At 57.0% G+C, this 56,633-nt stretch carries 57 protein-coding genes (2 of these 57 cut by a window edge); 33 read left to right on the top strand and 24 right to left on the bottom strand.

The annotated features are described in order from the left end of the window. The 4 genes from P4L78_RS22195 to P4L78_RS22180 all read left to right on the top strand — a co-directional run. A protein-coding gene (locus P4L78_RS22195) for an FAD/FMN-binding oxidoreductase (RefSeq protein ID WP_309330817.1) crosses the window boundary here: on the top strand, positions 1–3,763 show its 3' portion. It extends 119 nt beyond the left edge of the window; only the last 3,763 of its 3,882 coding nucleotides appear in the window; its start codon lies beyond the left edge, outside the window; the stop codon is at positions 3,761–3,763. Between the two features lie 184 nt (positions 3,764–3,947). Next, the gene (locus tag P4L78_RS22190; RefSeq protein ID WP_283151446.1) at positions 3,948–4,364 is read left to right on the top strand and encodes an HIT family protein; all 417 of its coding nucleotides are present in this window, start codon (positions 3,948–3,950) and stop codon (positions 4,362–4,364) included. Further along, the gene (locus P4L78_RS22185; protein WP_309330815.1) at positions 4,361–5,983 is read left to right on the top strand and encodes a hypothetical protein; all 1,623 of its coding nucleotides are present in this window, start codon (positions 4,361–4,363) and stop codon (positions 5,981–5,983) included. Before P4L78_RS22190 ends, P4L78_RS22185 begins: the two co-directional genes overlap by 4 nt. 220 nt (positions 5,984–6,203) lie before the next feature. Further along, on the top strand, positions 6,204–6,500 hold the full coding sequence (locus P4L78_RS22180; protein WP_283148084.1) for a hypothetical protein: 297 nt from the start codon (positions 6,204–6,206) through the stop codon (positions 6,498–6,500). Here the strand turns inward: P4L78_RS22180 and P4L78_RS22175 are convergent. The 3 genes from P4L78_RS22175 to P4L78_RS22165 form a co-directional block, all read right to left on the bottom strand. Next, the gene (locus tag P4L78_RS22175; RefSeq protein WP_309330812.1) at positions 6,497–7,531 is read right to left on the bottom strand and encodes a glycosyltransferase family 9 protein; all 1,035 of its coding nucleotides are present in this window, start codon (positions 7,529–7,531) and stop codon (positions 6,497–6,499) included. The genes P4L78_RS22180 and P4L78_RS22175 overlap by 4 nt on opposite strands. Then, positions 7,524–8,306, bottom strand: coding sequence for a hypothetical protein (locus P4L78_RS22170; protein ID WP_309330810.1), 783 nt, complete (start codon positions 8,304–8,306; stop codon positions 7,524–7,526). Before P4L78_RS22170 ends, P4L78_RS22175 begins: the two co-directional genes overlap by 8 nt. Before the next feature lie 219 nt (positions 8,307–8,525). Then, the gene (locus P4L78_RS22165) at positions 8,526–9,200 is read right to left on the bottom strand and encodes a glycine zipper 2TM domain-containing protein (protein ID WP_309330807.1); all 675 of its coding nucleotides are present in this window, start codon (positions 9,198–9,200) and stop codon (positions 8,526–8,528) included. Between the two features lie 358 nt (positions 9,201–9,558). Here P4L78_RS22165 and P4L78_RS22160 point away from each other — a divergent pair, with 358 nt between their 5' ends. Continuing rightward, entirely contained in the window at positions 9,559–10,764 is a 1,206-nt protein-coding gene (locus P4L78_RS22160; RefSeq protein ID WP_283148088.1) for an AI-2E family transporter, read from the top strand. A gap of 13 nt (positions 10,765–10,777) precedes the next feature. Here P4L78_RS22160 and gcvA read toward each other — a convergent pair whose 3' ends face one another. Further along, positions 10,778–11,674, bottom strand: coding sequence for a transcriptional regulator GcvA (gcvA, locus tag P4L78_RS22155; RefSeq protein ID WP_309330805.1), 897 nt, complete (start codon positions 11,672–11,674; stop codon positions 10,778–10,780). Between the two features lie 105 nt (positions 11,675–11,779). Here gcvA and P4L78_RS22150 point away from each other — a divergent pair, with 105 nt between their 5' ends. The 4 genes from P4L78_RS22150 to P4L78_RS22135 all read left to right on the top strand — a co-directional run bounded on the left by P4L78_RS22150 (position 11,780) and on the right by P4L78_RS22135 (position 13,919). Then, positions 11,780–12,040, top strand: coding sequence for a hypothetical protein (locus P4L78_RS22150; RefSeq protein WP_309330804.1), 261 nt, complete (start codon positions 11,780–11,782; stop codon positions 12,038–12,040). A 3-nt stretch (positions 12,041–12,043) separates the two neighbouring features. Continuing rightward, positions 12,044–12,442 carry a rhodanese-like domain-containing protein gene (locus P4L78_RS22145; protein WP_309330802.1) on the top strand — a complete coding sequence of 133 codons (399 nt, stop codon included), beginning with the start codon at positions 12,044–12,046 and terminating at the stop codon, positions 12,440–12,442. 372 nt (positions 12,443–12,814) lie between these two features. Continuing rightward, entirely contained in the window at positions 12,815–13,246 is a 432-nt protein-coding gene (locus tag P4L78_RS22140; RefSeq protein WP_309330800.1) for a hypothetical protein, read from the top strand. Positions 13,247–13,490: 244 nt separating this feature from the next. Beyond that, a complete protein-coding gene (locus tag P4L78_RS22135; protein WP_283148093.1) occupies positions 13,491–13,919 on the top strand; it encodes a hypothetical protein in 429 nt (142 codons plus the stop codon). Between the two features lie 241 nt (positions 13,920–14,160). Here P4L78_RS22135 and P4L78_RS22130 read toward each other — a convergent pair whose 3' ends face one another. Next, the gene (locus P4L78_RS22130) at positions 14,161–16,965 is read right to left on the bottom strand and encodes a valine--tRNA ligase (RefSeq protein WP_309330798.1); all 2,805 of its coding nucleotides are present in this window, start codon (positions 16,963–16,965) and stop codon (positions 14,161–14,163) included. A 207-nt stretch (positions 16,966–17,172) separates the two neighbouring features. On the opposite strand from P4L78_RS22130, the gene P4L78_RS22125 reads away from it, so the two are divergent. The 3 genes from P4L78_RS22125 to P4L78_RS22115 are packed head-to-tail and all read left to right on the top strand — an operon-like array spanning position 17,173 to position 18,173. Then, a complete protein-coding gene (locus P4L78_RS22125) occupies positions 17,173–17,478 on the top strand; it encodes a YqjD family protein (protein WP_283148095.1) in 306 nt (101 codons plus the stop codon). 15 nt (positions 17,479–17,493) lie between these two features. Continuing rightward, complete coding sequence (locus tag P4L78_RS22120) at positions 17,494–17,880, top strand: phage holin family protein (protein ID WP_309330796.1); 387 nt, start codon at positions 17,494–17,496, stop codon at positions 17,878–17,880. Beyond that, entirely contained in the window at positions 17,877–18,173 is a 297-nt protein-coding gene (locus tag P4L78_RS22115) for a hypothetical protein (protein ID WP_309330794.1), read from the top strand. Before P4L78_RS22120 ends, P4L78_RS22115 begins: the two co-directional genes overlap by 4 nt. A gap of 71 nt (positions 18,174–18,244) precedes the next feature. Here P4L78_RS22115 and P4L78_RS22110 read toward each other — a convergent pair whose 3' ends face one another. From P4L78_RS22110 to P4L78_RS22100, 3 genes are read right to left on the bottom strand one after another with little or no spacing between them, the layout of a single operon-like run. Further along, complete coding sequence (locus P4L78_RS22110; RefSeq protein ID WP_309330791.1) at positions 18,245–19,504, bottom strand: hypothetical protein; 1,260 nt, start codon at positions 19,502–19,504, stop codon at positions 18,245–18,247. Continuing rightward, positions 19,501–19,953, bottom strand: a complete 453-nt coding sequence (locus P4L78_RS22105) for a DNA polymerase III subunit chi (protein WP_283148099.1) — start codon at positions 19,951–19,953, stop codon at positions 19,501–19,503. Before P4L78_RS22105 ends, P4L78_RS22110 begins: the two co-directional genes overlap by 4 nt. 48 nt (positions 19,954–20,001) lie before the next feature. Then, entirely contained in the window at positions 20,002–21,489 is a 1,488-nt protein-coding gene (locus tag P4L78_RS22100) for a leucyl aminopeptidase (protein WP_309330788.1), read from the bottom strand. Positions 21,490–21,666: 177 nt separating this feature from the next. Here P4L78_RS22100 and lptF point away from each other — a divergent pair, with 177 nt between their 5' ends. From lptF to P4L78_RS22035, 13 genes are all read left to right on the top strand, one after another. After that, positions 21,667–22,734 (top strand): LPS export ABC transporter permease LptF, encoded by a 1,068-nt coding sequence (gene lptF / locus P4L78_RS22095; RefSeq protein WP_283148101.1) that lies wholly within the window; start codon positions 21,667–21,669, stop codon positions 22,732–22,734. Beyond that, positions 22,731–23,810: an LPS export ABC transporter permease LptG gene (lptG, locus tag P4L78_RS22090; RefSeq protein WP_309330785.1), complete on the top strand. Its 1,080-nt coding sequence runs from the start codon at positions 22,731–22,733 to the stop codon at positions 23,808–23,810. The genes lptF and lptG overlap by 4 nt, the downstream gene beginning before the upstream one ends. Before the next feature lie 92 nt (positions 23,811–23,902). After that, a complete protein-coding gene (gene galE / locus P4L78_RS22085) occupies positions 23,903–24,913 on the top strand; it encodes a UDP-glucose 4-epimerase GalE (RefSeq protein WP_309330784.1) in 1,011 nt (336 codons plus the stop codon). Between the two features lie 129 nt (positions 24,914–25,042). Beyond that, on the top strand, positions 25,043–25,384 hold the full coding sequence (locus P4L78_RS22080; protein ID WP_309330782.1) for an antibiotic biosynthesis monooxygenase: 342 nt from the start codon (positions 25,043–25,045) through the stop codon (positions 25,382–25,384). Continuing rightward, on the top strand, positions 25,384–26,628 hold the full coding sequence (locus tag P4L78_RS22075) for a flippase (RefSeq protein WP_309330781.1): 1,245 nt from the start codon (positions 25,384–25,386) through the stop codon (positions 26,626–26,628). The genes P4L78_RS22080 and P4L78_RS22075 overlap by 1 nt, the downstream gene beginning before the upstream one ends. After that, positions 26,625–27,650: a glycosyltransferase family 2 protein gene (locus tag P4L78_RS22070; RefSeq protein WP_309330779.1), complete on the top strand. Its 1,026-nt coding sequence runs from the start codon at positions 26,625–26,627 to the stop codon at positions 27,648–27,650. Before P4L78_RS22075 ends, P4L78_RS22070 begins: the two co-directional genes overlap by 4 nt. Further along, positions 27,647–28,771, top strand: coding sequence for a glycosyltransferase (locus P4L78_RS22065; protein WP_309330777.1), 1,125 nt, complete (start codon positions 27,647–27,649; stop codon positions 28,769–28,771). The genes P4L78_RS22070 and P4L78_RS22065 overlap by 4 nt, the downstream gene beginning before the upstream one ends. After that, positions 28,768–29,589, top strand: coding sequence for a glycosyltransferase (locus tag P4L78_RS22060; RefSeq protein WP_309330775.1), 822 nt, complete (start codon positions 28,768–28,770; stop codon positions 29,587–29,589). Before P4L78_RS22065 ends, P4L78_RS22060 begins: the two co-directional genes overlap by 4 nt. 103 nt (positions 29,590–29,692) lie before the next feature. Next, positions 29,693–30,514 carry a glycosyltransferase gene (locus tag P4L78_RS22055; RefSeq protein ID WP_309330773.1) on the top strand — a complete coding sequence of 274 codons (822 nt, stop codon included), beginning with the start codon at positions 29,693–29,695 and terminating at the stop codon, positions 30,512–30,514. Next, the gene (locus tag P4L78_RS22050) at positions 30,511–31,623 is read left to right on the top strand and encodes a glycosyltransferase (RefSeq protein WP_283148110.1); all 1,113 of its coding nucleotides are present in this window, start codon (positions 30,511–30,513) and stop codon (positions 31,621–31,623) included. The genes P4L78_RS22055 and P4L78_RS22050 overlap by 4 nt, the downstream gene beginning before the upstream one ends. Beyond that, a complete protein-coding gene (wbaP, locus tag P4L78_RS22045; protein WP_283148111.1) occupies positions 31,613–33,070 on the top strand; it encodes an undecaprenyl-phosphate galactose phosphotransferase WbaP in 1,458 nt (485 codons plus the stop codon). Before P4L78_RS22050 ends, wbaP begins: the two co-directional genes overlap by 11 nt. 123 nt (positions 33,071–33,193) lie before the next feature. Beyond that, positions 33,194–33,460, top strand: coding sequence for an acyl-CoA-binding protein (locus P4L78_RS22040; protein WP_309330771.1), 267 nt, complete (start codon positions 33,194–33,196; stop codon positions 33,458–33,460). Positions 33,461–33,591: 131 nt separating this feature from the next. Then, on the top strand, positions 33,592–34,032 hold the full coding sequence (locus P4L78_RS22035) for a PaaI family thioesterase (RefSeq protein ID WP_309330769.1): 441 nt from the start codon (positions 33,592–33,594) through the stop codon (positions 34,030–34,032). 135 nt (positions 34,033–34,167) lie between these two features. On the opposite strand, the gene P4L78_RS22030 is transcribed toward P4L78_RS22035, so the two are convergent. Further along, positions 34,168–35,103, bottom strand: coding sequence for a TerC family protein (locus P4L78_RS22030; protein WP_283148114.1), 936 nt, complete (start codon positions 35,101–35,103; stop codon positions 34,168–34,170). 114 nt (positions 35,104–35,217) lie between these two features. On the opposite strand from P4L78_RS22030, the gene P4L78_RS22025 reads away from it, so the two are divergent. Both P4L78_RS22025 and P4L78_RS22020 read left to right on the top strand, forming a co-directional pair. Continuing rightward, positions 35,218–35,982, top strand: coding sequence for a TatD family hydrolase (locus P4L78_RS22025; protein ID WP_309330766.1), 765 nt, complete (start codon positions 35,218–35,220; stop codon positions 35,980–35,982). 102 nt (positions 35,983–36,084) lie between these two features. After that, a complete protein-coding gene (locus P4L78_RS22020; RefSeq protein WP_309330764.1) occupies positions 36,085–36,594 on the top strand; it encodes an N-acetyltransferase family protein in 510 nt (169 codons plus the stop codon). Between the two features lie 81 nt (positions 36,595–36,675). On the opposite strand, the gene P4L78_RS22015 is transcribed toward P4L78_RS22020, so the two are convergent. From P4L78_RS22015 to gpmI, 6 genes are all read right to left on the bottom strand, one after another. Further along, entirely contained in the window at positions 36,676–37,575 is a 900-nt protein-coding gene (locus P4L78_RS22015; RefSeq protein WP_309330762.1) for a tryptophan--tRNA ligase, read from the bottom strand. Between the two features lie 237 nt (positions 37,576–37,812). Then, positions 37,813–38,610 (bottom strand): molybdopterin-synthase adenylyltransferase MoeB, encoded by a 798-nt coding sequence (locus P4L78_RS22010; protein ID WP_283148118.1) that lies wholly within the window; start codon positions 38,608–38,610, stop codon positions 37,813–37,815. 82 nt (positions 38,611–38,692) lie between these two features. After that, entirely contained in the window at positions 38,693–39,100 is a 408-nt protein-coding gene (locus tag P4L78_RS22005) for a hypothetical protein (protein ID WP_309330760.1), read from the bottom strand. A gap of 153 nt (positions 39,101–39,253) precedes the next feature. Continuing rightward, on the bottom strand, positions 39,254–40,771 hold the full coding sequence (locus P4L78_RS22000; RefSeq protein ID WP_309330758.1) for a S41 family peptidase: 1,518 nt from the start codon (positions 40,769–40,771) through the stop codon (positions 39,254–39,256). Positions 40,772–40,812: 41 nt separating this feature from the next. Continuing rightward, positions 40,813–42,201, bottom strand: coding sequence for a murein hydrolase activator EnvC (locus P4L78_RS21995; RefSeq protein WP_283148121.1), 1,389 nt, complete (start codon positions 42,199–42,201; stop codon positions 40,813–40,815). Positions 42,202–42,256: 55 nt separating this feature from the next. Continuing rightward, entirely contained in the window at positions 42,257–43,807 is a 1,551-nt protein-coding gene (gpmI, locus tag P4L78_RS21990; RefSeq protein WP_309330756.1) for a 2,3-bisphosphoglycerate-independent phosphoglycerate mutase, read from the bottom strand. Positions 43,808–43,992: 185 nt separating this feature from the next. On the opposite strand from gpmI, the gene P4L78_RS21985 reads away from it, so the two are divergent. Beyond that, positions 43,993–44,304 carry a helix-turn-helix transcriptional regulator gene (locus P4L78_RS21985; RefSeq protein ID WP_283148123.1) on the top strand — a complete coding sequence of 104 codons (312 nt, stop codon included), beginning with the start codon at positions 43,993–43,995 and terminating at the stop codon, positions 44,302–44,304. Between the two features lie 97 nt (positions 44,305–44,401). Here P4L78_RS21985 and P4L78_RS21980 read toward each other — a convergent pair whose 3' ends face one another. Genes P4L78_RS21980 through cutA form a run of 3 tightly spaced genes read right to left on the bottom strand, consistent with a single transcriptional unit; the run spans position 44,402 to position 46,846 of the window. Then, entirely contained in the window at positions 44,402–44,905 is a 504-nt protein-coding gene (locus tag P4L78_RS21980; RefSeq protein ID WP_309330754.1) for a TlpA disulfide reductase family protein, read from the bottom strand. After that, entirely contained in the window at positions 44,902–46,521 is a 1,620-nt protein-coding gene (gene dsbD / locus P4L78_RS21975; protein WP_309330752.1) for a protein-disulfide reductase DsbD, read from the bottom strand. The genes P4L78_RS21980 and dsbD overlap by 4 nt, the downstream gene beginning before the upstream one ends. A 1-nt stretch (position 46,522) precedes the next feature. Then, positions 46,523–46,846: a divalent-cation tolerance protein CutA gene (gene cutA / locus P4L78_RS21970; RefSeq protein ID WP_283148126.1), complete on the bottom strand. Its 324-nt coding sequence runs from the start codon at positions 46,844–46,846 to the stop codon at positions 46,523–46,525. 26 nt (positions 46,847–46,872) lie between these two features. Here cutA and P4L78_RS21965 point away from each other — a divergent pair, with 26 nt between their 5' ends. Continuing rightward, the gene (locus P4L78_RS21965) at positions 46,873–47,286 is read left to right on the top strand and encodes an FxsA family protein (RefSeq protein WP_283148127.1); all 414 of its coding nucleotides are present in this window, start codon (positions 46,873–46,875) and stop codon (positions 47,284–47,286) included. 14 nt (positions 47,287–47,300) lie between these two features. On the opposite strand, the gene P4L78_RS21960 is transcribed toward P4L78_RS21965, so the two are convergent. The 5 genes from P4L78_RS21960 to P4L78_RS21940 all read right to left on the bottom strand — a co-directional run bounded on the left by P4L78_RS21960 (position 47,301) and on the right by P4L78_RS21940 (position 50,129). Then, entirely contained in the window at positions 47,301–47,588 is a 288-nt protein-coding gene (locus tag P4L78_RS21960) for a DUF167 family protein (protein WP_309330750.1), read from the bottom strand. Continuing rightward, positions 47,585–48,172: a YggT family protein gene (locus P4L78_RS21955; protein ID WP_283148129.1), complete on the bottom strand. Its 588-nt coding sequence runs from the start codon at positions 48,170–48,172 to the stop codon at positions 47,585–47,587. Before P4L78_RS21955 ends, P4L78_RS21960 begins: the two co-directional genes overlap by 4 nt. A 14-nt stretch (positions 48,173–48,186) precedes the next feature. Then, complete coding sequence (gene proC / locus P4L78_RS21950; protein WP_309330748.1) at positions 48,187–49,005, bottom strand: pyrroline-5-carboxylate reductase; 819 nt, start codon at positions 49,003–49,005, stop codon at positions 48,187–48,189. Between the two features lie 84 nt (positions 49,006–49,089). After that, positions 49,090–49,794: a YggS family pyridoxal phosphate-dependent enzyme gene (locus P4L78_RS21945; RefSeq protein WP_309330746.1), complete on the bottom strand. Its 705-nt coding sequence runs from the start codon at positions 49,792–49,794 to the stop codon at positions 49,090–49,092. 134 nt (positions 49,795–49,928) lie between these two features. Then, positions 49,929–50,129: a hypothetical protein gene (locus tag P4L78_RS21940; RefSeq protein WP_283148132.1), complete on the bottom strand. Its 201-nt coding sequence runs from the start codon at positions 50,127–50,129 to the stop codon at positions 49,929–49,931. 370 nt (positions 50,130–50,499) lie between these two features. On the opposite strand from P4L78_RS21940, the gene P4L78_RS21935 reads away from it, so the two are divergent. The 3 genes from P4L78_RS21935 to P4L78_RS21925 all read left to right on the top strand — a co-directional run bounded on the left by P4L78_RS21935 (position 50,500) and on the right by P4L78_RS21925 (position 55,067). Beyond that, entirely contained in the window at positions 50,500–51,543 is a 1,044-nt protein-coding gene (locus tag P4L78_RS21935) for a type IV pilus twitching motility protein PilT (RefSeq protein WP_283148133.1), read from the top strand. 210 nt (positions 51,544–51,753) lie between these two features. Next, positions 51,754–52,890: a PilT/PilU family type 4a pilus ATPase gene (locus tag P4L78_RS21930; protein WP_283148134.1), complete on the top strand. Its 1,137-nt coding sequence runs from the start codon at positions 51,754–51,756 to the stop codon at positions 52,888–52,890. Between the two features lie 41 nt (positions 52,891–52,931). Beyond that, positions 52,932–55,067, top strand: coding sequence for a hypothetical protein (locus tag P4L78_RS21925; protein WP_309330743.1), 2,136 nt, complete (start codon positions 52,932–52,934; stop codon positions 55,065–55,067). Positions 55,068–55,106: 39 nt separating this feature from the next. Here the strand turns inward: P4L78_RS21925 and P4L78_RS21920 are convergent, their stop codons facing one another. Beyond that, positions 55,107–56,033, bottom strand: coding sequence for a LysR substrate-binding domain-containing protein (locus P4L78_RS21920; protein WP_283148136.1), 927 nt, complete (start codon positions 56,031–56,033; stop codon positions 55,107–55,109). A gap of 149 nt (positions 56,034–56,182) precedes the next feature. Here P4L78_RS21920 and P4L78_RS21915 point away from each other — a divergent pair, with 149 nt between their 5' ends. Then, positions 56,183–56,633: the 5' portion of an FMN-dependent NADH-azoreductase gene (locus P4L78_RS21915; RefSeq protein WP_283148137.1), read on the top strand. It continues 161 nt past the right edge of the window; only the first 451 of its 612 coding nucleotides appear in the window; it begins with the start codon at positions 56,183–56,185; the stop codon falls past the right edge of the window.

The following is a 56,633-nucleotide window of genomic DNA, read 5'->3' as shown; positions in this document are numbered from 1 at the left end:
CTGGCAGACTTTGCAAGAGTTGCGCCGTGAGCGCGTAACTGGCCGTTCTGCCCGGATGTTGTTTGAAGTGCTGGGCGATATCTGGGCGGTAAAACGCAATCCGTACCTGGAAGACGATCTGCTGGACAACCCCAAGCGGCTGGCCATGCTGGTCGACGCCATGAAGCATCGTTTGTCTGAAATCGAAAAGCGTCGCGATGGCAACGACAAGGTCGGCATTCTGGTGGCCCGTGCTCGTCAGGCCGTCGATGCGTTCTCTAATGGTTTCCGTGACACCGCCGCGCTGCGCAAAAAAGTACTGCGCCTGCTGGCTGGTGTAACCCGCCGCGACAATATCAATTTCGATGGTCTGGCCCGCGTTTCGCACGTGACCGATGCGACTGACTGGCGCGTTGAATACCCGTTTGTGGTGCTCAACCCCGATACCGAAGACGAAATGGCGCCCATGGTGGCGGCCTGTATCGAACTGGGTCTGACCATCATCCCGCGTGGCGGCGGTACCGGTTATACCGGCGGCGCTGTGCCGCTGACGCCCATGTCGGCCGTCATCAACACTGAAAAACTCGATCTGCACAACGGCGTGGAAATGCGCCGGATTCCGGGCGTGGATCACGAAATCGCCACCATCCAGTGCGGGGCCGGTGTCGTTACCCGCCGCGTAATGGAAGCCGCTGAAGAAAAAGGCCTGGTGTTCGCGGTTGATCCGACCTCCGCCGATGCCTCCTGTATTGGCGGCAACGTGGCCATGAACGCCGGTGGCAAGAAAGCCGTGTTGTGGGGCACCGCGCTGGACAATCTGGTGAGCTGGAAGATGGTTGATCCAGACGGCAACTGGATGTTCATCGAGCGGCTCGACCACAACCTGGGCAAGATTCATGACGCTGAATCGGCCAGCTTCAAAGTGGCGCGCTACAAGCCCGACGGCAAAACGCTGATCAACGAAGAAACGCTGGTCATTCCAGGCAACAAGTTCCGCAAAGTGGGCTTGGGCAAGGATGTGACCGACAAATTCCTGGCCGGTTTGCCGGGCATTCAGAAAGAAGGCACGGACGGCATCATCACCTCCGCACGCTTTGTACTGCATCGCTTGCCTGCGCATACCCGTACCGTGTGCCTGGAATTCTTTGGCGAAGTCAGCCGCGCTGTGCCCGCCATTGTGGAAATCAAAGACTACATTGATGGCCTGACTGGCGTGCAACTGGCCGGTCTGGAGCATCTGGACTGGCGCTACGTGCGTGCCGTGGGTTACACCACCAAGGCCAAGAGCCGTGGTCGCCCGAAAATGGTGTTGATCGCTGATATTGTGTCGGACGATGAAAACAAGCTGGGCGAAGCCGCATCGCAAGTGGTGATGATCGCCAACCGCCGCAGCGCCGAAGGCTTTATTGCCGTCACCAGCGAACAACGCAAAAAATTCTGGCTGGATCGCGCGCGTACCGCCGCCATCGCCAAACACACCAACGCGTTCAAGATCAACGAAGACGTAGTGATTCCACTGCCGCGGCTGGGTGAGTATTCCGACGCCATCGAACGCATCAACATCGAGTTGTCGATCCACAACAAGCTGGAATTGCTGGATGCGCTGACCGGTTTCTTCACCCGTGGCCGCTTGCCGATGGACATGAGCGATGCCGCTGTCAGCCACGATGAGCTGATCGCAGACCGTCGGGAATCGGCCATCAGCCTGATCGCCGCTGTGCGCACCCGCTGGCAGTGGCTGGGGGACAATCTGGACAGCGCGTTTGAGTCGTATACCGATGCATGGCCAGAAGCGCCGCTGGAACGGGTTGTGACCGCCTCTGACGCGCCACAAAGCGTTTATCACGGCATGCGTGATTACGTGCTGCGCGTGTCGTACAAGCGTGAGCTGCTGGCTTCGCTGGAAGCGTTGTTTGTGGGCCGTACCGACAAACCCATCATGGATGCCGTGCAAAAGCTGCACGAGCAAGTGCTCAAGGGCCGGACCTGGGTAGCGCTGCACATGCACGCCGGTGATGGCAACGTGCACACCAATCTGCCGGTGAACTCCGACAATTACGAGATGCTGCAGCGGGCGCACCATGCCGTCGCGCGCATCATGCAAGTGGCGCGTGATCTGAACGGCGTGATCTCGGGCGAACATGGTATCGGCATTACCAAATACGAGTTCCTGACCCACGAAGAACTGGCCCCGTTCGAGGCCTACAAGCAACGGGTTGATCCGAATGGCCGCTTCAACAAGGGCAAGCTGTTGCCCGGAGCCGATCTGACCAATGCCTATACGCCCTCGTTCAGTTTGCTGGGTGCAGAGTCGCTGATCCTGGAACAATCGGGCATCGGCAATATCTCCAATATGGTCAAAGACTGCCTGCGCTGCGGTAAGTGCAAGCCGGTGTGTTCGACGCATGTGCCACGCGCCAACCTTTTGTACAGCCCGCGCAACAAGATTCTGGCTACAGGTTTGCTGACCGAAGCATTCCTGTATGAAGAACAAACCCGCCGTGGCGTGTCGCTTAAGCACTTTGAAGAACTGGGCGACGTCGCGGACCATTGCACGGTATGTCACCGCTGCGTGAATCCGTGCCCGGTGAAGATCGACTTTGGCGATGTGTCGATTGCCATGCGCAACTTCTTGCGCGATGAAGGCCAGAAGAAATTCAACCCGATGACCGCACTGGCGATGGGCTTTTTGACCATCAAAGACCCGGCCACCATCAAGCTGATCCGCAAGGTGACGATCGAGTGGGGCGGCAAAGCGCAGCGACTGGGTTATCGCATCGGTAAATCGCTGGGGCTGATTCAGGGCGTGCTCAAGCAACCGCCATCAACTGAAGGCGGCAAGCCAGCGCTCAAGACGCAGGTGATCCACTTCATCAACAAGCCGATGCCGGGCAATCTGCCCAAGAAAACCGCACGGGCGTTGCTGGATGTGGAAGACGCCAGCGTAGTGCCGGTGATTCGTGATCCGCAATTGCAGGTTGCCGAGCAAGATCGCGAAGCGGTGTTCTACTTCCCGGGTTGCGGCTCCGAGCGTTTGTTCAGCCAGGTTGGCCTGGCAACGCAGGCCATGCTGTGGCACGTCGGCACCACCACCGTGCTGCCGCCGGGCTATCTGTGTTGCGGTTATCCGCAGACTTCAGCCGGGTTTGAGGACAAGGGGAACAAGATCACCACCGAGAACCGGGTGTTGTTCCACCGCGTGGCCAATACGCTCAATTACCTGGACATCAAAACGGTGATCGTGTCTTGCGGCACGTGCATGGATCAACTGATGAAGTATCAGTTTGAGCAAATCTTCCCGGGTTGCCGTTTGCTGGATATCCACGAATATCTGTTGGAAAAAGGCGTCAAGCTGGAAGGCGTGAGCGGAACGCGCTACATGTACCACGAGCCCTGCCATACCCCGATGAAGGTGTACAAGGGCATCGACGTGGCCAACGAACTCATGGGCAGTAAAGTTGATCTGAATGACCGGTGTTGCGGCGAGTCGGGAACCTTCGGCACCTCGCAGCCTCACATCGCGACTCAAGTACGGTTCCGCAAGCAAGAAGAAATGGAAAAAGGCGCGGGCAAGCTGCGCGCTGAATCGGGCGCCGACGCCAAGGTGAAAATCCTCACTTCTTGCCCATCGTGTCTGCAAGGTTTGCATCGTTATGACGACGATGCCGATACCGATGCTGATTATATTGTGGTGGAAATGGCGAAATACGTGCTGGGTGAGAACTGGTTGCCCGAGTATGTTGAAAAGGCCCGTACTGGCGGGATTGAACGCGTTTTGCTGTAAAGCCGGCGTGGTTCGCGGCACCTTATAGTGTTGCGCCCGAGAGACGGGGCAGGCGTGTACCGTTCCTGCCACCTTTTCGACCATCGGTCAGCTACAATGGCTTTCGGGGTGTGACAGCATTCATGCCCCGATTGTTTATGCTGAATGGTTGTTTATAATCCGGCGCAAACATAAGGAAATCGTGATGGAAGGCGGGTGTGTTCTGTGCAATGATCATGATCAAGTCGTGCTGTGGCAGGATGAGATATGTCGGGTGATTTGGGTCGATGACCCGGACTACCCGGGTTTCTGCCGCGTCATCCTTAATCGTCACGTTGCCGAAATGACCGATTTGCCGGCACAGGAAAGGGATTGGCTCATGGAGGTGGTTTTTGCCGTGGAACACGCTGTACGCGATACGCTTCATCCCGACAAAATCAATCTTGCCAGTCTTGGCAATATGGTGCCGCACGTGCATTGGCACGTTATCCCGCGCTGGAAAACCGACCGGCATTTTCCTGCCGCTGTCTGGGCCGCGCCGCAAAATGAGCATCCCCAATTGCCTATCAGTGCAGCCATGATCGAAAGCCTGAAACAACGTATTAGCCAGCTCACGCCATGACCCAGACTGATTTGCTTCCCGCCTATCACGGAACGGCTACACCGCCCTTTACCGATGCCCGATCGGCCAAGGCGTGGCTGCAATTGTTGCCGTTGATTAACGCCCCAGTGGCGCAGGCCGAACTGGTCGAGGCAATTGCTGCGCTCAACGCCAGTAATATTCCACCTTACGAATCGCTCAAAATTCTGGAGTTGTTCCGCGAAGCTGTGCATCTGGTGCACCACACGCTGGCGGATCGGTATCTGGGTCGGGCTGTGCCATTTGGCAAAGATGAACTGGCGGCATGGGAAGCAGCATTGTCGCTGTGGTCGCATATGGCCCTGGCTTATGGCCGTTGCTGGCGCGCAGCGCTGGAAGGGCAATCCGACGTACTGGAACATCTGGCCTTGCTGGCTGAACGCAGCCTGCGCTACCAGTGCTTGATGGTGCGCGAGCATTTGATGGCCTACCAAGTGGTTTCCAGCGAGTTATGGAAAACCATTTTTGCTTATTACCGCATTGCCGAAGCACGCGGCATTGCCGAGAAACCAGCCAAAGACAGCTTGCTCAAGGCCGCTGGCGTGGCGACACCGCAGAGCGTCTTCATTCATGCGTTGTTGCTGGCTGGTGCCAGTCCGTATCACTTTACTGCTCGCCAGATTCAATGGCTGGATGAGCGTCTACCTGCATTGGCGCCGCGCGCCCCGCTGGAGCGCGAAGCCCGCGCCTTGCCTGGTCGTGGCAGTTTGCAGATTGATTTTGATGATCCCGGTCCACCGCGGCGCACTGAGCCCCGGATGGATGGCCCCAATGTGCTAGAGATTGATACCTATCAGCTGGCACAGGCGTTGTCGCGGCGTATCAAGCTGCTGCGCAACGGGGAAAGCCCGGACAAGTTAGGTCTGGGGGAGCAATTCGCGGGTAGCGTGGTGGAAACCTTGCTGGTCGAGCTCTATCGCACCTGGTGCGAGCAACTGTCTGATCGTTCATTGCCGCGGCATATTTCCTCGCGGCAGATTGAAGTTGTGTTTGGCTTGCAGCGGCAACATCACGCCGCAGCGGGTGGCACGTTCCATCTAATGGAAGAACAGCAAGCGCTGGACCAGCAAGATCTGGTGCGCTTGCAGTTGTTCGGGCAGTCTGCCGCCGCCGCTAACGCGGTCGCGCCGATTGATCCGGCTAGTTATGCCGAACGTTGGCAAGTACGCAACGAGTCGGCCAACGGTATGCAATTGGCCCGGCCGTTACATGAAGGCGCACGGATTTCGCTGCAGCAATTGCTGGCGGTCAATCTGGGTGGTCGCTACTTTGTCGGGGTAATTCGCTGGTTGCAGCAGGAAGAAACCCAGGTCGTCGCCGGGATTCGCTTGATGCCAGGGGCGCCGCAAGCAGCGGCAGTGCGACCGGTCGATATGGTCAATGCCGGTCGGCGTAGCTGGACAGAATGTCTGTGGTTGCCAGCGGCTCCGAGCTTGAAAGCGCATCCAGCATTGTTGCTGCCAGTGGGCTGGTTCCGCCCAGGGCGTCTGGTGGAATGGTGGGATGGCCAAACCACGCGCAAAATTCGCCTGGAAACGGTGGTGGAGCGTGGCGTCGACTTTGAGCGTGTTCAATATGTGGTCTCTACCGCTGCACGCTGAGTCTGTTTATCCAGCGTGACTTTGCTGGGGATATACCTACGGGCGCCTGAATGGCGCCCGTTTTGTTTTGTGTTCATCTCGGTTTGATTTTCCGAACACGGGGCTGTCACTTGCTATTCACAATCCTGACGTAATTATTCCACATGCCCTTCAGACGGGCGGTGCAATAGGGCGTCGGCCAGGGTCTAAAGTAAGAGAACGACAAAATTCGGAGACACGCATGGCAACCCAATTGCTGTCGTTGGGGCTGATCGGCGTACGTTTGTACGACAGGATTCTTACTTCATCGGCTATTTATCCCGGCGAACTGGCCGACCATATCGTTGACGAAATCAACATGTATTTGCTGCGGGCTAACGAGCAGGAAAAGGTGCTGCTGTTCCACCTTGCGTGCGAGGTCCATGAGTCGCTAGATGACATCTATGCGCGGGTCGATGATCTGGAGACACGGCAAAGTATTTCGTTATTGATGGATGTGCTGATTCAGCGAGCCAGGGAACTGGCACGACATCATTAGTCAGTCCCTGGCCGGGAGGGGAAGTGACCTGGCCAATGCGCCCAGCAGTTCCCGGCCTCAATTTCATCAACTGCCGTAAGGGCATGATGCAGCCCCCGCAACTTGCCCGACATATCCAACTGTTCAGCGGTGCAGAGTGGATAATCGACAACGCGCAAAGCTGGATCAATCCCCATAAATAAAGCGTGGCACGGTGTTCCCAGCCCGGCGGCGAGATGGATGGCCGCGCTGTCGACGCTAATCATCTGCCTGGCTCCTGCAATGACCGCCAGCAGGCGTGGTAGCGAGTCAGACCAGTCGCTCAGGTCGTACCATCCGGACAGACCCAGTGCCGCAAAGCCAGCCAGCGGAGCATATCCGCGCTCGCTCAGTTCCTTGGCATATCGGCGCAGGACGTCTGCCGGCATGGTGCGCAAAGCAGAACTGGCGCGGTGGCAAAGTAGCGAATAGCCAGGCGAAAGCCACTCCGGCAGAGCGGGGCGGTCAATATCTTGCAGCCAATTGTTGCGCCGCGTTTGGTCGGAGAGCGTTGCGGGGTCAAGGCCGAGGCTTATTGCAAAGAAGGCATGCATCGATTGCGCATTAAAGGCCGGTCGATACATGAAATCTGCCAGATCGACCCATGTCGCCGCCCGGTCGTTTAGCGCTGATAGCGGTAGCGGCAGCGTTTGTGCGTTCACAAAGGCGCTGGCTAATGTGTAAATCTCGTCCACGTATCGGGGCGCATTCGGGCTGCGATGCAAGGTGATTTGCAAATGTGGATAGCTTTGCTTGAGGCCGTGCAATACGGCCAGTCCGATGACCGAGTCCCCCAAGGCAACACCCATGCCATTGAGAATGTGCAAGGACTGGGTGTTGGCATAGTCGATATGAACCGGTGCAATGTTGGCATTGTGTACTTGCAGCAAGTCAGCGAGCGGCGTGAATGCGCTGCGCGGGGAGGATAGATAGGGCAGGTCATACGGCAGCCAGACCAAGCCATCGCGATCAACGATGGCCTGGGCGCTTAATCTCTCGGGCGCATCAGCCATGTTTCTTGGAGACGGCCGGGCTGTAAGTGGTCGGCGTAATGTCCAGATACCCGACAAAGTCGCCGTTATCCCGCTGCAGCGCGATCATGCACGCGTCAAATGAGCCATGTAGAGGGAAAAAAGCCAGCTTTTGCTGTGTGGTCTGGTGGGCCTGCAGAAAGTCATCAAGCTTTTTCTGTTGTCCTTCTGGAAGCTTGGCGGGCAGGGCGAGGGCCGCTTGCACGATCTGTGGCCAATGCTGGTTGACCGGTTCCAGCCGGGTCATGAGTTCCGCCGGAAAGGCCTGATTGGTCATTTCGGCGACAAACATTGCTACACTTTCCTGGGTGTTTTGGGCAGGCCGCACTGCCATCAATGCCGGGCGTTGTGTGGCAGCATCACGCTGCTTTTCCAGCGCACCCCAGGTTTTACGATCTTTCGGGAGGTCCGCGACCCGCACTGTCTCAAAACCTCGATCAACAAAGATGGTGGCATAAGGGCGTTGGGTATAAAGCGTGATTACCCCGTAAATCAAGGCACCAATCTGTACCGCGGCAATGACGCCAACGTCCATACGCAGTTCACGCATGCTTTTGGTTTTGGAGAAAACAACCAGCGTCAGTAATGGCCCCAGTATCAGATCTACCGAAGCGGTAATCCGCAGGCCTTGCCATAGGCCATTGATCTTGTAGTACGGCCACGGGTAGCAAAAGTAGACCAAGGCACTAACGATAACCGTGAACACAACCACGCTGATGAGCAAATGAATTGCCGCTGCTTTTAAACGTCTGACCATGACTCTGGCCTCTCCTCTATAGAAATTGCGCAGCAGGAGATTACCGCAAGCGGGGCCTGGATTGAATGTATCTCAGGTGGAGTGCGTGTTAGCCGCGACATCTGGTGCCAAATCGGGCCGGATCAGGCATTTTGGCTTTTGGGTTGGTGCTAGAGAAGGCATAAAAAAACGGCGCCAGGTCGGCGCCGTTTTTCATCCTCGCGGAACCTGCTGCCTGGATTACTGATCCAGCACCAGCGTTTCGCCCGAAGCCCGCACGCGGTCGCCGGCAACAAATGCTGGTTTCTCTTTGAAGGTGTAGGTACGCGAGTTGCCGTCATCAAACTGCACATGAACCTGGTAATCGGTCTCGGTGCGGACATGCTTTTCAACGGTATTGCCCGCCAGCGCGCCGCCCACGGCACCCACTACAGTTGCCACGGTACGGCCGCGACCGTTACCTACCTGGTTACCTAGCAAACCACCTACCAGACCACCCGCTACAGCACCACCACCTGAAGATTTTCCTTCCTGGGTCACTGCTTGCACGCTCGCTACGCGACCGCATACGGCACAAACCTGCTTGGCTGGCTGAGCCTGGTTGGATGCGTATTCCTGGCCCTGGTTATTGGAGGTGGCGCGTTGATTGGTGTTGTGCTTGGGTTTGGGGTGTGGGGTCGCTTCAGCAACCGGGGCGACCGCTGGCACTGGTGTCGCAACCAGTTGGGCCGGGATCGAGGCCTCTGGTGCGGATGCGACGGCAACCACCGCTGGCACGCTTGCCGCGAGTTGTTCGGCATCGGTTTTGGGTGCGCCAATCCAGCCAGCCATATGGGCAACGGCAACGCCGCATGCAATAACCACTGCGCCGGCAGCGGTCAGAATCAATGGGTGAAGTTTCTGTTGTTCAGACATGAAGTTGCTCCTTGAGACGTCCCTGCAGACGCGATGTCTTTGTTTTAATGTGGGCGGATTCTAGCTTTGAGTTGCGGCACGCACAGTGAGCGCGTCCACACCAGACCTGTTCTGGTTGCCACTCGATTGCAGCCGCAGCAAGCTTGTCATTGCAATATGACAGGATTGCTCCGGCAAAGTGCCTGTTGCGGGCGTTACGAAGTTTCTCCGGCTGTATCGCTTATAGCCCATGCCATCTGCTTTGTCGGCCCGAATGCGTAATTTCAGTCCATACTTACATTCGCTTGCAGCAGGTTCTGGCGGCATCTGTCGCCAGAGTTCCTACAATGACACCGTTGATCTCACTACTGCCTGGAATATGACCGACACCGCCGACAAAAAAGAGTCTAAACATACCTGGATCGAACCCGCGGTCGCGACTTGCGCAGTGGTCGGGCTCATGTTGATGTCCTATCAGATATTGGCGCCCTTTGTGGCCGCGCTGATCTGGGCGGGCATTTTAGTTTATGCCACATGGCAGCCCTACATGCTGCTGGTGCGCCTGTGTCGCGGTAACCGCCTGTTGCCAGCGGTGGTGATGCTGCTGGTATTCACCTTTGTGATCGTCGCCCCGATGCTGATGGCCGGGCTGGAACTCTCGGCCAATGTCGACCAGATATCCGGTTGGCTGGAAGGGCATATTCAGGCCGGTTTGCCCACGCTGCCGGATTGGGTGGTCCGCGTGCCGTGGGCTGGTTCGCACATTGATACATTCTGGCAGGGCATTGCCAGCGGTGATCCAGAAGTCATCAACCGCATCAAAGAATGGAGCAAGCCGCTTGGGGGATTTCTGCTCAAGATGGGCGCGGCGGTGGGCAGTGGTGTGCTGGTGCTGTTTTTGAGTCTGGCGTTTTCGTTTTTCTTTTATATCAGCGGCCATGAGTTGATTCACTGGTTGATGATCATCCTGCGCCGGATTGGCGGTCAGCGTGGCCAGGAATTGATGCTGATTGCCGGTGGCACGGTACGCGGCGTGGTGTACGGTTTTATCGGTACCGCCCTGGTACAAGGTGCGCTGGCCTGGTTTGGTTACTGGATTAGCGGCGTTCCCAACGCCGCGGCGTTTGGCTTGGTGTCATGCTTTTTGTCGCTCATGCCGGGCGGCCCCAGCTTGCTGGGTTTGCCAGTGGCACTGTGGCTGTATCACGAGGGCAGTACTACTTGGGCGATCTTCCTGGCGGTCTGGATGGTTGGCGTCGTCGGCATGGCGGATAACGTGGTCAAGCCCTTGCTGATCGGTAAAGAAAGCAACCTGCCATTTGTGCTGATCTTGATCGGCGTGATCGGTGGCGCGATGGCTTGGGGCGTGATGGGGGTGTTTCTGGGGCCGACTTTATTGGCGGTCAGCTACACTTTGCTGCACAACTGGGCGCGCTTCGATGTGGCCGATACCGTACTTTCGCCGAAGGAAGTCAGCACCCCGGTGGTGGTCGCGCAAGAGGCTGCCGCCGATGCCGCAATTGAGTCAGTACCCGCTCAAGTACCGCTGGTTACGCCAGACCAGGACGCAACCACTGCCCGCTAGTTGCAGGCCTCCATCAACCGGCGCTGGCTTTCTGTTTCAGCCATGCCACAAAAGTAGCGACGGCTGGCCGCCATGGCGGGGCCTCCGGCGCCACAATCCAGTAGGCACCCGGCATGGGTACGGTCAAATCAAACAGCTTTACCAGTTTGCCCGATGCCAGTTCTGGTTGAATCAATGATGCCCGAGCCAGACCAATGCCCTGACCTTCAGCTGCAGCTTGCACCAGCAGGGCCGAATCATTGAACACCATGCTGCCTTGGGGCTCAGAACCCGCAATGCCGGCGGCCTCAAACCAGCGCGCCCACGGCTCGGTGTCCGAACGCAGCAGCAAATAACGGGAGAGGTCCGCCGGACTGGCGGGTAAACCTCCCGCCAGATGCGGGCTGGCAACCACCGCAAATTCGTCATCCATCAAATGTTCCAGGTACAAGCCTGGCCATTTGCCTTCACCGACCCGAATTCCCAGATCGATATCTTCTGCCGCCAGGTTTTCCCGGGTTTTAGTTGAACGTATCCACAACTCGATATGCGGATGCTGGCCAATAAATTCACCCAGCCGCGGCGTGAGCCACTTGGCCGCAAACGACGGCAAGCAGGTAATGACCAGTCGCGGACGCTGCTGCTCTTGCGCAATCGCAGAAATCTCACTGGCAATAGCGCCAAACGCGCCATTCAACGTGCTCGCCAAGCGTTGCCCTTGTGGTGTCAGCACCACGCCACGTCCGTGGCGGGCAAAGAGCTTGAACCCCAGTTGCGATTCAAGTGCCTTGATCTGATGACTGATCGCCCCGTGAGTCACAAACAATTCGTCGGCTGCGCGTGCCAGATTGCCCAGCCTGGCGGCAGCCTCAAAGGCCCGTAACGCCGACAACGAGGGCAAGCGGCCGGGTGATTTTAATGGTGAATCCATTTCATCTATCCGTGCAAAAACAATCGATTGTCATATACCACTGCAAGCATAAAAATCCTTACATAGCAGCAACTAAAGGCTGCTCTGCCCTGAGTCAGGAGGATTGTGATGGTGAATCAATCTATCAGTATTTTGCTGGAGTTGCACAACGCAGAAGTGATCGCAACCAGTGATCGCAGCGTGCGGATCATTAGCGGAAAAGCGTGGTTGACCGATGCTTCTGGTCAGGACGTGCTGCTGGCGCAGGGCACTCATTATCAAGGTTGTGGGCTGACAGTGATCGAAGCGCTGGATGACGCCCGTATTGAATTCGGACCGGTGCGAACCAGTGCCACGACGTTAAGAAAATTTTTTCATGGAGTGTGACCGATGGACGACCAGTTTCAGTATTACTCGCGCAAGCTGCAATACGAGATCGATGCCGCTGACCTGATGCATATTCTTAAGACCGGTAAAAAAGTCGTGATTGTCGATGCTCGCTCTCCAGAGGCCTTTTTGAATGAGCACATCCCCGGTGCAATCAGTTTTCCTCATCGGCAAATGTACGAGCACACCACCGACGTGCTGGCGCGGGATGTCTTGTATGTGACGTATTGCGACGGAATCGGCTGCAACGCATCGACTAAGGGCGCACTACAACTGGCACGGCTGGGCTTTGAGGTGCGGGAGTTGATTGGTGGTCTGGACTGGTTTAAACGCGACGGCTATGCCACTGAAGGATTGCTGGCACCAACACAGCCCGTCACTGAAGTGGTTTGCGCTTGCTAGATAGATGTCGCTCAGGGGCAGAAGCGGAACGGTTGATGAGGGTGGGGGACTGCAGGCGCAGTTCCCCACACTTATGTTTGTGGCTCGGGTTTATGAGTACCCCTCGCTACTTGGTAGCATCGGCACCTGCGCATGCCGTCCCGTGTATGGTTTATTGAAAGTTGCAAGATTCAGATGCTTTTCCGGTGATTGCTCCCTGCTGCATACTCCAATTCTGACGGCGGATTCAGTGCCTCGCTGATGGCCGCATCCTTGGCGCCGTAGCATGCTGTCTATTCGCTACTTCATAGCTAGCCGCACAGGGCCGGGGTAAATTGCGGTTGTGCCAGAGTGGGTAACGAGCACTAACAACATCTACAAAAGGAAATCGCCATGACCAAACACTTCCTGATTGCAGCTATGGCTGCTGCGGCGCTCACGCTGGGTTCTGCCGCTAGTTACGCCGACGATGACCACAATGATCATCATCAGTCGCATGAGCAAGACCAACATCATGGCCACGATGACGATCACCCCGATCAAGGTCATCACGATCAAGGCCACGCGCATCACGCACCACCGCCCCAGCAAGACCGCCACTGGGCTTCCCGCGACGATTGGCGCCGCGCCCATGCCAAGCACCTGAAGGGCAAGTATTTTGATGACTGGCGCACGGGTTATCGCTATCAGCCTGGCCAGTATGTCTGGTACAACGGTCGCGCCTATGAGCCAGCGCGTCCGCTGAGCGAAGCCGAAGTGCGCATGACGCCAAATCTGGGCTCCGGAATCTGGCTGGATGTAACGGCGAGTATCCCGCTGAACTAAAACAGTTCAGCAGCAGTTGGCATTCATGAAAAATGGCAGCGCCAGTCCGGGCTGCCGTTTTCTATTGCTGGCGCGGGTTTCCACGATGTTTTATTGATTTTTAGTCTCGAAATGGCGAACGATAAGCTGCGGTGCGGCTTTCGGCTCTCGTAACAATGAGTACGAATTGTTAACTGCCTAACAGTGAGTCTGGCCGAACCCGGGCACGATGATTCCCATGGCAACACAGAACAAGGAGAACATCATGAAGACAGCACGCAAGCAACATTGGGCAACCCTGCTGGTCGCACTGGTTATGACCGGCAGTATGACTGCCGCTTTTGCTGACCACGACCACGGTGATGATCACTGGCACGATGACCATCATGACCAACGGCACGACGATCGCGACTGGCATCATGACAATGGGCACGGCCATGGTTATGGCCACGGGCACTGGGATCACGATGACAGCCGCTGGCATGAGCGGTGGCGTTGGGATGGCTGGCAGCAAGCGCATTACCATCATTTCAGCGACTGGCGCCCAGGCTACGTCTATCAGCCGGGTCAATGGGTCTGGTATCAGGGCCACGCCTATGAAGCCCGGGTTCCGGTCACTGCAACTGTGAATGTGGTGCCGATCCGTTCGCCGAATGCCTGGCTGGATATTTCGGCGTCCATCCCACTGAATTGAGTGTGATGTGTCGGAGATAAGTACGCAGGATGGATTAGATGTCGCCCGACAAAACATTCGCTCAATGAGCGTGAATGTACGGAGCGCCAGCTTCTGCTGTTGAGCATGCGTCCCTGTACTCCGCCCGGTACGCAAATGAAATACAAAAGGCCCGCCTGAACACTCAGACGGGCCTTTTGCTTGCGGGTGAAACACGGAGTTACTGGTTCAAGACCAGCTCCTCTGCATTAGTACACCACACTTACGCGCCTAACTTGGCCAGTTGTGCCGCCAGTTGCACCAGCTTGCCTTCCAGCTCAGCGACCTGCGCGCGGTCTTTTTCTACCAGATGCGCTGGCGCTTTGTCGACGTAGCCGGGCTTTTCCAGCTTGGCTTTCATCTTGCCCAAACCGTCTTCTGTTTTGGCGATTTCCTTGGTCAGGCGCGCGGTTTCTGCGGCCTTGTCCACTTCTACCTTCAGCATCAGACGGGTTGTACCTGCCACGGCAATCGGAGCGTCATCGACCGGCAAAGTGGCCACGATATGCACTTCGGACAATTTGCACAGCGGTACCAGGTACGGCGCGAACTTCTGCAACGCAGCGCCACCTTCGAGGAACAACGGCGCTTTCTGTGCCGGTGACAGACCCATTTCGCCACGCAGGTTGCGGGCAGCAAAGGCGAGCGCCTTGAGCTCCTCAACATCAGCGTTGGCGGCAGCGTCAATCTTGCTTTCATCGGCAATCGGCCATGCGGCCACCATGATCGACTCAGTGGTTTTGCGGCCGGCCAGCGGCGCAACGGTTTGCCACAACTCTTCGGTAATGAACGGCATGATCGGGTGGACCAGACGCAAGATCACTTCCAGCACGCGAATCAAGGTGCGGCGGGTAGCGCGTTGCTGGGCTTCGGTACCGTGTTGGGCCGAAACCTTGGCCAACTCGATATACCAGTCGCAGTATTCGTTCCAGACGAACTCGTAAATGGCTTGTGCGGCCAGATCGAAACGGAAGGTATCCAGCGCCAGGGTGACGTTTTTCTCGGCCTCTTGCAGCTTGCCGATAATCCAGCGATCGGCAAAACCGTAATCCAGTTCTGGCTCTTTGCCATCGACCAGGTCAAAGCCGCAATCCTTGCCTTCAACATTCATAAGCACGAAGCGGGTGGCATTCCACAACTTGTTGCAGAAGTTGCGATAACCTTCGCAGCGCTTCTGGTCAAAGTTGATGGAGCGACCCAGGCTGGCCAGACTGGCAAAGGTGAAGCGCAGCGCATCAACGCCATACGCCGGAATGCCATCCGGGAATTCTTTCTGGGTTTTGGCCGCCACTTGCGGGGCTTTTTCTGGCCGACGCAAACCGGTGGTACGTTTTTCCAGCAACGGTTCCAGCGCGATGCCGTCGATCAAATCCACCGGGTCCAGCACGTTGCCCTCGGACTTGGACATCTTCTTGCCTTCACCATCGCGCACCAGTCCGTGCACATACACGTGCGTGAATGGCACCTTGCCGGTGAAATGCGTGGTCATCATGATCATCCGGGCAACCCAGAAGAAAATAATGTCGTAACCGGTAACCAGCACGGAGGAGGGCAGGAACGCCTTCAGTTCATCCGTATTATTGGGCCAGCCCAACGAAGAGAATGGCACCTGGGCCGAACTGAACCAGGTATCCAGCACATCGTTGTCGCGCGTCAGTGGCTTGCCGCCTGATTGCGCCAGTGCTTCGGCCTCGGTGCGGGCCACGTAGACCTTGCCATCAGCATCGTACCAGGCGGGGATCTGATGCCCCCACCACAGCTGGCGACTGATACACCAGTCTTCAATGTTCTTCAGCCACGCTTGATAGGTATTGACCCAATCGCCCGGTACAAACTGCACCTGGCCATCGTCGACCACGTCCAGCGCTTTTTGCGTGATGCTTTTGCCCGTGGCGTCCGGCTTGGTCATGGCGACAAACCATTGGTCCGTCAACATTGGCTCAATGATGGTGCCGGTACGATCACCGCGCGGCACCATCAATTTGTGTTTCTTCACTTCAACCAGGAAGCCTTGGGTTTCCAGATCGGCAACGATTTGCTTGCGTGCGGCAAAGCGATCCATGCCCTGGTAAACGGCTGGCGCTTCTTCGTTGATTTTGGCATCCAGCGTCAGGATGGAAATCTGCGGCAGATTGTGGCGTTGACCCACGGCGTAATCGTTGAAGTCGTGCGCCGGAGTCACTTTGACCACGCCGGTGCCGAACTCTTTATCGACGTAATCATCAGCAATGATCGGTAGCTCGCGATCACACAGCGGCAGCTTCACCGTCTTGCCGATCAGATGCACGTAGCGCTCGTCTTCCGGGTGCACCATCACCGCCACGTCGCCCAGCATGGTTTCCGGGCGGGTGGTGGCGACGGTCAGGTGGGTCAGGCCGGTTTTGCTATCGGCTTCGACCAGCGGATAGCGGATGTGCCACAGATGGCCGTCTTCTTCTTCGCTCACGACTTCCAGGTTCGACACCGCCGTGCCCAGGACAGGGTCCCAGTTCACCAGACGTTTGCCCCGATAAATGAGGCCTTGTTCGTACAGCCGCACGAAGACTTCGGTCACCGTGCCGGACATTTTGTCATCCATTGTGAAATATTCACGGCCCCAGTCTACGGACGCGCCCATGCGGCGCATCTGGCCCGTGATGGTGTCGCCCGATTGCTGCTTCCATTCCCACACTTTCTCAATAAACGCAGGGCGGCCAAGGTCATGGCGCGAGATACCTTGAGCATCCAGTTGGCGCTCTACTACGATCTGGGTAGCGATGCCGGCGTGGTCGGTGCCAGGCAGCCACAGGGTGTTATCGCCTTTCATGCGGTGATAGCGTGTCAAACCGTCCATAATGGTTTGATTGAAGGCGTGACCCATATGCAAAGTGCCGGTCACATTGGGCGGCGGCAACTGGATGCAGAACGAAGGCGCGTTCAGATCCATGCTCGGGCTGAAATAGTTGGCTGATTCCCAGCGCGGGTACCAACTGGCTTCAATGGCTGCCGGTTCAAAGCTCTTGGCGAGTTGTTCGAGTGCTGTGCTCATGTGTGGGACCGGGTTGCGATGCAAAACCGGGAATTATACTGTTTTGGCAGCTATCCGGCTGAAACAGCAAGCAATTTGGCCGGCGGTGCGTGCAAGGTTGCGGCAGTGCGGTGATGTCTGACGCAGTTTTAGGCCATATCGAGCTTGGATAAAGCAGGAAATGTCCCACAATGAAGTCTTGTTGCAACGCACTTTGGAGAAACCACCATGTCTGTGAATTCAAACGAAGAACAATTGATTGATGATCTGCAAACCGTGTTGACCGATACCGAAGAGCTGCTGCGCGATGCGGTGGGCGAAACCGGTGAAAAGGCGCGTCTGTTGCGCAGCAAGATCGCGGCCAACTTGCAAACCGCCAAGGCCAAACTGGGAGAGACCGAGCGACTGGTCTCCGAAAAAGCCAAAGAAGCCGCCAAGGTGACCGATGAATATGTGCACGATCATCCGTGGCAATCGATTGGTATCGCGGCAGGCGTGGGCTTTTTGCTCGGCATGCTGGTTTGCCGTCGTTAACCGGGCGGGAGCCGCATGAGTGAAGAACGTGACGCCCACGATGCACATCATCGTGGGTTGGCGCAGCGCCTGGCCTCCAGTCTGGTGGGCCTGGCGCATAACCACCTTTCCCTGCTGGGGCTGGAACTGGAAGAAGAGCGCGAGCGTCTTGTTCTGGTTGCCGCTCTGGTTCTGGTTGGCGCTGGCGTGGTCTGGCTGGGACTCGGGGTACTGTCGGTTGCTGTGGTGTGGTGGGTCAGCGAGCAATGGCGCTGGCTGGCCTTGCTGATCGTGGCCGCAGTTTATCTGTTGGGTGGACTGGTTTGTCTGCGTTATGCCTGGCACACCGTAACCAGTGCGCCCAAGCCTTTTGCCGCTACGCTGGAGCAATTGCGTAAAGACCGGGAGCAATTTTTGCCATGAGTACACTGACACGGCGCGAATTGCGGGAGCTACGCAAGACGACTTTGCAACTGCAGGCGGATGCTCACCGCATGCAACTGGCCCAGGATTGGGAAACCCTGAGGTCACCCTTCAAAAAAGGCAAAGCCGCACGCGGGATACTGAGTGCTTTTGCTGGCCCGGCTGGCTTCGTTGATGTAGCCACTGTGCTGATGGCCCGTGGCCGTTTGTCGTGGATCGCCAAAGGCTTGCCGCTGGCTCTGACTGGCTGGCGCATAGCACGCGCGATACGTAAATGGCTGCACAAAGCCTGAATCTCATGCCCTGAATGAATTGCGGCGGTGAGGTTGAGCTCACCGCCGCAATTGCTATGTCGTTAGCAAAATCAGCTTTGACCCGTGGCCGGATTAGCATTGCCATTGGTTAGCCCGCGCGTCTGCAGTTCTTCGCGCACCAACGCATCAATCCGTGGCGCTAGCCGTGCTTCCAGTTCCATGCCGACTTGATCAATCATGCGCGTGAGTGCTTCGCCGTACAGGGTTTGCATCATTTGCGCGAAGTGTCGGCGGGTGAGTTGCTCGACCTCTGTCGAGATATCCACCGCCAGATGCGCCGCCACACTGGCCGTCATTTCGCTGATGGCTGCTTCGTTCATCCATGAAAGCGCTGCCACCGGCGGGGGTTCGGCCACTATGGCTGGTGTGGCTTCTTCCTGTTGAGCCTCAGCCAGCTCATTCAATAGTTCAGGCTCTGCAGAGTCCTCTTCGCGGAAAGCGTCCAGATCAAGTTCCAGCGGCGTTTCGGTATCGGCTTGCCAATCGACCGAAACGGCTGAGTTGTCGACTACTGGTCGCTCGTCCATTACATAGCCAACGCTGACCGACGCTGCCAGTGTTTCGGCGTCGTCTACAGGCGTTTCGTCGGTCCACCACGGCGCTACCGGCGACCAGTCTGGCGCATCGTTGTTGGCTGAGGCAGCGACTGGCAGTTCTGCTGCTGGCAACGCCTCTGCCACGGCTGCAAACGGATGGGCGAACTCGTTAACTTCATCGGCCTCTTCCCAATGCAAGGTGCTGCCTTGCGGTGAATCGAGCGGCGCTTGATCTTGATGGAACTCATCGACAAAGGTATCAATCGACGAGACTTGGGCTGCCCAGTCAGGTTGGGTCTGGCTCGTTGCCGCAGCGGGGTTCGACTCGTCATTGGTCACATCGGCATCGGCATCGACCGGTGCCGCGTTCAGTTCCGCTTCAGGCTCTTCTGTCAGCGGCTCGATCTGCGGCGTGCTGCCCGGCCCGAAAGGTGCCCGCTCGCGTAACAGTGATTCCAGGTCCAGCAGGGGCAAGTCGAGAAATTCGGGGTCTTTCTTTGGTGTCTGGATTTCGACGTGAACGACTGGTACCGGTTCTATTTCAACTGGCTGTGGCGACAGGAAATCAGTCGGGTCGAACATCAGGCTGCTAGCCGGGGTCATGGCGACTTCAGTCAGCACCGGGATCGGGCCCTGATCTTCGGCGACGTCGGTCAGCACCGGCAGGATGTCTTCTTCTTTACCGCGGATATTGCCGCGGTGGCGCGCCAGCAACGCATCCATCTTGTTAAACAGCGGGTTTACGCTTTCTTCATTTTCTTGATCTATCGTCACGCTTGCGCTCCGCCTGCACGCTTGCGCGCCAGTTCCAGCATGTCTACGGCAACGGGGGTCATGCCCAATCCTTGCCAGGTACGCCAGCGCTCCCGAGCGGCAAGGCGCTCGTTTTCATCTTGCGAGACTATTTCAATAATACGTTCGTGTTCGGCGAAACCGTCTGGCACTTGGCCGGTCCAGTTGAACAACACGTTGCGCGAGGGCAGCAATGCCGGGCGAAAATCAACGACGACAGGCGTTTGCGCTGCGATGTCTTCGTTCGCCCGGCAATGCGGCACAAAGCTGGTATGCGGTGTATCCCACAATACCCGGTCCAGCCGCAGAGCCTCGGCCTCGCTGGCGGCGAGTACCGAGATGCTGAGGTTTTGCGCCACGGCCTTGCCCACGAGCTGGGCTAGCGCCTGCTCGCGGTTTTTCACGTTGAAATAAAAAGTGATCTGGGCCATGGCTACTTTGGGCTGGGTAACAAGCGGGCTATCTTACCGCATCGGGCCTTATTTCTTTTTCGCGGTTTTAGCGGCGCGCTGGTTGAGGAACTCCACCAGCATTGGCACCGGACGACCCGTGGCACCCTTGGCCGCACCAGACTTCCATGCAGTACCGGCGATATCGAGGTGAGCCCAGTTCACGTCTTTGACGAAACGTGACAAGAACACCGCTGCGGTAATCGAGCCACCCGGACGGCCGCCGATATTGGCCATATCCGCAAAGTTGGACTTCAGTTGTTCTTGATAGTCGTCCCACAACGGCATACGCCATGCTTTGTCGCCGGAAGTACCAGCTGCTGCCAACAGTTGCTCTGCCAGTTTTTCGTCATTGGCGTACAAGCCTGTCGCGATATGGCCCAGGGCGATCACGCAAGCACCAGTCAGCGTGGCGATATCGATGATGGTTTCCGGTTCGTACTTCGCGGCGTATGTCAGCGCGTCGCACAGCACCAGGCGGCCTTCAGCATCGGTGTTCAGCACTTCGATGGTCTGGCCGGACATGCTGGTGAGAATGTCACCTGGCTTGTACGCATTGCCAGCTGGCATGTTTTCGCAAGTAGCGATCACACCCACCAGGTTGATAGGCAGCTTCAGTTCAGTCACGGCCTTGAATACGCCCAGCACGGTGGCAGCACCGCACATGTCGTATTTCATTTCGTCCATGCTGTCGCCCGGCTTGAGCGAGATACCGCCCGAGTCAAACGTAATGCCTTTACCAACCAGCACCACTGGCTTGCCCTTGCCGCCTTTGTATTCCAGGGTAATCAGCTTGGGCGGTTCGATTGAACCCTTGGCCACGGCCAGGAATGAACCCATGCCGAGCTTTTCCATGTCGGCGGCTTCGAGCACGTCCACTTTGATCTTGGCTGCTTTGCCCAGCGCTTGCGCCTGGGTTGCCAGATAGGTCGGGGTGCAAACGTTACCCGGGGCATTGCCCAGATCACGGGTGAAGTTCACGCCATGACCAATGGCCAGACCTTGTTGCAGGCCAGCTTGGGCCGCATCCTGGTCGGCTTTTTTGCTCACGGTAATGTTTACATTGGTGAGCGTCGCCACAGGTTCTTTTTTGGATTTGAACTGATCAAACCGGTAGCCTTCGAAAACAAACGCTTGCGCGACGATGGCAGCAGCGGTTTCGATATCCAGGGTTTTGCCTGCAACCAGCAACAGGTGAACACCGGTGCTGGCCGCCTTGCCCGCGATCACGGCTTTGGCAGCGGTGCTGGCTGCAAGGCGCAAGGAAGCTACATCAGCGGTTTCGCCGGTCTGCACCAAAACCACGCGGCGCAATTTGCCGTCCAGCGTCACGTGCGTGCTCAAAATGGAGCCCGCTTTCTCGCCCGGTTCACCGTTGGCAACCAGTGCGGACAACACGCCCGAGGTGGCCGAATCGAGCTTTGACAGGCCTTGTGCCAGCTTTTTGCCAGCGACGGGCAGCACCAATGTCTCAGCGGTGTCTTTTTCGGGGGGGGTGAGATTAATGATATATTCCATGGTGTGGACCTCCGTTGCGCTGATATGTGCAACTTATCTATTGTTGGTGTGAGCCCTTTTGGGGCTTGAGTTTGTGGTGGACCGCCGCATTTGCATGCAAAATGCATGAGAAACGCGGATGGTCCGGTTCCAGGCTCGCGTGATTATTTCCTGTCCCCCCTTATAAGTCAAAAACGCATGCTTTTTCGCAAGACCCTGATTCAGGAAATGACGTGGGTAGCCATGGCGGTGTTCGCCGTGTTGCTGCTGCTTGTCATGACCACACAGGTCGTGCGCTTGCTGGGCCAGGCCGCCATTGGCGCGCTGGCCTCGTCTGCGGTCTGGGCCATGATGGGCTTCGCCGCAGTGCGCTACCTGCCTATTCTCATGTCGCTCATGCTGTTCGTTTCAGTGCTGGCGACGATGACGCGTCTGTGGCGTGACAACGAGATGGTGATCTGGTTCGCCAGCGGCCGCTCCATTCGCAACTTCATTGCACCGGTGCTGGAATTTGCGCTACCGGTGGTGGTGCTGATTGCGGTGCTGTCGACCGTGGTTTCGCCGTGGGCGCTGAAAAAAGGCAATGAGTTCCGCGAGAAATCCATGTCGCGCCAGGAAGTGACTCAGGTCGCGCCCGGCGTGTTCCGCGAATCCCCTTCGGCGGACCGGGTTTATTTTGTCGAGAACTTTACCAATCAGACCAATGCCGGCAATAACGTCTTTGTGCAGATGAAAAAAGATGGCCGCATATCGATCATCATGTCAGAGCGTGGCGGCATGTTTCTGGACAAGCACGATGAACGCTGGCTGTGGCTGGGCAAAGGCCGCTCTTATCAAGGCGAGCCCGGCAAGATTGCCTATGACACAGTGACGTTCGATCACGCCCAATTGCGTATTGAAACCACAGATCGACCTGTGTCCAGCCCGACTACCCAGGCTACTGCAACCATGCAATTGCTGGGCAGCGATAACCCCGAGAAACGCGCAGAAATGGCCTGGCGTATCGCTTTGCCGTTATCGGCCTTGATTCTGACGTTGGGGGCTATTCCTCTGGCGTTCTTTAATCCACGCGGCGGTCGGGCACTCAACCTGGTGGTGGCGGTGTTTGTGTACTTCGTTTATTACAGCATGGTCAATATCATGCAGGCCTGGATTGCTGGCGGCAAAGTGCCGCTCTGGCTCAACATGTGGCCGCTACATATTCTCGCTGCGGGGCTGGTGGTTGGCCTGTATTTCTGGCGTAGCAAAAGCCGGAGCGTGTCATGAAAATTCTGGCACGTTATCTGTTCCGTCAATTGACGGTATTCATTCTGTTCACGCTGGCAGGCTTGCTGGCGCTATACAATTTTTTCGATTTGATTGGCGAACTGGGCGATCTGGGCAAGGGCGGTTATCAGCTCTCCGATGCGTTGCTGTACGTGCTTTTGCAAACGCCTTCCAATGCCTACAACCTGTTGCCGATTGCCGTGCTGATTGGCGGGATTTTTGCGCTCTCCACCTTGGCTGGTAATGCCGAACTGACCGTGATGCGTGCGGCGGGGGTGTCGGTCAAGCGTTTGCTGAGCTGGCTGTTGATCATTGGCGTGCTGTACGGCGCGGTGACCTTGCTGCTGGGTGAGTACGTCGCGCCGGTGGCCAAGCAAGCGGCGAACCAGCATCGGCTGGCTGCGACCAAGGCCATGCTGGTGGGTGAATTCCGCTCTGGCGTCTGGGTGAAGGATGGTCACCAGATTGTGAACATCGCTGAAATGCTGCCCGATCTCACCATTCTGGGCATCCGCATTTACGAATTCGGCGACAAGATGGTGCTGAACCGCATTCTTGAAGGCACCACCGGCAAGTACAAAGGCAACGGTGAATGGCAACTGCAGGATTCCGCCGAAACCCGCTTTGCGCCGAATGAAGGCGGGGTGAGCATGACCAAGGCGGCGGCGGGCAACTGGGCCACGTCGATCACGCCGGAAATGCTGGCGGTGTTGTTGGTCGAGCCATCGCAGATGTCGGGTCGCGCCTTGTATAGTTATATCGATCACTTGCGCCGCAATAACCAGAAAACTTCACGCTACGAGCTCGCCTTGTGGGGCAAGCTTTTTTACCCGCTGGCCTGTTTGTCGATGATCGTGATTGCCTTGCCGTTTGCGCAGACGCAGCGGCGCAGTGGCAATGTGGGCGTGCGCTTGTTCGCCGGGATCATCGTCGGGATGTCGTTCCACTTTCTGAACCAGGTTGTGGTTTATCTGGGTGAATTGCGCAGCTGGCCACCACCGCTGGTGGTGTCGATTCCGACTTTGTTCTTCCTGTTTATCGCCATTGTGATGTTGTGGCGACAAGAGCGTCGTTAAGCGCCGGTCGTTCAGAGTTATCCGATGGTATTTGCCGTCGGATTTGCTAGCATCGCTGCCACTTTCGATCACTGTTTATTACTGGAATCGCTATGCATGTATTGCTGACAGGCGGGGCGGGCTACATCGGCTCGCACACCTATATCGAATTGCTCGCTGCCGGTTTTACCCCAGTCATTTTCGATAATTTCTGCAACGCCAAGCCTGAAGTACTCAACCGGCTGGAGACCATCACCGGCAAGCCGGTGGAATGGGTCAACGCCGATATCCGTGATCGCAAAGCGCTGGATGAAGCCTTCAATCGCTGGCCGATTGGTGCAGTTATCCATTTTGCTGGTCTGAAAGCCGTGGGCGAATCAGTCCAGAAGCCGCTGGCCTACTACGATAATAACGTGGTCGGAACGGTACGTTTGCTGGAAGCCATGAGCGCCGCCAATGTCAAACAGCTGGTGTTCTCCTCGTCGGCCACCGTTTATGGTGACCCGCATGCGGTGCCTATCAATGAAGATTTTCCGCTATCCGCGACCAATCCATACGGTCGCTCCAAGCTGATGATCGAAGACATGCTGCGCGATCTGTTCCGCTCGGATTCCTCCTGGCATCTGGCCTTGCTGCGTTATTTCAACCCTGTCGGCGCGCATGCATCCGGCTTGATCGGCGAAGACCCGCAAGGCATTCCGAACAACCTGATGCCATTTGTGGCGCAGGTGGCAGTGGGTAAGCGCGACAAACTGTCGGTGTATGGACATGACTATCCGACGCCAGATGGCACCGGCGTACGTGATTACATACACGTGGTTGATCTGGCCAAGGGTCACGTCAAAGCGCTGCAAAAACTGGCGCAAGGCTCTGGTACGGTAACGGTGAATCTGGGTACTGGCCTGGGGTATTCGGTGCTGGACATGATCAAGGCGTTTGAAGTGGCCAGCGGTAAATCCGTGCCATACCAACTGGTTGATCGTCGCCCCGGCGATATCGCGGCTTGCTACGCAGACCCGGCGCTGGCGCGCAGCGAGTTGGGCTGGCAGGCCGAGAAAACGCTGGAAGACATGTGCCGCGATTCGTGGCGCTGGCAAAGCGGCAATCCCAACGGCTTCGCTTGAAAGACGTAAAACGGTTACAGCCATACTTGCGTTGATCAAATACAATTGTGTGTGTTTACAGACAACCCGCGTTAGCTAGCGCGGGTTGTTGCTTATTAGCCTTGCAGATCAACGGCACCCAGAAAAACCATGTATTCAGCGACTTTCATTTTCAGGAAAAAACAGTACGACGCCGAGTTCGAGCGCCTTGATGCGTCGATCATGGCCGCCGCACAGTCCATCCCTGAATTTGCCGGACAAGACACTTGGGAAAACGCCGCCCAGGAGCTCACCTGCGTGGTGTATTACTGGCATTCGCTGGCAGGTTTGCGAGCGCTGATGCAGCACCCGGACCATATTACCGCCAAGCAAAACTACCAGACCTGGTACAAGGGCTATCACGTGGTGATCGCCGAAGTCTTGCGCACTTATGGCGACGAGACGATCGACCATCCCACGCGCCAGATCGGCCACGCCGGAGCAGCGCCCTGATGGATCGCAAGCTCGCGGGAAATATTGTCGCGCTTTACGTGGTGAAGGGATTGCAGTACCTGATCTCCTTCGTCACCTTTCCGTTTCTGACCCACGTGCTGCAGGCGCAGTCGTTCGGTGCGATGAACTACGCGGCATCGGTGATCCAGTACGGCATCTTGTTTACCGATTTTGGCTTTGATCTGTCCGCCACCCGCGAAATTGCCGTGGCGCGCGATGACCCGGCGCGGATCGCCGCTATTTTCTGGCGCACCATGGTGGCCAAATCCTGCCTGATGCTGGTGTCGCTGGTGCTGCTCACGGCGGCGATCATGCTGGTGCCGGACTGGCGCATGCTGGCGCCGGTGTTTCTGTTTTCGCTGGCCAATATCGTGGCGTCGGTGTGTTTTCCGACCTGGTATTTCCAGGGCATGGAAGAATTGCGGGCCGCTTCGGTCATCAGCGTGATTGCCCGCGCCTTGTTGCTGGGATTCTTGCTGCTGCTGGTGCGTAGTCCCGACGACGTTGGCCTGGCGGTGGTATTACAAGCCGCGCCGATGATCCTGGCAGGCGCATTCTGGTGGATCATCCAGTGGGGACTACAGCGCCCGGCCTGGGTGCGACCCGGTCAGGCGGATGTCAAAGTCTCGCTGCGGGCTAGCTGGCCATTTTTTCTTTCTGCGTTATCGACCAGCCTGTACACCACTGCCACCACCACACTGGTCGGTCTGTACAGTGGTGTACTGCAGGTGGGCTACTTCTCTGCCGCCAACAAACTGCTGGTTAATGTACAAGGTCTGATCGCCTTGCTGGTGCAGGCAACTTATCCACGCATCGCCCAACTCGCCCATCACAACAAACCGGCGGCGGTATCGATGATCCGCAAAGCCACTTTGTTACAAGGCTCGGCGGGTCTGGTGCTGACCTTGATCCTGCTGATCGGCGCACCGTGGCTGATGCCGTTTCTGGCGGGCAAAGACCTGGCCGCTGCCGCGCCGGTCATGATGTGGCTGGCGCCAATTGTGCTGCTCAGCGCCTTTAGCTACGTATTCGGCATGCAGTCGTTACTACCGTTTGGTGAAGAACGTTATTTCAGCCGCGTATTGATTGTTGCTGGCGTCATTAACGTGCTGGGATTGTTGATCCTGCTGCCGGGCCACGGGGCGGTGCGTGCTGCACAAGTGGTGCTGGCTGTTGAAACATATATCGTCGTCGCTTTCTGGTGGCGTGCCCGCAAGGTTCTGAAGGAGGCTGCTGCCGTATGACCACGCCTGCCGTCAGTATTGTTTTGCCGTGCTACAACAGCGCGCCGTATTTACAGGAAACGCTGGATTCCTTATCCGCGCAGACTTTTACCGATTTTGAATGTCTGGCGATTGACGATGGTTGCACCGATCAAACGCTGGCGATCCTGCAAGCGCATGCATTTCGCGATCCGCGTTTCCAGATCATCACCCGCGAAAATCGCGGTTTGATCGCCACGCTCAATGAAGGCATCGCCGCTGCGCGCGGAGCATGGCTGGCGCGCATGGATGCCGATGACCTGGCTGAGCCCGAACGTCTGCAAATTCAGCTCGCCACCCTGGAACAAACCGGCGCTGACGTGTGCGGCACCTGGGTGCAGTTCTTTGGCGAGCGTTCCGGCATCTGGCAGACCCCGCTGGACGATGCCTCGATCAAATTGCAGTTGCTGTTCAACGTCGCTTTTGCCCACCCCAGCGTAGTGGCCCGCACCAGCTTGCTGCGGGAGGTCCCCTATGACGCTGGCGCAGTTCACGCGGAGGACTACGCCTTGTGGTGCGCACTGGCGACGCGTGGTGCACATTTTGTGAACGTCGCGCAGCCGCTGTTACGCTATCGCTGCCACGCCGGGCAGATCACCCAGACCAAACGGGATGCCTTGCGCCAAACGGCCCAACGCATCCGCGCCGCTTATGCTCTTGTTTTGCTGCCTGCCGCGTTGCAAGCGCGTGCGGTCCAGTTTGCCGAATACGCCGAGCCGGGCCGTACCTTGTTGCCGGACGACTTTGCGGCTTACGCCGATATGCTCTTGGCGATCCATCAAGCGCATCCGGTGGGCGCTGCGGTGCTGGCCGAGGCATGGATCGAAGCATGGCAGCGCACGCAGCCTGCGGCCCAAACCTTGCCGGTGGTCGGGCGCTTGCGGGCGGCTTTACCGTTCGCGCTGGAGCGCAGCGGGTTTTATCGGAAACAATGGATCAAACACCGGCTGGGACAGGGAGTGTTGCAGGCGTTGCAGCGACTCACCGGTAAAGGAAGCCGATGAAAATCACATTCTTCTTGCGCGGCTTGGGTCTGGGCGGAGTGGAACGTTGTGCCGCGCTGGTAGGCGAAGGGCTGGCGGCACGCGGTTTTCAGGTCACTCTGGTCACGCTGGGCGACGCCACCAATCTGTGGCAAGAGCGTACGCGCACGGTGCGGGTGGTGGATTTGTCCCAAGCCTGGCATCCCAAAAAACCGTGGACCTGGCTGGCGGGTTGGCGCGCTGCGCGCAAGCTGGCAACTGAGGCCGATGTGGTGGTTGCCGCCACCTTCCTGATGCCGCTATACATGGCCTGGCTGGCCACGCGCGGGCTGGGCAAACGGCTGGTGGCTTGGGTGCATGGCCCGCTGGCAAACGTGGATGCCGCCGCGCATATGAACCCGGTCCATCGCTTTGCTTGCCAGAATATTTATCGGCGCATTGAGAACATTGTTTTTGTCTCCGGCCACGCTCGGCAATCACTGGGTAAATGGCTTGATGAACCGGTCAAACCAGGCTGGCAAGTTATTCCCAATTTTGTCGAAGACGTCGAGCCGCGGCCACCGCGCTATCCCGGCAACCCGCTGCGCTTGCTGTTTGTGGGCCGTATTGATGTCGAAAAGCAGCCTGACTTGTGGCTGGATACGCTGGCGGCTTTGGTCGAACGCAATCAGCTGGCCCGGCTGACGGTGCTGGGTGACGGCCCGTTGCGTGGGGCATTGCAGGCGCAGGCGGAAAAGCGCGGTCTGGCGGGTTTGATCGAATTTATGGGCACGCGCCATGACGTCGCCGACTTCATGCGTCGCGCAGATTTTTTGCTGCTGACATCCTGGTTTGAAGGCTGCCCGCTGGTGGTGCTGGAAGCCATGAAAGCTGGCCTGCCGGTGGTCACAACCAATGCCGGTGGCGTGGTCGAACTGTTTGGTGAGCAGGCGCACGAATATGTGACCGAAGCGGCCACCGGCGTGGCGCTGGCCGAACTGATTCTGGCGCAAGTTCCTAAACACCCGGCGCTGGCGGCGCAACTGCGTTTGCGCTCGCATGACTATGACAAGCAACTGTTGCTGGAACGCTGGTCCGTGCTGTTTAACCGCGCACCTGGCAAACTGCAATTGCAAAAAACTGAACTGGAGCAACACCGGTGACGATTTCACACAACCGGGTCGCGCTGCTGATTCCGCATTTCAATAATCCACAAGGTATGGTGGAATCGCTGGCATCGGTCGGCGCTGACGAACAGGTTGACGCCTGGGTAGTCGATGACGGCAGTGTGCGGCAACAACTGGATGAAGCCGCCTGCCGTGCTGCATGGCAAGCGCAAGGCAGCTTGAATTTTGTGTATCTGCCGCAGAATCAGGGGATCGAGTTTGCACTGAATGCGGGCCTGGCCGCGTTGATGAATGCCGGTGGTTATGAGTACATCGCCCGGCTGGATTGTGGCGATCTGAATATGCCTGATCGCTGCTCGCGGCAAGCGGCCTATATGGATGCCCACCCAGATGTTTATCTGCTGGGCAGCGCGGTAGTGTTTTTTGATGAAACCGGCGATCGCTTTACGCTCAACCAGCCACAAACGCACGAACAGATCGTGCGGCAAATGCATGTCGATAATGCGTTTACCCATCCGGCTGTCATGTTCCGGGCAGCTGGAGTTCGCGAGTTGGGCGCATACCCAGTGGACTGCAAGGCCGCCGAAGACTTCGCTTATTTCTGGAAATTTGTAGCGCGTTATCGCACTGCAAATCTGCCCGAAATATTGCTCCGGACCGAATACACCACGGCGGGGATTTCGTTATCGCGCCGCCGCCGGCAGCAGTGGTCGCGTTTTAAAGTATTGCTGCGCCATGTGGATTGCGCGCCCCGCTCCTGGTTAATGTTGCTCAAGCCGCTGGTGTGGCTGGTGGTGCCGTTTGGTGTGGCGCGCAAGGTCAAACAATGGCTGGGCGTTCGTAGCTGGTCATAGGCGGACTGGATTGATTGGCATTCGCCGTATGCCGACTGAACAAATTGTGCCCACAGCACTCGTAAAGAACCCAGGTTAAAAGACCGAACAGATTTATCAGAACATGGCCGAAACCCAAAACCGACTCATTTGCCTGATTCCGCATTACAACAACCCGACCGGGCTGGTGAGTTCGCTCGCTTCATTTGGTGCTACCGAACAAGTTGATGTGCTGGTCGTTGATGATGGCAGCGCGCGTGCACCGATAGACGAGCGGGCCGCTCGGGATGCTTTTGCCGCCCAGGGCGTGCTGCGCTTTTTGTTTCTGCCGAAAAACCGCGGCATTGAGTATGCGCTCAATAGCGGCTTGGGCTGGATCGAATCACGCGGTTATGAACTGATCGCCCGGCTTGATTGCGGTGATACCAATGTCGCCGACCGCTTTGCTCGGCAGGTCGCGTTTCTGGATGCGCATCCCGATGTGATGCTGCTGGGCGGCGCCGCCAGCATGGTTGATCCGCAGGGCGTTGAGCAATTTGTGCTGCGCCATCCAACTGCTTATGCGGATATCCAGAAAGCCATGCATCTGAACTCGGCCTTCATCCATCCGGCAGTGATGTTTCGTACCGCTGCGCTGGCCAGCACCGGTCACTATCCGCTTGATGCGCCAGCGGCTGAAGATTACGCCTTGTTCTGGACGTTCACCCGGCAGTTTCCGGTTGCCAATCTGGCCGATGTACTGATCCGCTATGAACTTGATCCGGGCGGTATTTCGCTTTCGAAACGCAATCGGCAGTTGAAGTCACGGCTGGCGCTGCAATGGCGTTACAAAGACGGCAGCCTGGCCGCATGGAAGGGGCTGGCGCGCAGCGTGTTGCTCTTGTTACTGCCATACGGCCTGGTTTTCAAACTCAAGGCACGCTTGCGGCAAGGGAAGGCTGCATGAGCCATATCGTCCATGTGGTCGAGTCGTTCGGGGCCGGTACACTTTCGATGGTGACCGCCATTGCCAACCGCCAGCGCGCCGATGGCTTGCGGGTAACCATCATCCACAGCGTTCGTGAGGAAACGCCGGATAACTGGCGCGAGCTGTTTGCCGAAGGCATTGCGCTGATCCAGCTGCCCATGACGCGTTCGATTTCCCCTGTTGCCGATTTTCGCGCAGGGCGTCTGTTGCATGGCACGCTCAAAACACTGGCGCCGGATGTGGTGCATCTGCATTCCAGCAAAGCCGGCGCGCTGGGGCGGATTCTGAGCATGATTTATCGCGGCCCCAAGTGGTTCTTCTCGCCCCATGGCTTGTCGTTTTTGCAGCGGGCCGAAGGGCGCTTGAAGAATTCGATTTTCTTGTTGATTGAAAAACTGCTGGCGGGTGCGCCGGTGACGTTTGTTGCGTGCTCGCCTGGCGAGGCCGGTGAAATCCGTACGCATCTATCCAAAAACGTGGTCGAAGTGCACAACGCCGTCGATATCGATGCCGTGCCGCTGGCATTGGGCAACGAAGGCGTAGTGCGCATAGGCACGGTTGGCCGCGTTACGCTGGCACGCAATCCGGAACTGTTTGCTGAAATCGCCGCCGCGCTGAGTCAACCCGGCGAGATCGAATTTGTATGGATTGGCGGTGGGGATGAATCCGGTGAAACCGCCCTCAAGCAAGCGGGTGTCAAACTCACTGGCTGGGTTGATCGCAAAGCTGCGTTGCAACATATGGCCGGGCTGGATATCTACATTCAGACCTCGCGCTGGGAAGGCATGCCGGTGGCGGTACTCGAAGCCATGGCCGCAGGCTTGCCGGTGGTGGCAACCGACGTGATCGGTAACCGCGATCTGGTGCGAGACGGCATCAATGGCTACCTGGGGCATACTGCCGCCGATTTCACCGCCCGCTTGGCGTTGCTCGCGCAAGACCGCCACGCTCGCGTTGAACTGGGTCAACGAGCCCGTCACTTCGTACAGGACTATTACTCGCTGGATGTCATGATGGCGGCGCTGTACGCCGCGTATGGCATTCACCCGACAGCAGAACCGGAGACGCCGAAACCTTATGTCGCTTAAACACGAAGGCCCTGAGCGCGCCAAAATCTGGCTGGCGCTGGCCGACTTTGCCGCGCTGGCGATTGCTTTTGCCGTAGCCATGTTGCTGCTGTGGCTGTTCCGCTATCAACGTATCAGCGCCAGTTTTGATTTGTGGTGGATGTGGGAAGGGCGCCAACAAGGCATGGCGTTTTTGCTGCTGGCGCTGTTAACGGTGGCCAACTTCTGGTGGCGTGGTCATTACAGCTTGCGCTTGCCGTTCTGGGATCAACTGCTGGATATCCTGCGCGCCTTGCTGCTGGCCGGTTTGCTCAATGGCATGCTGGTGTTGCTGGGCAAGTTCACCGTGTCGCGGTTCTTGTGGCCGGTGTCGTGGGGCGTGGCGCTGGTGTTGCTGCCGTGGCTGCGCAGCGCGGCCAAAGGCTGGCTGCTCAAGCTCAATATCTGGCAAATGCCAACGGTGATCGTCGGTACCGGCGAGAATGCGCTGGCGGCGTATCGGGCCATGAAAAGCGAACGTCAGTTGGGGTTCCGGATTGAAGCGTTTCTGGCCGTAGGCAAAGACGCGCCAGATAGCGTTGAGGTCAATGGCGCGCTTCTGCCAGTGATCTCCATTCCGTGTGATGGCTTGACCGCATGGCTGGATGCCAACGCCCGCCCGCACGTGGTGGTAGCGGTGGATGAAGAAGAACTCAAAGCCTTGGCCAACCAGATTGAACAGCTGACGCTGCGCTACAAAGACATCCACATCATTCCGCCGATCGCCGGTCTGCCATTGTTTGGTGTGGTGCCGTATCACTTTTTCAGCCATGAAGTATTGTTGCTGCGGGTGCGTAATAACCTGACCGTGCGCACGCTGATGTGGATGAAGCGGATTTTTGACCTGACCGGGGCAATTTTCGGACTCATCGTGCTCTCGCCGATCCTGCTTTACATGATGCTGCAGGTGAAACGTCAGGGCGGGCCGGGCAGCGTGTTCTTTGGTCATGTGCGCATAGGCATGAACGGCAAACCGTTCAAATGCTGGAAATTTCGCACCATGGTGCATAACAGTCAGGAAGTGCTGGAGCATTTGCTGGCGACCGACCCGCAAGCGCGGGCCGAATGGGACAAAGACTTCAAGCTCAAGAACGATCCGCGTATTACCCGCATTGGGCACTTTCTGCGTCGCACCAGCCTGGACGAAATTCCGCAATTGTGGAATGTAATCAAAGGCCAGATGAGTCTGGTTGGACCACGCCCGATCATCGACGAAGAACTGGCCCGCTATGGCGACAAAGTGGACTTCTATCTGGAAGCGCGCCCTGGCTTGACTGGTCTGTGGCAGGTGTCGGGTCGCAACGACACCACCTATGATGAACGCGTGGCGCTGGACGCCTGGTATGTTAAAAACTGGAATCTCTGGTACGACATCGCCATCATCTGCAAAACCATACGCAGTGTGACTGGCGGGCACGGCGCGTATTGAGGCTTGAGGCGTAGGGACTTTCCCGCGCCCCGGCGTTTGGCAGATAGCCCGGTCTGGCTGCAGCAAGCTATACTCGCCAACAGCAATTCAAACGAACGTTTTAATATTCCGTGGGGAGTCACCATGTCCACTTTGGCCGAGCAATTCAAGACCGCGCAGGAAGAAGTTGTCCAACTGAACGACGCGCCGGATGTACAAACCAAGCTCAAGCTGTACGCGCTGTACAAGCAAGCGACCGATGGCAATGTCAACGGCGATCGCCCTTCAGCCATTAACTTTGTAGCGCAGGCCAAATACGACGCCTGGGCCAAACTGCAAGGCTTGTCGAACGATGAGGCCATGACGCAGTACGTGGCGTTGGTGGAAGAACTCAAAAAGAACGACAGCTAAGCAAAAAGCAGTTGGAGAAAAGGCCGGTCAGTTACCGGCCTTTTTGTTGGGTTTGATTTCCCGTTCTGATTGTTTCCGTCTGCTCAACCGTGAGCACAGCGGAACCCACTCGATAAGGATGCGGCTAGCCAATGACTAAATCCATTGCTGAATATTCGGGGCTTGAATTGTTGCAAGCCATGGCCCGGGGCGAATTGCCTGCGCCTTCCATTACCGTAACCATGCCGATGTCGTTGCTGGAAGCGGACGCTGGTTTTGTGCGTTTTGCGGCCAAAGCGGATGAGCGCCATCTGAATCCACTGGGCGGGGTCCATGGTGGCTTTGCCGCAACGGTGCTCGATTCTGTCACCGGTTGCGCGGTGCATACCATGCTGGAGGCTGGCGTTGGCTACGGCACGGTTGATCTGACTGTGAAAATGCTCAAGCCAATCCCGCGGGACGTGCCATTGGTGGCCGAAGGCAAGGTGCTGCATATCTCCCGCACCTTGGGCGTGGCTGAGGGCAGTATCCGCAATGCGGAAGGAACGCTGCTGGCACATGCCACGGCGACCTGCATGATTCTGCGTCGCTGAAACGGAGCGGATTCATCCAGAACAAAAAGAGCAGCCACAATGGGCTGCTCTTTTTGTTGTTACCCCTGCAGTTCTCCCGATAACTCCTGGCGAGAATTCCGGGTAGCAAGGATTGACCAAATCAGCCTTCAGATCTCATTGCACCTGCTGCCGGGTCTTGTACATCGAGAACAACACGCCAGCCAGCAACAGACCAAACGTCACGGTCAAAGACAGCACCGACGGCACTTTGATGCCGGCATAAACCAGGCCGATTTTTACGCCAATGAAGATCAGGACCAGAGCCAGCGCGTACTTCAGGTATTCGAATCGATGCACCATGCTGGCGAGCGCAAAGTACAAGGCGCGCAAGCCAAGAATGGCGAAAATGTTCGAGGTGTAAACCACAAACGGATCTTGGGTAATGGCAAAGATCGCCGGAATGCTATCCACCGCGAAAATCAGATCCGCGCCTTCGACCATCAGTAAAGCCAGCAGCAACGGCGTGCCCCAGCGGCCAGCCGCCATGCCATGCTTCTCGCCGCGGATCACAAAATGATTGCCTTGCAGTGTGGGCGTCAGGCGCAAATGGGTTTTGAGATACCGAAACAACTTGCTGTCTTGCAGCGTGTGTTCTTTTTCTTTGGCAAACAGCATTTTGAAGCCGGTGAACACCAGAAACAGGCCAAAGAACAGCAACAGCCATGCAAATTCATGCACCAGCGCCGCGCCCAGACCAATCATGATTGCGCGCATGACCAGCGCGCCCAGAATCCCCCAGAACAGCACGCGATGCTGATAAACGCGCGGAATCGCCAGGCTGGTAAAGATCATGGAAATGATGAACACGTTGTCCATCGATAATGATTTCTCCACCAGAAACCCGGTGTAGAAATCCATGCCGTCGCGGGCCCCGCGCGAATACCAGACCCAGCCGCCAAATGCCAAGCCAGCGCAAATGTAGAATGCGGACAGCTTCAGGCTCTCGGCAATCGAGATTTCCTTGTCTTTTTTGTGCAGCACGCCCAGATCAAACACCAACAAGGCGATGACTACGACGGCAAAAACACCCCAGCTAAATAGATCAGACACGTAAAAGGCTCCGGGTACGGTTGGCTTGCTGTATTGTTTTAATGATCATTTCATAACTGCTGCCAGTTTGACTGAAGCAGCTAACAACAGATACTTGCCAGACACAATAGTTCCATGCTGATTGATAGTCATTGCCACCTTGATGCCCCCGAGTTCGACGCAGATCGCGACGCTGTGGTCGAGCGCTCACGCCTGGCCGGTGTAAAGCGCTGGGTTGTTCCAGCGGTGACCGCAGCTACGTTCGCCACCACCAAAGCCATGCTGCGTTATACCGGGGTCGCGCCTGCCTATGGTTTGCACCCGATATATGTGGCAGAACACCGGGATGAACATCTGGTACAACTCGCGCAATGGTTGCAAGCCGAACAACCTGTTGCCGTGGGTGAGATCGGTCTGGACTTCTTTGTAGAAGGTCTGGATGCCGTGCGCCAGGTGCAAATGTTTGAGGCACAGCTCAAACTGGCGCGGGATTTCGACTTGCCAGTGATTGTGCATATCCGCCGCTCGCAAGATCAGGTCCTTAAGTATCTGCGCAAATGGAAAGTGCGCGGTGGCATTGCACATGCTTTCAATGGCAGTGGCCAACAGGCCGATGAGTTTATCAAGCTGGGTTTCAAGCTTGGTTTTGGTGGAGCGATGACGTATTCGGGCTCGCAGCGTATCCGTAAACTCGCTGCCGAATTACCGCTTGAGGCCATCGTGCTGGAGACGGACTCGCCTGATATCCCGCCTTCCTGGCTGGATCGGGGACGCAACGAACCTTTACATATGTCGGCCTGCGCGCAAGTTCTGGCTGACCTGCGCGGCGATACCGTGGAAAATATAGCCTCGGTAACCGTGGCCAATACCCTGGCCGTCTTGCCGCGCCTTGCTGGCTGAGCAGTTCTCCGTATCCGGTTATGAGCTTCAGCCTGGTTTTTATGGATTTTTGAATAAGGCGTTGCGTGCACTGCGCTGCACCCGCCTGTAACGGGATTTGCTATGTCTTGGTCTTTACGCCTGGCGCATCATGCCGATTTGCCGGTGATCGTCGATATCTACAACAGCACCGTCGCCTCGCGCGAAGTCACCGCTGATACTGAACCCGTCAGTATGGCCAGTCGCGAAGACTGGTTTGCCGCACACCAGAAAGCCACGCGGCCATTGTGGGTAGTGCAGGATGAACAAGGCGCGGTTGCGGGCTGGATGAGCTTTTCATCCTTTTACGGCCGCCCGGCCTATGATGGCACGATTGAGGTGAGTATCTATCTGGCCGAAGCGGCGCGCGGCAAGGGATTGGGGAGCTGGCTATTGCAACAAGCCATGGTGATCTCACCTTCGCTCGGCGTCAAAACCATCCTTGGTTTCATCTTTGGTCACAACCAGCCCAGCCTCGGTTTATTCCGCAAGTTTGGCTTTACCGAATGGGCCAATCTGCCACGCATCGCCGTGCTGGATGACGTTGAGCGGGACTTGATCATCCTTGGCCTGCGCTTGCCTGAATCGGCCTGATTCCTGGCTTGGTGCATACGAAAAGAGCCATCCAGACCGGATGGCTCTTTGTTTATGGTCCCTGGCAGCTGCCGCGTCAGCTTATACGCCCAAACCAAGCCGGACTTCATCCAGTGTCGCCGCAACGATATTGCGAGCGCGCTCAGTGCCATCGCGCAAAATGCTCAGCACTTGCTCTGGATCGCGGGCAAGCGCATTGCGGCGCTCGCGAATCGGCTCCAGGAATTGCTGCACACATTCTTCCAGATGATGGCGGATCACCGCGTCGCTCAAGCCGCCACGACGGTATTTGGATTTCAGGTCATCCAGAAAATGGATGTCGGTTTCGAAAGCGTCCAGGAAGAAGAACACTTCATTGTGATCGACATCGCCTGGCGCTTTGCTGCCGGGCCGGTTTGGGTCTGTCGCTAGCGCGTGGATCGCCGCGCTGATGGCGTCCGGGTTGGCGGCCAGTGGCATGGCGTGGGCTGCCGAGTTGACCGCTACACGATTACGGGCGGTGGCGGCCATGACGGGTGCGGCTTCAACCAGAATTTGTGTACCGGCGCGTTCGTTCACTGCACGTACCAGCTGATTTCCGCGTTCGACCATGATCGCTTGTTGCGGGTCGGTGGTCGGAACCAGCCGTGCCTTCAAGGCTGTGATATCGGCAATCCCATGGTTGGCGATCACGGTGCTCTGGCTACCCAGAATGTCCGCGCCCAAGCGGGCGTAGCACGCAGTCAGCTCATGCAGTTCTGGCACCTGGGATTGCACAAACAGCGTGCTGCGGGCCGGATCAATCCCGATTGCCAGGTAATCCAGCGCCACGTCGATCACGTTGCTTGCATTGGCGTCGGTATCAGCCAGCATCAAAAACTGGCGATGCTTGTCCTGGTAATTGAGGCGATGCCGCAAGGTGCGCACGTAATGACCGAGACCAAGCGGGCCGGTGGCTTTATCGCCAGTCAACAGAATCTGGTTCGGTGGGATTACGGTCATGATCGAGTGCTCCTGCGGATTGTGATCCGCTTTGGGTGAAGCGCCGATTCGGGGGAGGGGGATTCCAGAAACACCAAAGCCGCCTGAATCGGCGGCTTCGTATAGTCAAAATGATACGCGTGGCCGCCAGTTAGAAGCGATACCACCAATAAAAGCTAGCAACAGAAGGGTGCTGGATTTGCGTATTCATGCTTTTAACTATGCCCTGGATCAAAAATGCTTGTAAAGAATTATTTTTCAGGCTGCGGTGTGAGAAATACCGCACACCGGGCAGGCCGGGTCCTTTTTGTAGCGCATCTCGCGCCATGCCATATTGCGCACATCCAGCAGCAGCAAGCGCCCAATTAGCGGTTTGCCGACGCCGGTAATGAGTTTGAGTGCTTCTGCCGCCTGCGCCGTGCCGATCATGCCGGTCAGCGGTGAGAACACGCCAAATGTGGCGCACGGGCTGTCGCTGGCGTCGCCTTCTTCGCCAAACAGGCAGTGATAACACGGGTTGGTGGCGTCGCGTGCATCAAAGGTGGTGAGCTGACCATCAAAGCTCACGGCGGCCCCTGAGACCAGTGGCACCCGCGCAGCGACGCAAGCGCGGTTCACTGCATGGCGGGTGGCAAAATTGTCGCAGCAATCGAGTACCAGGTCCGCCCCCCGTACGAGTTCTAGCAGTCGTTCGCCGGCCAGCCGCTCACCAAGTGGCGTGATGTGAATTTCGGAATTGATAGCAGCCAGCGTTTGCGCGGCAGATTGGGCCTTGTTCCAGCCAATGCGATCCTGGCTGTGGATGATCTGCCGCTGCAGGTTGGTCAGGTCAACCTCATCAGCATCGGCAATGGTGAGCGAGCCCACGCCAGCGGCGGCCAGATAAAGGGCTGCGGGCGCACCCAGACCACCGGCGCCCACAACAAGTACCTTGGCGGCACTGATCTTTGCCTGGCCTTCCACGCCAATCTCATCCAGCAAAATATGGCGGCTGTAGCGCAGCAACTGGTTGTCGTTCAGGTCAGGCACTGCTGCGATGTTTATGGACTGGGTCATAGGGTATGGATCAATGAAAACGGGGCCAAAGCCCCGTTCGATGTGCGGTCGGGATCAGTGTGATCCCCAATGCAATTGCCGGTTACAGATAGCGCCGCAGTTCTTCAGGCGTATCGTCATGGTCGCCATGCAAGTGGTGTTCCCACGCCTTGACGAATACTTCACGACTCTTGGTGGGATGCTCGGGGATTTGCGTATTATCGCGCTGAACGTCTTCCGTGTAATGGATCAAAGCCCGCTTGATCTTTTGCAGAATACTGCCGTCCAGATGAAATCCGCCGCTTTGCAACCAGGTTTCCAGCTCCAGTAGCGTATGTTCCAGCACATCGTAGTGAACGGTAACGCGACGTTCGCTTTCGTGCGGCTGCACCACTACGCCGGGGATGCGGCCAAGCAGGCGAGCCGCCTGCACTGCCTGATCTGTGGGCAGGACGTGAAACACGATGTCATGTGTTTTCTGGCGTTCGGGTGGCGTGTGGGCGGACGTCATGGCAAAACTTCCCGTTACTGGCGTCGATGGCTTTAGCTTAGGCGCTTTGGCGCAATTTTGCATCGCTGAACTTGCAAACGGCATAGGCCAATACAACACCGCCAAAGAAAAACCCCGCATATAGCGGGGTTTTTGGGGCAGAGCGCGAACCGTTTACTTCGCTGCAACCGGTGCCGAAGCAGCCGGTGCGACTGGCGCGCCCTTGTTTTGCAACAGTTGCTGCACCTTCAACACGTTCAGAGCCTGTTGCAACTGGTAGTCGTTCTTCGAAACTAGTTGGCGTGGGCCTTCGCTATCGGCTTCGCTGGCGGTCAGTGCCTGTGGTTTGATTACAGGTGCTGCGTTCAGCTTGATCGCTGGCGTGGTGTCCTTGTCTTTGGGCTTGGGTTTGCCGGCATCTTTATCTGTCGGATTGTCCAGATGGTGCTCAAGATCGGATTCGTGCACTTCCAGACCGCTGAAGTCGCCACGACCGGCCACTGTGGCTTCTGCCACTTCGATATCCGGCGTAATGCCCTTGGCCTGGATGGAGCGGCCATTTGGCGTGAAGTAACGTGCGGTTGTGATCTTCAGTGCCGAGGTAGCGTCAATCGGCAGCACGGTTTGCACCGAACCCTTACCGAACGATTGCGTACCCAGGACCAACGCCCGTTTGTGGTCTTGCAACGCGCCGGAGACGATTTCCGAAGCCGATGCCGTACCGCCGTTCACCAGTACCACGATCGGCACTGTTTTCACGTCTTTGGGCAGATCTTTGAAGTAATCGCTCTTGGCATCATCGCGCTGATAGTTGGAGCGATCAGCAGTCAGGCGCACTTTGGAGTCCGGTGTACGGCCTTCGGTGTAAACCACCAGATCCCCTTGCGGCAAGAACGCGGCAGACACACCCACGGCGGAATTCAGCAAGCCGCCGGGGTTGTTACGCAGATCCAGCACCAGACCCTTGAGCGGACCCTTGTTTTGCTTGTACAGATCGCCCAGCGCAGTGGCCAGGTTCTCGGTTGTGCGTTCCTGGAACTGGGTAATGCGGATATAGCCGTAGCCTGGTTCAGTCAGTACCGACTTCACGCTTTGCACTTTGATGATGGCGCGCTTGAGCGGCAGGATCAGAGGCTTGGTTTCGCCTTTGCGCAACAGCGTCAGCGTGACGGTGGAGCCCGCCTTGCCACGCATTTTGCTGACGGCGTCATTGAGCGACATGCCCTGAACCTGGGTGTCATCGATCTTGACGATGTAGTCGCCTGGCTTCACACCCGCCTTGAAGGCTGGAGTGTCTTCGATCGGCGAAACCACGCGGACCAGGCCGTCTTCCATATTCACTTCAAGACCCAGACCGCCAAACTCGCCTTGCGTGCTGACTTGCAAATCTTTGAAGGCGTCTGCATCCAGGTAGTCCGAATGCGGATCAAGACCCGAAACCATGCCCTTGATGGCGTTGTCGATCAGTTTTTTGTCACTGACCGGTTCGACGTAACTTTGTTTGATCAGGCCAAACACCGTGGAAAACGCGCGCAGTTCATCCACTGGCAGTGGATTGGCGCTGGCATCTTTGTCTGCCACCGCAGTGAACGACAAGCTCAGCGCGACCCCAAGGCCAATGCCGGCAAGTACGAGTGCAATTTTCTGCATTTTGCTGGCCGGCTTGTGGGCCGGTTTCTTCAGGCTGGGCATTCAATAGCTCCAAATAACGGGTGTTTGTGTCATGTTAACGGCTATCCGGCCCAGGAGAGCGGATCCAGCGGTTTTCCGTGCTGGCGGATTTCAAAGTATACGCCCGAATCCCCCATGCCACCGCTGTTGCCACTTGTAGCAATGGTGTCGCCTGCGTTGACGGTATCACCAACCCGTTTCAGCAGACTTTCGTTGGCTGCATAGATGCTCATATAGCCGCCACCGTGATCAATAATCATCATGTTGCCAAAGCCACGCAGCCAGTCGGCAAAAACCACCCGACCGGTAGCGACCGCCTTCACCGGCAGGCCACTGGCTGCCCGGATAAACACGCCTTTCCAGGTCGCGCCTTCTGCGCGTTGTGTGCCAAACCGGCCGATTACGTCGCCCTTGAGTGGCAGGCGTAAACGCCCCTTGAGCGCAGCGAACTGCTGACCAGACAGGCTGGCATCCGGCTCTACTGTGTTCTGGCGGGTGACCTTGTCCTGCGCTGGCGCGGTATCCGGGGCTGGCGTTGGGTTGACTTGTGCGGTTGTATCACTGTTGACGTTATTGGCTGGTTGAGCCTGATTCTTGTTTTTCGCCGCATTGGCAGCCTGTTTACGGCGCGCTGCTTCTTCACGCGCCAGACGCTGGGCTTCGGCCTTTTTGCGAGCTGCTTCCTGTTGCGCCCGCTTTAATTCTTGTTGCTTGATGATGGCATCCAGCCGGGCAATCAGCGTAGTCATGCGCTTTTCATCGGCCTGCAATTTGCCGATCTGGTTACGCTGGCTATTGATCTGCTGGGAAAGGCTGCTCAACACCTGCTGCTTTTCTTGCTGATCGTTGAGTAACTCGGCCTTTTGGGCGGCTTTTTGCCGGGCAAGTTCCTGCAGTTCGTCGTTTTTCTCGCGAATCCGGTCAGAAACTTCGTTGAGCTGATCCAGTTGCTGCTGTAACTGCTGCGCCAGTTGTTGTTGCGCGGCAGTCAGATAGCGGTAGTAGGTCAACTCGCGACTGGTTTGATTGGGATCTTGCTGATTGAGCACCAGCCGCCAGGCTTCCAGTTCGCGGGTGCGATAGCGGCTGTTGAGCAGGCCAGCCAGACGCTTCTGGCTATCGCGAATGCTGTTGCGGGTGTTGCCAATGTCGATTTCCATTTGCGCCAATTGCGCGCTGGTGAGCTGGCGCTGGCTGGAAAGATCATTCAGGACCCGATTGGCGTCGGAAATGGCTTTTTCCGACTGCTGCAAAGCATCTGCTGCATCTTTGCGGTGGGATTCGTTGTTAGCCAGATCGTGCTTGAGCTGATCGATCTGGCCACGCAAATCCTGCAACTCACTCTGTTTTTCCTGCTTGTCCTGTTTCGGGGCAGGGCTGACAGTAGATACGGCAGGCGCCGCCGAAGCCAGAGTGGCTGCGGCGGCAAAAAAGAAACCTGCGAGTATCAAGCTGCGGCTCGGCACGAGTCGGATTTAGTCAGGCTATAGAGTCAGTTGCAGTGGGTCAGGCGAAAGTCACCAGCGATTTGCCGGTCATGTCTACCGGTTGCGGCAGGCCCATGATAGCCAGCAAAGTCGGCGCGATGTCTTTCAGTGCGTATTCACCACGTGGCGCCATGGTTGCCGGACGACCAACGTAGATGAAAGGTACCACGTCGGTGGTGTGCTGGGTATGTGGCTGGTGCACACGGTGGTCGTACATCACTTCGCAGTTGCCGTGGTCGGCAGTAATGACTACTTCGCCACCCGCTTTGAGCATGGCCTCAACACACTGGCCGACACAGGCATCCAGCGTTTCTACCGCCTTCACTGCCGCATCAAACACACCGGTGTGACCGACCATATCGCCGTTGGCCAGATTGCAGATAATCGCTGCGTACTGGCCGGATTCGATGGCCTCGACAATCTTGTCAGTCACTTGAGGTGCGGACATTTCCGGTTGCAGATCATAAGTGGCGACTTTGGGCGACGGCACCAGGATGCGGTCTTCGCCCGGGAATTCTTTTTCTTCGCCACCTGAGAAGAAATACGTCACGTGCGGGTATTTTTCAGTCTCGGCAATGCGCAGTTGTTTCAGACCCAACTGGCCGACGTATTCGCCAAAGCTGTTGGAAACCTTGGGCTTTTCATAGGCCACCGGGAAGGAATACGCCTCGGCATACATCGTGGCGGTGCAGAAGTATCCCCAGTTGATCTGGCGCGCGCGGGCGAAGCCGTCAAAGGCTGGATCAGTCAGCGCCACGGCGATTTCACGCGCACGGTCAGCGCGGAAATTCATGAACACCACCACATCGCCATCTTGCGCGCGGGTTGGCGCGCCAATGCTGGTGGCTTTGACGAACTCATCGTTCTCGTCACGGTCGTAAGCGGCTTGCAGGCCATCGAGTGCCGTTGCTGCCTGGTACAAGCCCTTGCCCTCAACGATCACGTTCCAGGCTTCAACTACGCGTTCCCAACGCTTGTCGCGATCCATTGCCCAGTAGCGGCCAGTAATCGATACGATGCGCGCGCTACCAGCTGCATCACAGACTTGTTGCAGTTTTTCCAGGTAAGCTACGCCGCTGCGTGGTGGCGTATCACGGCCATCCAGGAACGCGTGAACGTGAATCTGTTTGACGCCAGCTGCTGCGGCATCGGTGATCAGAGCGTGGATGTGCGACTCGTGGCTATGCACGCCGCCATCAGAGACCAGGCCCAGAATGTGTAGTGTTTTGTGTTCATGCCTGGCGATTTCGATCGCTTGCGCGAATACTGGGTTCAGGCCCAGTTTGCCGTCGGCGACATCGCAGTCGATACGACTGATATCTTGCTGCAGTACGCGACCAGCACCGATATTCAAGTGACCGACTTCGGAGTTGCCGAATTGGCCTGCTGGCAAACCGACAAATTGCTCGGATGCATTGATGGTGGTCCAGGGGTATTGGGCCAGCAGACGGTCAATATTGGGTTTCTTTGCGGCAGCAATCGCGTTGTCTTGTGTTTCTTCGCGATAGCCAAAGCCGTCAAGAATAAGAAGAAGAACCGGTTTTACCTTACTGGGTGTGGCGGCGTTCATTCTGCAGCAAAAGCCTTATCGTAAATCGCAAATGCCTCGTAGTCGGGCGTTGCGGTAGGGTTCCAAAGGTGGTTAGATATTCTATCCTATTGGAATTACTTTGCTGCGTAAGTATTCCGGCACTGCGTAATCGTATCAACCCGCAATTTCATACTGGCGGCTGTGCTGCCAAAGAACCGAGGACAATGGATAACCCTAACACCTTGATGACCGACGAGCATATCGATCAGGCTTCCCGCGCCATGAAGGCGATGTCACATCCGTTGCGGTTGAAAATTCTCTGTGTGCTGGGCGAAGGCGAAGTCAGCGTGCAGGAAATCGTCGATCAGGTTGGCACCACGCAATCGAATATTTCCCAGCATCTGGCGCTGATGCGTGAAAAAGGCGTTTTGCGCACGCGTAAAGACGCCAATCGCGTGTTCTATCGCGTTGGTGATATCCGGACGCTGGAAGTGATTGCCATGCTGCGGGACGTGTTTTGCGGATTTTCTGGCTGAGATATGCCAAATGCACACCAGTGACTGAATGAAGCAAATGAAGCCGCGCTTGCAATGCAAGGCGGCTTCATATTGGGGCTTGATACTATTTCATCTGTTAATTCTTTTTGCTGCCCAGCAGACCATCCAGGGTCTTTTTCATCGCGTCCGGCTTTACCCGTCCCAAGTCTTTGACTGTGATTTTTCCTTGCGGATCAATCACGACGGTGAACGGCAGCGCGCCCTGCACATTGCCCAGTTTTGACATTAACTCCAGTGCGTCGCCGTCACCCAGCAAGGTTGGATAAGTGACCTGATACTGCTTGGTGAATTGCGTCACCGGGGCGATCTCGTCAATTGCCACGCCAACAAACTGCACCTTGTTGCCATAGGCTTTGTGCAGCTTCACCAGATCTGGCGTTTCTTCCCGGCAAGGCCCGCACCACGGCGCCCAGAAGTTGATCACCATCGGTTTGCCACTCCACTGCGAGAGCTTTTGCGGCTTGCCCTGCAGGTCTTTCAGCGACGTATCCAGCGCTGAGTCGGCCCAGGCTGCGCTGGCCAGCAGCGACAGGGAAAGTGCAACGGCGCCGAGTACGCGCCCGGTTCTCAGGATTGTCATTGTGGATTGTTTCCTTGAGCGAGTTCTCGCAACAGGGCAGCAAAATCGGTCGCTTTGGGTTCGCCCACTTCACGATGCCGTTGCAACTGGCCTTGCTGGTTATAGAACAGCATGGCCGGCGGTCCGTACAGGCCGAATTGTTTCAGCAACGCGGCATCATCGGCGGTGTTTTTGGTGACATCAGCACGTAGCAGCACAAACTTGCCCAACTCGGCTTTGACTGCCGGGTCTGGCAACACGTTACGTTCAAACTCGATACAAGAGACGCACCAGTCGGCGTAGAAATCCAGCATGACCGGTTTGCCATGCGCTGCGGCAACCGCTGCATCCAGTTCAGCAATCGAACTCACATTCTGGAAGTCGCCATTGGCGGATTTGAGCCAAAGCGGATGGCTGATCCAGACTGCAGTGGCCAACAGAATGACGCCAAAGACGCGCTTCACGTTGCGCATCGCGTTACCCGACAGCCGCGGCAAAACGGTGGCACCAAATGCGCCGATGAGCAGCAATGGCACGCCAGTGCCCAGTCCCAACGCATACAGCGCACCGCCACCCAGACCGATATCGCCCGTTTTGGCCATATACGCCAACGCGCCAAACAGCGGCGGGGCCATGCAGGCGCCGACCAGCAGTGCGGACAAAATACCCATCACAAACACAGGACCGAGCTTGCCGCCGGGCATGCGGTTGGCAAAATTGTTCACTTTGCTCTGAAAGCCGCCGGGCATTTGCAGGTTAAACAAGCCGAACATCGACAGCGCCATCACCACAAAAAACAGGGTCAGGACGATCACAGTGACGGATGACTGCAATTGCACGGTAAGCAGCGTGCCCGTGCTCGCCGCAGCGATACCAACCACCGTATAGGTCAGCGCCAGACCTTGCACGTAAACAAAGGTCAGCCCGAATGCTTTCCAGCGCCCTTGCGACTGGCCGATCACAATGCCAGAGACAATCGGCAGCAGCGGATACATACAGGCGGTCAGCGATAACCCGATTCCGGCCAGGAAGAACAGCCCGACCGTGGCGGCCAGGCTAGCGCGAAAAAAACCGCCAGGTCCTCCGTCATCCGCTGCCCCCGAATTGGCTGCAAGGGCAGTGCTGCCAGTGGCCGCGCCAAACAATTGGTTTAACTGATTTGGCTGGCCGGGTTTGTCCATGTGCGAGGCATTGTCCGCGGCCGTAGTCAGCTTGACGGTTTGTGGCGGGTAACACACGCCTACTTCGGCACAGCCTTGCATGCGCACCGTCAGTTGCGGACTGGCGGGCCAGGGTTTGTCGCTAACCAGTCGCACATCCAGATTGTGCGGATAAATTTCCACCTTGCCGAAATTGGGGTCGTTCTTTTGTTTGCCTTGCGGGAAAGCGGGCGTGAACGCCTGATCCGGCTGGCTGGTGATTTTGATGCGGTCACGGTACAGGTAGTAACCCTCAGCCACGGCAAAGTGGACATTCAGGGTATTGGCATCCACGCTTTCCACCGAAGCGCGAAAAGCCTGGGTGGGGGGCAGCAAATCTTTTTCGTCTACCGCATGTGCAGGGCAGGCCAAGGCAATCAGGCCGAGCGCCGCCAGCATGACGGTTGAGACAAATCGGGCAAACAGCGAACGCCGCACGTTACTTCTCCAGTGTTTCGGTGACCAGCCACGCCATATACAGCGGGTGGACGGCTTGGGCCGGCAAGGCAATGATTTCCGGCACGTCATAAGGGTGGTGCTCCGCCAGCCACGATTGCAGCGCGGGATAGCGGTCGCTGGTGGTTTTTATCAATAAAGGAACTTCTGCGGTTGTTTCGATTCTTTCTTCCCAGCGGTAGACTGACTGGATTTGCGGCAGCAGGTTCACACAAGCTGCCAGGCGCGCAGTAATAATCCCGTCGGCCAGCATTTCTGCAACGCGCTGATCGGGGCAATTACAAAGCACCACTACCGCTTTATTCATCGATTGTTTTCCATCCGGATCGCTACATGCCTTATTTTCTACTCGCGCTACTGGCCTGGCCAGTGCTCGAAATCGTCGTCATGATCATGGCCGCCAAAGCCTTTGGCGTTGGCTTGCTGATTGCATGGCTGGTGATTGCCGCCATTGTCGGCGGGCTGATGTTACGCCATCACAAACTCGCTGTTGCGATGTCGTTGTTCTCCGACATGCGTCAGGGACGAATTACCACCGGGTCGTTGTTCTGGGTGGCGCGTTATTATATTTCCGCGATCTTGCTGCTGCTACCGGGGTTGATTGGTGACGTCGTGGCGTTGGTACTGCTGTTGCCATGGGGCGGAAAAACACCTACGGCTGGTGCGCCGCAGGACGAAGGCATCATTGAAGGGGATTTTCGCCGCATTGAGCCACGTTCGGACCCAAACCGGCAGATTGATCGTTAATCGCCGCACCAGCTTTAGCCAGGTGTTAGCAAAGACGCGGGGTCGATTGGACTGTTTTCAACGATCACCGTCTTGCGCCGGCTGGCCGCCCCCGCTTTCAGGCTGACCTGGCGTAGCGGCACAGCGAAGGTTTGCGCAATAAACGCCAGCAAGGCCGCGTTGGCCTTGCCGTCCACCGGTGGGGCGGCCAGGCGGATTTTCAGCGCATCGCCATACAATCCAGCGATTTCCGTCTGTTTTGCGCCCGGCTGGATATGCAGATGCAGCACCAGCCGGGTTTCTTGCATTTCAAACCAGCTCACGCTGCGATACGCACATTCTGCAAGATGATCGGTTCCAGCCCGGCGACCACCACATTCAGCAGCAATTGAATGATCAAAATGAGGATCAGCGGGGTGATGTCGATCCCGCCAATGGTGGGAATCATGCGCCGCAAAGGTCGCAGGAACGGCCCGGTAATGCCTTCCAGAATCGGCATCAGCGGGTTATAGGGCGAAATCCACGACATCAGCGCTTGCCCGATGGTTGCGGCGAACAACAGATACAGCGACATCTTCACCAATTCCAGCACGGCTGCCAGCAGCAGGGCGACGATGGACAGCGGCGAGCCAAAAATGAATGGCCACGGCGTGATCGCCAGTAGCAGCAGGTGCATCAGGAACGCGCAAATCCACGCCAGCAGCACGCTGGCCATATCCAGATTGCGCCAGGATGGGATTACCCGTCGCACTGGCAGCACGATCCAGTTGGTCGTAGCCAGCACAAACTGCCCGATCGGATGCTTGAACGAGACTCGCCCTGCTTGTAGATAAAACCGGGTCAACAACAACAGTATGAAAAACTCCGCAATATTGCGGACCAGAAACTCGAGCGTGCTCGATAGCATGGCAACGCCTCCGTTCAGAGTTCGGAATCCCGACCGAGTTCATCACCCAGCTCACGCGAACGCGCGGCTGCCGCTTGGGTGGCGGCGATAATCGTCGCGCGCACCTGGCTGTTTTCCATCGCGTTGATGGCTCGTTCGGTCGTGCCACCCTTGGAGGTGACTTTGACGCGCAAGGTAGCGACGTCATCTTCGCTTTGCGCTGCCAGCTTCATGGCTCCGGCGACTGTCTCATAAGCCAGCTCGCGTGCTACTTCGGGGGCGAAGCCTTGTGCTCGGGCGGCTGCCTGCAAAGACTCGATGAAATAAAACACATAAGCTGGACCACTGCCGGAAATGGCGGTAATGCCATCCATTTCGCTTTCTTCTTTCAGCCACACCACTTTGCCTATCGAAGTCAGGATGGTTTCGGTAGCCGCGCGATCTTCACTTGAGACGCCTGCGGTGGCGTACACACCAGAAATTCCCGCCTGCACCAGCGCTGGGGTATTAGGCATGACGCGAACAATGCGGCTGTAACCGCCTAGCCAGCGTGAAATGGTTTCGGCACGCACGCCAGCGGCAATGGAAACGACCAGTGCGTTCCCGAGCCGCGGTAACGCAGCCTGAGCAACCTGGCGCAATTGCTGCGGTTTGACGGCAAAGATCACCACATCGCTGACGGGGAGATCATCTTCCGGGGCGGAGGCAGTCACCTTGTATTGGGTGACCAGTTGTTCGCGCTTGATCAGTTCCGGATCAACCACGTGCAACTGATCTGCCGGGAAGCCCTGCCTGACCAGGCCGCCGATCATGGCTCCAGCCATGTTGCCGCCACCGATAAAGGTAATCTTCATGTGTCTTGGTATCCCATTGACTGAGCTTTGAATTGTTGGTGTGGTCACCGGCGTCGGGCGCCATGGTGGTCCAGTCGCCTGCGATTATGCCGTCATTTTGTTCGGGCGGGCGCCAAATAATGCGGTGCCGATTCGTACCAGCGTTGCCCCGTGCGCCACTGCGACTTCCAGGTCGGATGACATGCCCATGGACAAGGTATCCAGCGCATAGCCTTGTTCGTTAAGTTGATCCTGCAACTGGCGTAGCTGCTCGAACTGGGCCGTCAGCGCTGCCTCATCGCGGGTCGGCTCGGGGATGCACATCAAACCACGCAAGTTCAGATTGGGTAGCGCCACCACCTGCCGGGCCAGTTCCAGCGTTTCTTCGGGGGCCACGCCCGATTTGCTCGCCTCTCCCGAGACATTGACCTGGATACAGACATTCAGTCGCGGCAGTTGGTTCGGCCGCTGTTGTGATAGCCGTTCGGCAATAATCAGCCGGTCGATGGCGTGCACCCAGTGCGCACTGGCCGCAACGCTGCGGGTTTTGTTGCGCTGTAATGGGCCGATGAAATGCCATTCCAGATCAGCCAAGTCAGCCAGCGCCGCGACTTTGTCGGTGAATTCCTGAACGTAATTTTCGCCAAACGCGCGCTGACCCACCGCATAAAAACTGCGGATATCTTCGGCTGGAAAGGTTTTGCTCACAGCAAGCAAGCCCACAGTCGCCGGATCGCGGCTGGCAAGTTGCGCGGCGGCATCGATGCGCGCCCGGATGTGAGCCAGAGTGAGGGTGAAGTGATCGGTCATGAGCCAGCCAGATAAAAATGCAAACGCAAGGGCAGCGCGCACAGCGCGACTGCGGCGGCAAAGACGAACACGTCTTGACCGTAACACGGCATTATAAGTTTATTTACTGGCGTGAGTTTGCAGCGGCGTGCGCTTTAGCGGGGACGGACGGATGCGTCTGGCTCTGGCGTGGAGTCAGTGCGGTCGGCGCGGATCACGGCAAACACCACGGCGGACACAAACAGCGCGCCGGTGAGTAGCGCAGCAATGATCCAGCCTTGTTGAATGGCCGTAATACCAAGAAAGCCGAGGATCGCGACGATGAAGTCCAGCAATCCGGCGATGAAGTTATCCATAAGTAAGCACTCTAGTTCACGACGGCCATCCCGCAATCAATCTGCGATTCTGGCTGACTAAAGGCGCGTGCCTGGTGGTGGCACTTTGTCCGCTCGATTGCCTTGTAGCCCGCAATGAGGCATACGAGGGCTCCGTCCGTAAGCGCACGTTTGCGCCCTGTCGGACAACACTTTGAACTGTCATCAAGTGCAAGTAGATAGTTGTCTTTTGGACACGTAACGCACACGCGCTGGTTACGTGGTATTTGACCGCAGTTAGAATCCCTGACGATATGCAATAGTTGCAACGCATACTGCGCTCATTTGCACTTGTCATGAAACAAAGCCGGTGCGCCACAGCGCCGGGAAATTACCGGAGCCCCGCGCCCTCATGGAAATATCAGAACTGCTCGCGTTCGCCGTTAAAAACAAAGCGTCGGACTTGCACCTCTCCAGTGGCTTGCCTCCCATGATCCGCGTCCACGGTGACGTGCGCCGCATCAACTTGCCGCCGCTGGAACACAAAGACGTGCATGACATGGTGTACGACATCATGAACGACGGGCAGCGCAAGATTTACGAAGACACACTGGAATGTGACTTCTCGTTCGAGATTCCCAATCTGGCGCGTTTCCGGGTCAATGCTTTTGTGCAAAACCGCGGTGCGGGTGCGGTGTTCCGGACCATTCCGTCCAAAGTGCTGACGCTGGAAGAACTGAACACCCCCAAGATTTTCCGCGATATTTCCGAAAACCCGCGTGGCCTGGTGTTGGTAACCGGCCCAACCGGCTCGGGTAAGTCCACCACGCTGGCGGCGATGGTGAACTACATCAACGAGAACGAATATGGTCACATCCTGACCATTGAAGATCCGATTGAATTTGTGCACCAGTCCAAGAAATGCCTGATCAACCAGCGTGAAGTCGGCCCGCATACGCTGAGCTTCTCCAACGCGCTGCGTTCAGCGCTGCGGGAAGATCCGGACGTGGTGCTGGTGGGCGAAATGCGTGACCTGGAAACCATCCGCCTGGCGCTGACCGCGGCGGAAACCGGTCACCTGGTGTTTGGCACATTGCACACCAGTTCTGCAGCCAAAACGATTGACCGGGTGGTCGATGTTTTCCCGGCAGCAGAAAAAGAAATGGTGCGGGCGATGTTGTCTGAATCGCTGCGCGCGGTGATCTCGCAAACACTGCTGAAAACCAAAGACGGCCAGTCCCGGGTGGCTGCGCACGAAATCATGATCGGTATTCCGGCGATTCGTAACTTGATCCGTGAAAACAAGATTGCGCAGATGTATTCGTCGATTCAGACCGGTCAGCAATTTGGTATGCAAACGCTGGATCAATCGCTGCAGAACCTGGTTCAGCGCAATATCTGTTCGGTGGCAGAGGCGCGCACCAAGGCGGCTATTCCGGATAACTTCAAGGGTTGATCGGGAGATTTGCGTCCGATTAGATGGCAGGTCCTCGCGTTTGTCTGTTTTTCACAACCAAAGCGGCCTGCCAGCGAAATAGTCGTAGCTAAATCGAATATCCGGCAGCTATTAATCAAGCTATAGATACACTCAGGCAGATATCAGGAGCCTGGCGACTTATCGGGCGTCAGGTAAACCAGCATCAGCCGCACAGAAGATCAGATACCCATGGAAAAAGAACAAGCAGCCAAGTTCATGCAGGATCTCTTGCGCCATATGCGGGCCAAGGGTGCATCGGACTTGTTTATTACGGTTGATTTTCCACCGGCAATGAAGGTCGATGGCCGGGTTACGCCGGTGTCCAATCAGGTTCTTTCTTCGCAGCACACCAAAGAACTGGCGCGCGCGATCATGAATGACCGGCAGGCAGAAGAATTCGAAGCCACGCATGAATGTAATTTTGCGATCAGCCCGGGCACGCTCGGGCGTTATCGGGTTAATGCATTTATGCAGCAAGGTCGCGTTGGTATGGTCTTGCGGACCATCAATTCGCATATCCCCAAGCTGGATGAACTCGGCCTGCCCATGGTCTTGCACGATATCGCCATGGCCAAGCGCGGTCTGGTGATCTTTGTTGGCGGTACTGGTTCAGGTAAATCGACCTCGCTGGCCGCGATGATTGGTGAGCGTAACGAGAAAGCCTACGATCACATCATTACCATCGAAGACCCGATTGAATACGTGCACGAGCATAAAAATTGTATCGTCACGCAACGCGAAGTAGGGGTTGATACAGACTCTTGGGGCTCGGCGCTGAAGAATACTTTGCGTCAGGCGCCTGACGTGATTCTGATCGGGGAAATCCGTGATCGTGAAACCATGGATTACGCCATTGCTTTTGCCGAAACCGGTCACTTGTGTATGGCTACTTTGCATGCCAACTCCTCCAATCAGGCATTGGACCGGATTATCAACTTCTTCCCGGAAGAACGCCGTTCGCAATTGCTGATGGATTTGTCGCTGAATCTGAAGGCATTTGTATCGCAACGTCTTGTTCCGCACCGCTCCGGCCAGGGACGCGTAGCTGCAGTTGAGGTTATGCTTAATTCACCGCTGATTTCTGAACTGATCTTCAAGGGCGAAGTGCACGAGATCAAGGAAATCATGAAGAAGTCGCGCGAATTGGGGATGCAGACCTTTGACCAGTCTTTGTTTGATCTTTATGAAGCGGGCCTGATTACCTACGAAGATGCATTACGTAATGCCGATTCGGTCAACGATTTGCGACTTAGCATCAAGTTGCAAGGTGCAGAAGCCAAACATAAAGATGTGCTTTCCGGAATCGACCATCTGGATATCGTATAAAATATGCCACTTGTTTACCGAAAGCGACCACTGATCCCCGGATGAAGAAACGCCCAGCTCACACTTTGCACCTTACTTCGCTGATCGCTGCGGGGATGGCCTTGGGCGCGGCGCCCGCATATTCCGCTGCGCTGGGGGCGATCCAGGTCAGATCGGCGCTGGGAGAAAAACTGGACGCGGTCATTCAGGTGGTGACCGCGCCCGGTGAAGAGTTGAGCAGCAGTTGTTTTCGGCTTGGCTCGGCGCAAAGTGAAGATGGCAACACAGTGGTGCGCGGTGCGCGGTTGACCTTTGAGGCCGTGAGTGACGGCGTGGGGCGCTTGCGCATCCAGACGGCTGATACCGTCATGGAACCCGTCATCAAGTTGCCGGTGCAGGTCAAATGCCCGGCCGATGATGCCCGAGATTTTCAGCGCGAATACACCCTGCTGCTGGACCCGCGTGAATACAAAAGCCCGGTGCAGACCGCTGCTGACACGACCAGCGTACCCAAAGCATCTATGGCCTTGCCGGGGACCACGCGCCGTAAAACACCGCAGGCGGGATCGGAGTGGACCGTGCGTTCCGGTGACACCGTTGAATCGATTGCCAGCAGTTACTACCCCAAAGATGGCGCGGGTCGCCGTCAATTCATCGACCAGATGTATGCGCTGAACCCGGATTTGCCATTAGGTTATCGGGTGCCGCTGGCAGAAAATACGCAGGTTGCTTTACCCAAACCTCGCGCTGCACATGTGGCGGCGTCGTCGGCAGAGGCCAAGCCTGCTAAAACCGCCAAACTGAACAACGCCAGTGATCGTGCGGTGTTGCGACTGGATGATTCACCGCCAGATATGGCGCAGCCCTCATCCGCCCCATCGCTAGGTGTCGCGCAGGTGGCCTCACAAGTCGCTGCTGAAGATCAGCAACTGGCACAGTTGAAGATCCAGATTGCCCAGTTGCAGCAAGAGTTGGCCGATGTGCGTCAACAAGCGCAAAACCAGGCGCTGGCGCAAGCCAAAGCGCGGGTGCGAACTGCTCCGGCGCCATTAACACCGCAGGTCGCGGTTGCTCCGGCAGCGCAAACCGGTGGCACAGGTTGGGGCTGGTTGCTGTTCCCGCTGGTCCTGTTGCTCGTGCTTATTCCGGGTGTTTACACGTGGCGGCGCTGGAAAAAGCGCCAAGCTGAGGCGCAGGCGGCTGAAGATCAGTTTCCCTTCCAGTTCGCTACCCTGGAAAGGCCGACCGAGCACTCGGTAACCACGCCATTGCGTGCTGCGTCGCCGGCACCGGCCAGAGGCCCGGTGGATGCGCCCAAAGACCTCGCGCACAACATTGCGCAGATCGCCAACGATTGGCAGAACTCCACCATGGACGTGGTGCAGCCGGGCAATGTTTCGGAAGAAGCCCAACTGTTGCTCGACCACGGTTTACTGCAGCAGGCAATCAACCTGCTGACCCAGGAAATTGAACAGCACCCTGGCATTCCGGCTTTGTGGATGAAGCTTTTCTCCATCTATAGCCAGCACCACATGAAGTCTGAGTTCAAGGATCGTGCGCTCGAATTCAAGCACAGCATCCAGGACGAAGCGCTGTGGCGCCAAGTGCAGGTGATGGGATGCGACATCGATCCGGAAAACCCCTTGTATCAGGCCAGCGCAGAGCAGGCAGGGCGCACGCCGGATTACCGCAAAGAGTCCGCACTCAAGCAAACGGTCGGTGGCGATTTACCTGACCACGAGCCAGAGGCCAAGGCTGATCCAGATATGCTGTTTGCTTCAGCCATGCGTGAGCAAGCTGGGCTGGGCAGTGCCGAATGGTCTTTGGCCGAGCATAACGAGGCTTTGCCCGGTAACCCGCTGGCGGGCCATACGCCATTTGATCCTCGTTCGGTCGAGGTCGAGGAAATCAAGAACACTCCAGTGTTTGCCAACGATCTGGAGTTTGATCTGGATGCCTTGCCACCGCTGGAAAGCAAAACCGCTAGCAGCCCGGCGGCCCCCGCTCCGGCAGCGATAGCCGCCGCAGATTTCCGCTCGGAAGACCCGGCTATGCAGCAAATTGCTGCCATGCTGCAACAGGGGCAGCAGTCCGAGGCCACTCGCGCATTGGAAAAAATGCTCTACGCCGGTGATGGTGACCAACGCCAGTTGGCATTGCACTGGCTGGAAAAGCTGCAGAGCACTTTCGACAAGTAATTGGCCAGCCAGTTAGCTTGGGTCTGAACGGGGCGTTGATTACAACGTGCCGTTCATGACTTCGGTACACCGTTCGGCCAGCAACTCCTCCCCCAGAAAGTCCAGAAAATGGCGCACCGCAGGTACCAGCCCGCGGCGTGAAGGGAATACCGCGTGCGCGTACCCGGTGGCAGAGGTCCAGTCTGGCAGCACTGGCACCAGCGTGCCCGCAGTCAGCTCTGGTCGGCACAAATACTCCGGCAGGATGACCGCGCCGACGCCACCGACGGCTGCGTATTTCAGCGTCACCATGTCATCGGCCACATAACGCGGATAGTGCGTTACCTGCTGCTTTACGCCGCCTGGGCCCACCAGTGACCACGTCGCCCGGCCATCGGTGGCGGACATGGCTAGCGTGTCCAGCCAACCCAGTTCATCCGGATGAGAAGGTTGTCCTTGCCGTGCCAACTGCGCCGGGCTCGCGAGCAGCACTGCGTTGGTGGTGCCAAATTGCTTGATCACCAATGAAGCGGAGTCTTGCAGAGTAGGACGCACGCGCAGGGCCACATCAATGCCTTCTTCCAGCAAATCGATCACCCGGTTGGTTACGATCATGTTCAGTTTGACCTGCGGGTAACGCATCATGAATTGCGGGATGATCTCGCCCACCACGGTTTGGGCCAGCGTCACCGGGCAGGCCACTTTGATAGTGCCACGCGGCGCGGATTGAACATGTTCGACCACTTCTGTCGCCGCGCGAGCTTCGTCCCGAATGGCCACGCAGTGGCGAAAGTACAATTCGCCGATTTCCGTCACCGCGAGCTTGCGCGTGGTGCGCTGTAACAGACGCACGCCCAGATGCGCTTCCAGTTCTGCTACCCGCCGCGACAGGCGTGATTTCGGGATGCCCAAAGCGCGGCTGGCGCTGGAGAACCCGCCTGCTTCAACGACTTCGGCAAAGAACAGCATGTCGTTCAGATCTTGCATGGCGTTTGTCCGGTTCAATTGTCCTGCAAACAGGACAATCTATCGCATTTTTGCCGACTTATCACTCACTAAGTCCGCCGGTAGAGTAGCGGTCATGTTGAAAGACCAACCGGCCTTACCCGGTTACTTCAAAGACCAAGGAGAAACACATGAAGCTGCTGCATATTGATTCGAGCGTTCTGGCCGACAACTCGGTATCCCGCAAACTGACCGCACGCATTGCCAAGGAATGGCAAGCTGCCCGTCCAGGCACTCAAGTGCAATATCTGGATCTGGCAACTGCAGAGCCGGCTCACTTGTCCGGCGAAGCACTGGGCGCCCGTTTTGTGCCTGCTGAATCGCATACAGAACTACAAAAACGCGAAACCGCCTACACTGAAGATCTGCTGCAACAGTTCCTGGGTGCAGATGTGATCGTGGTTGGCGCACCGATGTACAACTTCTCGATTCCTAGCCAGCTGAAGGCCTGGATCGACCGCATCGCTGTAGCGGGCCGCACCTTCAAGTACGGCGAAAACGGCCCGGTTGGCCTGGCTGGCGGCAAGACTGTGGTGGTGGTTTCCACTCGCGGTGGTGTGTATTCGACCTCCGAAGCCATGC

Source organism: Silvimonas sp. (assembly GCF_031291215.1).
GTDB lineage: Bacteria > Pseudomonadota > Gammaproteobacteria > Burkholderiales > Chitinibacteraceae > Silvimonas > Silvimonas soli.
Note: the sequence above shows the minus strand (reverse complement) of the source record. Positions and strands in the feature narration are given on the sequence as shown.

Bases quoted from the DNA above. Each gene is read 5' to 3' on its own strand.
- P4L78_RS22190 (WP_283151446.1), top strand. From the start codon at position 3,948: ATGGAAGGCGGGTGTGTTCTGTGCAATGATCATGATCAAGTCGTGCTG.
- P4L78_RS22185 (WP_309330815.1), top strand. From the start codon at position 4,361: ATGACCCAGACTGATTTGCTTCCCGCCTATCACGGAACGGCTACACCG.
- P4L78_RS22180 (WP_283148084.1), top strand. From the start codon at position 6,204: ATGGCAACCCAATTGCTGTCGTTGGGGCTGATCGGCGTACGTTTGTAC.
- P4L78_RS22175 (WP_309330812.1), bottom strand. From the start codon at position 7,531: ATGGCTGATGCGCCCGAGAGATTAAGCGCCCAGGCCATCGTTGATCGC.
- P4L78_RS22170 (WP_309330810.1), bottom strand. From the start codon at position 8,306: ATGGTCAGACGTTTAAAAGCAGCGGCAATTCATTTGCTCATCAGCGTG.
- P4L78_RS22165 (WP_309330807.1), bottom strand. From the start codon at position 9,200: ATGTCTGAACAACAGAAACTTCACCCATTGATTCTGACCGCTGCCGGC.
- P4L78_RS22160 (WP_283148088.1), top strand. From the start codon at position 9,559: ATGACCGACACCGCCGACAAAAAAGAGTCTAAACATACCTGGATCGAA.
- gcvA (WP_309330805.1), bottom strand. From the start codon at position 11,674: ATGGATTCACCATTAAAATCACCCGGCCGCTTGCCCTCGTTGTCGGCG.
- P4L78_RS22145 (WP_309330802.1), top strand. From the start codon at position 12,044: ATGGACGACCAGTTTCAGTATTACTCGCGCAAGCTGCAATACGAGATC.
- P4L78_RS22140 (WP_309330800.1), top strand. From the start codon at position 12,815: ATGACCAAACACTTCCTGATTGCAGCTATGGCTGCTGCGGCGCTCACG.
- P4L78_RS22135 (WP_283148093.1), top strand. From the start codon at position 13,491: ATGAAGACAGCACGCAAGCAACATTGGGCAACCCTGCTGGTCGCACTG.
- P4L78_RS22130 (WP_309330798.1), bottom strand. From the start codon at position 16,965: ATGAGCACAGCACTCGAACAACTCGCCAAGAGCTTTGAACCGGCAGCC.
- P4L78_RS22125 (WP_283148095.1), top strand. From the start codon at position 17,173: ATGTCTGTGAATTCAAACGAAGAACAATTGATTGATGATCTGCAAACC.
- P4L78_RS22120 (WP_309330796.1), top strand. From the start codon at position 17,494: ATGAGTGAAGAACGTGACGCCCACGATGCACATCATCGTGGGTTGGCG.
- P4L78_RS22115 (WP_309330794.1), top strand. From the start codon at position 17,877: ATGAGTACACTGACACGGCGCGAATTGCGGGAGCTACGCAAGACGACT.
- P4L78_RS22105 (WP_283148099.1), bottom strand. From the start codon at position 19,953: ATGGCCCAGATCACTTTTTATTTCAACGTGAAAAACCGCGAGCAGGCG.
- P4L78_RS22100 (WP_309330788.1), bottom strand. From the start codon at position 21,489: ATGGAATATATCATTAATCTCACCCCCCCCGAAAAAGACACCGCTGAG.
- lptF (WP_283148101.1), top strand. From the start codon at position 21,667: ATGCTTTTTCGCAAGACCCTGATTCAGGAAATGACGTGGGTAGCCATG.
- lptG (WP_309330785.1), top strand. From the start codon at position 22,731: ATGAAAATTCTGGCACGTTATCTGTTCCGTCAATTGACGGTATTCATT.
- galE (WP_309330784.1), top strand. From the start codon at position 23,903: ATGCATGTATTGCTGACAGGCGGGGCGGGCTACATCGGCTCGCACACC.
- P4L78_RS22080 (WP_309330782.1), top strand. From the start codon at position 25,043: ATGTATTCAGCGACTTTCATTTTCAGGAAAAAACAGTACGACGCCGAG.
- P4L78_RS22075 (WP_309330781.1), top strand. From the start codon at position 25,384: ATGGATCGCAAGCTCGCGGGAAATATTGTCGCGCTTTACGTGGTGAAG.
- P4L78_RS22070 (WP_309330779.1), top strand. From the start codon at position 26,625: ATGACCACGCCTGCCGTCAGTATTGTTTTGCCGTGCTACAACAGCGCG.
- P4L78_RS22065 (WP_309330777.1), top strand. From the start codon at position 27,647: ATGAAAATCACATTCTTCTTGCGCGGCTTGGGTCTGGGCGGAGTGGAA.
- P4L78_RS22055 (WP_309330773.1), top strand. From the start codon at position 29,693: ATGGCCGAAACCCAAAACCGACTCATTTGCCTGATTCCGCATTACAAC.
- P4L78_RS22050 (WP_283148110.1), top strand. From the start codon at position 30,511: ATGAGCCATATCGTCCATGTGGTCGAGTCGTTCGGGGCCGGTACACTT.
- wbaP (WP_283148111.1), top strand. From the start codon at position 31,613: ATGTCGCTTAAACACGAAGGCCCTGAGCGCGCCAAAATCTGGCTGGCG.
- P4L78_RS22040 (WP_309330771.1), top strand. From the start codon at position 33,194: ATGTCCACTTTGGCCGAGCAATTCAAGACCGCGCAGGAAGAAGTTGTC.
- P4L78_RS22035 (WP_309330769.1), top strand. From the start codon at position 33,592: ATGACTAAATCCATTGCTGAATATTCGGGGCTTGAATTGTTGCAAGCC.
- P4L78_RS22025 (WP_309330766.1), top strand. From the start codon at position 35,218: ATGCTGATTGATAGTCATTGCCACCTTGATGCCCCCGAGTTCGACGCA.
- P4L78_RS22020 (WP_309330764.1), top strand. From the start codon at position 36,085: ATGTCTTGGTCTTTACGCCTGGCGCATCATGCCGATTTGCCGGTGATC.
- P4L78_RS22015 (WP_309330762.1), bottom strand. From the start codon at position 37,575: ATGACCGTAATCCCACCGAACCAGATTCTGTTGACTGGCGATAAAGCC.
- P4L78_RS22010 (WP_283148118.1), bottom strand. From the start codon at position 38,610: ATGACCCAGTCCATAAACATCGCAGCAGTGCCTGACCTGAACGACAAC.
- P4L78_RS22005 (WP_309330760.1), bottom strand. From the start codon at position 39,100: ATGACGTCCGCCCACACGCCACCCGAACGCCAGAAAACACATGACATC.
- P4L78_RS22000 (WP_309330758.1), bottom strand. From the start codon at position 40,771: ATGCCCAGCCTGAAGAAACCGGCCCACAAGCCGGCCAGCAAAATGCAG.
- gpmI (WP_309330756.1), bottom strand. From the start codon at position 43,807: ATGAACGCCGCCACACCCAGTAAGGTAAAACCGGTTCTTCTTCTTATT.
- P4L78_RS21985 (WP_283148123.1), top strand. From the start codon at position 43,993: ATGGATAACCCTAACACCTTGATGACCGACGAGCATATCGATCAGGCT.
- P4L78_RS21980 (WP_309330754.1), bottom strand. From the start codon at position 44,905: ATGACAATCCTGAGAACCGGGCGCGTACTCGGCGCCGTTGCACTTTCC.
- cutA (WP_283148126.1), bottom strand. From the start codon at position 46,846: ATGAATAAAGCGGTAGTGGTGCTTTGTAATTGCCCCGATCAGCGCGTT.
- P4L78_RS21965 (WP_283148127.1), top strand. From the start codon at position 46,873: ATGCCTTATTTTCTACTCGCGCTACTGGCCTGGCCAGTGCTCGAAATC.
- P4L78_RS21955 (WP_283148129.1), bottom strand. From the start codon at position 48,172: ATGCTATCGAGCACGCTCGAGTTTCTGGTCCGCAATATTGCGGAGTTT.
- proC (WP_309330748.1), bottom strand. From the start codon at position 49,005: ATGAAGATTACCTTTATCGGTGGCGGCAACATGGCTGGAGCCATGATC.
- P4L78_RS21945 (WP_309330746.1), bottom strand. From the start codon at position 49,794: ATGACCGATCACTTCACCCTCACTCTGGCTCACATCCGGGCGCGCATC.
- P4L78_RS21940 (WP_283148132.1), bottom strand. From the start codon at position 50,129: ATGGATAACTTCATCGCCGGATTGCTGGACTTCATCGTCGCGATCCTC.
- P4L78_RS21935 (WP_283148133.1), top strand. From the start codon at position 50,500: ATGGAAATATCAGAACTGCTCGCGTTCGCCGTTAAAAACAAAGCGTCG.
- P4L78_RS21930 (WP_283148134.1), top strand. From the start codon at position 51,754: ATGGAAAAAGAACAAGCAGCCAAGTTCATGCAGGATCTCTTGCGCCAT.
- P4L78_RS21925 (WP_309330743.1), top strand. From the start codon at position 52,932: ATGAAGAAACGCCCAGCTCACACTTTGCACCTTACTTCGCTGATCGCT.
- P4L78_RS21920 (WP_283148136.1), bottom strand. From the start codon at position 56,033: ATGCAAGATCTGAACGACATGCTGTTCTTTGCCGAAGTCGTTGAAGCA.